The organism is Pseudomonas sp. KCJK9000, assembly GCF_046230725.1.
Taxonomy (GTDB): domain Bacteria; phylum Pseudomonadota; class Gammaproteobacteria; order Pseudomonadales; family Pseudomonadaceae; genus Aquipseudomonas; species Aquipseudomonas promysalinigenes.
In genome coordinates, this window is record NZ_JBJJLN010000003.1 from 57070 (window position 1) to 113399 (window position 56330).

Genomic DNA, 56330 nt, shown 5'->3' on the forward strand with positions numbered 1-56330 from the left:
TGCGGCGCATGCTACCAGAGCCAAGCGCTCAAGGGAGGCACTTGGCAGCCTTCCTCAGGCAATTGATGACAGCGATACCTCGGGATTTGGATGAAAAAACACCCTCTCCCGAACCGGCCCCAGTACCACCTCGCCAATCTCTTCATAGCCCTGACGCGCATAGAACGCCAGGTATTGCTCGTTGCCAGAGTCCAGCACGACCCCTTGGGTATTGGGGTCCTCAGCGCACCAGTCATGAACAGCTTGTAACAATTGTTCACCGTAATGCCCGCCGCGAAAGTGCGGGTGAACGCCTAACAGCGGCAGCATATGCACCTGATCGGAAGGCACACAGCCAATCACGGCTGCCTGATAGTCCAGGTAGCGCCGGGTACAGCGCTGCCCAGCGCCCAGCAGCATGCGCAAGCGCCAGACCCAACTGTCGGCGACTCCCAGACGCCGCTGCGGCGGCACGATCAGAGCCAGGGCGATCAGGCGGTCATCAAGCAGCAGGCCTATGGCTGGCAATTGCAGGTAAAAGTGCTGACGCACCCAATGGCGAATCATCACTCGCAGCCTTCGCTCATAGCCTGGACGATGCGCTTCGAAGATATAGGCGAAGGTTGGATCGTGCCGATAGGCGTCGTACAACAATGCGCGGGCCTCACGGCGGTAGCCGTCATCGAGCGTACAGACACGGGCCTGGGCGGCAGTGACATCGGGCATGGCGGGCGGTCCTTCTGAAAAAGGGCAATATCAATGCCTTGGAGGTGCCCGTGCGCACATCGTTCACCTGGGCACGCGCACGATGTGGCAGCAGTAGGCTGGCATGCTGGTGATCAACGCCGATGTTCGTTAGCATCGGCGCTTTTACCGGGATTGTCTTTCCATGAAGATCGTCTGTTTCAACATCAACGGCCTGCGGGCCCGCCCGCACCAGCTGGCGGCGCTGATCGACAAGCACCAGCCGGACGTGATCGGCCTGCAGGAAACCAAGGTCAGCGACGATCAGTTCCCCTTGGCCGATGTCCAGGCCTTGGGCTATCACGTGCATTACCACGGCCAGAAAGGCCATTACGGCGTAGCCCTGCTTTCGCGCCAAGCCCCGCTGAGCCTGTTCAAAGGGTTCGCCACGGATGAAGAAGATGCCCAGCGCCGCTTCATCTGGGGGACCTTCGCCGATGCCCAGGGCAACCCGATCACGATCATGAACGGCTACTTCCCACAGGGCGAAAGCCGCGACCACCCCACCAAGTTCCCCGCCAAGCAGCGCTTCTACAGCGATCTGCAAGCGCTGCTTGAGGGGCAGTTCAAGAATGACCAGCCCATACTGGTGATGGGTGACATGAACATTTCCCCCCAGGATTGCGACATCGGCATCGGCGCGGACAATGCCAAGCGCTGGCTGAAAACCGGCAAGTGCAGCTTCCTGCCTGAAGAGCGCGAGTGGATGGAACGCCTCAAGGGCTGGGGCCTGGTGGACAGTTTCCGCCACCTGCACCCGGAAGTGGCCGACCGCTTCAGTTGGTTCGACTATCGCAGCCGTGGCTTCGAGGACGAACCCAAGCGCGGGCTGCGTATCGACCTGATCATGGCGTCCCAGGCGCTGGTGCCGCGGATCAAGGCAGCCGGTGTGGACTACGAGCTGCGCGGCATGGAAAAACCTTCCGACCACGCACCGATCTGGCTGCAGTTGGACTAAAGCACTCTCACCCGCCTACCGGGGGCGCGGCTTGCGTCTTGCCTCCGGTCAGCTGCTCACAACCCCAAGCGCAACGCCTCCCCCACCCTCGCCCCACGCCCATCGCTTGCCGCGCTGACCAGGGCAAAGTTGTAGGCCCCATGCGACCAGTAGCGGGCCTCGAGCTGACCATCCACCCGTTGACCCTGCGGCATGCTTGCATAGCGATCGCCCGGCGAGCGCAAAAACAAACTGATGCGTTGCCCACTGCGGTCCTGGAATACCAGCAGCGCCGCGGGGCCCTGCTCGTTGCTGAGCAGCCGCGCCCCAACCGGCTCGAAGCCATACCCCGCCAGGTCCGGTAATTGCCCCACGCGGCTGAAATGCCGCCCCAGCCATTGGCGCAACTGCTCAGGGTCACTGGCCTGAATGTCCAGCGCCTGGCTGCCGGCAAACAGCCGATGGGCCTGCACGGCATCGGCCATTGGCAACGTATCGCTGGCCAAGGTGACCTGGCGAGCCTGCCATCCGCCGAGCCCGCCGACGCCCAACGCCAGCAACAGCATCGCCGCCGACGCCACGCGCCGTAGCCTGCGCTGGCGCAGCCGCTGCTGAACCTGGTGCAGGTCGAGCTTCGCCGCGCCCTGGGTCTCCCCCAACCCCGCCAGTGCGGCACGAAGGCGCCTGGCATCGCTGCGCCAGGCCTCCACCCGCGCCGCTTGCTGAGGGTTGGCCGCCAGCCATGCCTGTATTTCAGCACGCCGCGCCGGCTCCAGGCGGTCATCGACATAAGCATGCAGTTCGTCTTCACCAGGGATCAGGCGTTTCATTTGAGTCTCCGCAAGGCTGGCGGCTGGGGGGCGCCCTCGGTCAGTTCACGTAGGGCGGCGCGCGCGCGCGAGAGGCGCGACATGACCGTCCCGATGGGGATGTTCAAGGCCGTGGCTGCCTCCTTGTAGCTGAGCCCTTCGATGCTGATCAGCAACAGCAAGGCGCGCTGTTCCGTAGAAAGCTGGGCGAATGCCTGCAAATCGGCTTGGGCCAGGATGATGTCTTCGGTATTGTCGCCAACCGGTTCATCGGCGGCATCGGCGCGGCTGAACCACGACAACCAGCGCGCGTGCAGGCGCTCCCGGCGCTTGGAGTCGAGAAACAGCCGATACAGGATCGTGAACAGCCAGGCGCGCAAGGCCTCGCCTTCGCGTTGCTGGCTGCGGCGGGTCAAGGCGCGCTCGACCGTGGCCTGGACGAGGTCGTCGGCACTGCCGGGTTCGCGCGTCAGCCAAACGGCGAAGCGCCGCAGGCGCTGCAGCAGCTCACGCCACTGCTGTTCGTCCAAATCGTGCATGGTCAGTTACCGGGCGCTAGGGTTGTCAGTGTATGGGGCAGACGCCTGGCGAGAAAATCTATTCCCTGCCATGGAATAAGTTTTTTCCTGGGACGTCGTACTGGCACCTTCTCACTGAACCGGGTATCTACCATGAACTCACCCTTGCATGGCCCAGCCAAGGCGCTTCGCCTGGCCGGCATAGGCGCCGTGATGCTGGCGCTGGGCGCAGGCTTCGCCTATGCCGCCGGCTGGATCGGCGGGCCGCAACTGACCCCTCAGCGCATCATCGATACCTTCGAGGCCCAGGCCGGCCACTATCCGGGCTACCGCAAGAACCACGCCAAGGGCCTGTGCGTCAGTGGCTACTTCCAGGCCAGCGGCCAGGCTGCAACGTTGTCCACCGCAAGGGCTTTCAGCCAGGAGCGGGTCCCGGTGATCGGCCGCTTTGCAATCGGCGGAGCTAATCCATTCGCCCCGGATACGGCAATACCGGTGCGTAGTATGGCGATCCAGCTGAGCACCGATGATGGCCAGATCTGGCGAACCGGCATGAACAACCCTCCGGTACTGGCAGTAAGCAACCCGCAAGGTTTCTATGACCAGGTGCTGGCCGGCGCGCCAGACCCCGCCACTGGCAAGCCCAACCCTGCCAAGATGCAGGCATTTTTCGCGGCGCACCCGGAAAGCGCGGCGTTTCGTCAGTGGGCCGCAAGCTATAAACCCAGCGACAGCTTCGCCAACACTCAATACCACAGCATCAATGCCTTTGAGCTGATCGATGCCAGCGGTACGGCGCATCCGGTACGGTGGCAGTTGGAACCACAAACAGCGTTCAGCCCCCTTCCAGGCCAGGTCGATGACAAGCTGTTCCTACAGCATGACCTGCAACGGCGCCTGGCCCAAGGGCCGCTGCGCTGGACCCTGCGCCTGGTGCTGGCCAACCCGGATGATGCAGTGGATGACCCGGCTCGACCATGGCCAGCTGACCGGCGCAGCGTTGAAGCCGGCACGCTGGTGATCGAGCAGGTCGATGCTCCCGAACAAGGCGCCTGTCGCGACTTGAACTTCGACCCATTGATCCTGCCCAGCGGCATCAAGCCCACTGCCGATCCGATCCTCGCCGCCCGTTCTGCCGCCTATTCGGAATCTTTCAACCGCCGCAGCCGCGAATCCCTGGGCGAAGGAGCACAGAAATGAAACCCGACGTCTTTCACCCTCTGGCACGCCTGATTCACTGGCTGATGGCGGTGCTGATCATCGCCATGCTGTTCATTGGCGTGAGCATGGTCGGCGACCTGTCCCTGCGCCATCCACTGTTGATCGACCTGCACAAAGCCACGGGCCTGGCCTTGCTTGTGCTGGTGATCGTACGCCTGAGCCTGCGCCTGACTTTACCGCACCCGCCCTTGCCCACCGACCTGCCAGCCTTGCAACGCATTGCCGCAGGCGCATCCCATTGGCTGCTCTATGGGCTGATGCTGGCCATGCCGCTGCTGGGCTGGGCGATGCTTTCGGCCGGTGGCTACCCACGCCCGCTGCAACTGCCGGCTATCGCCCCGCACGACTTGCAGCTGTACGCGGTGCTTCGCCAGGCCCACGGCTGGGCCGGCTATCTGCTGTTCGCCACCGTACTGGTGCACTTGGGTGCCGCGCTGATGCATGCCCTGGTAAGGCGTGACGGGGTGTTGCGCAGCATGTGGCCAGGCCCTGTGAGACGCGGCGAATGAAAAGCTGCTAAGCCGCACGGCGCTGGCAATTGCCATGCGCCGCGCGCCCGCTGATAAGCACTGCGCGCAACCTTGCAGAGTGTGTTTTAATGCGTCGCTAATTATTTTAAACACCTCTGATTACAAGGCGGCTATGGACACGGGGACGCGACTCAAACTGGTGCGTGAACGCAACAACCTCTCCCAACGGGAACTGGCCCGCCGCAGCGGGTTGACCAATTCGACGATCTCGCAGATCGAACAGAACCGTGTCAGTCCATCGGTCAGCTCACTGAAAAAACTGCTCGAAGGGATCCCCATGACCCTGGCCGAGTTTTTCAGCTTCGACGAGCCAGTACGCGAGGAGCGCTTCGTGTTTCGCGCCAGCGAGCAACCAGACCTTGGCCGCAATGGCTTACGCATGCTGTTGGTCGGTGCCAGTGTCGAGGCCCGGCAGATGCGCATGTTGCGCGAGCTCTATGCCCCAGGTGCCGATTCAGGCGAGCCGATCGTGCATGCCGAAGGCGAAGAATGTGGCCTGGTGACTCGCGGCACTGTCGAGCTCTGGGTCGACGGCCAGGTGAGCATCCTCAACTCCGGCGACGGGTACTACATTCCCACCACATTGCCACACAGTTTCAAAAACATCGGCCAGGACGAGGCGGAAATCATCAGCGCCAACACGCCGGCAAACTTCTGACCGAGCTGCGGCCTCGCCAGCGCGAGGCCTTGGTAGCTCATCGTTGCAGCGCTTGTTCGACAAAGTCCAGGCGGTCCTGGCCAAAGAACAACTCACCGGCGACGAACATGCTCGGCGCACCGAATATACCCCGCTCCACCGCCTGCTCAGTGGCGTGCTTGAGTTGCGCCTTGACCTGAGCATCCGCCGCCAAGGTTTGAAACCCTACAGGGTCTAAACTCGCTTGGCGCAGTGTCTGTTCTAACACCGCCGCATCGCTCAGGTCGCGCTGATGCTCCCACAGCCCCTTGAACAATACGCCCAGCAACGTTTCGAAGTGCTCCGGGGCATGCAGCTGCGTACCAATGACCCCACGCATCAGGGTCAGCGTGTTCACCGGGAAGCCGGGCGGCAGTCCGAACGGTACGCCGTAGCGTTTGGCATAACGCCCTAGGTCGTCGAACATGTAGCGACCTTTTGCCGGAATCATCGCCGGCGAGGCGTTGCCAGTGGCCTGAAACACCCCGCCCAGCAGCATTGGCCTATAGCTCAGGGTCGCGCCATTGCGGGCACACAGACTAGGCAACTGAGTCCAGGCCAGATAGCTGGCTGGGCTGCCCAGGTCGAAGTAGAACTCTACGGTCTTGCTCATTTAATCCACTCCTTGCCCCCCCAGACTTACCAGCGCTCCATCCACGGCCGCAGATCCAGTTCGAAGGTCCAGGCATCACGGGGCTGGGTGTGCAGGAACCAATAGCTGTCGGCGATGTGTACCGGGTCCAGAATGCCGGCCTGATCTTTCAATGCGTAGCGCTCGGGGAAACTGTCGCGGATAAAAGCGGTATCGATAGCTCCATCCACCACCACATGGGCAACATGGATATGACGTGGCCCAAGCTCGCGCGCCATGCTCTGGGCCAGCGCCCGCAGCCCATGCTTGGCGCCGGCGAACGCAGCAAATCCGGCGCCCCCCCGGGTACCTGCCGTTGCACCGGTGAAGAGAATGGTGCCCCGTTCGCGAGTGACCATCCTACGGGCAACGGCCTGAGCCGTGAGAAAACCTGCAAAACACGCCATTTCCCAGACCTTGAAGTATTTGCGCGGGGTTTCATCAAGAATGCTGCACGGGACATTGGCGCCGACATTGAACACAAACACTTCGATTGGCCCGATATCACGCTCGATGCGTTCGACCAGCTCAGCTACTTCCTGCTCCTTACGAGCGTCAGAGCCGTAGCCATGGGCCTGGCCGCCCTCGCCGCGAATTTCATCGATCAGCGGCTGCAGCTTGTCGGCTTGACGACGCGTTACACAGGCCACGTAACCCTCTCGGGCAAACCGCTTGGCGATCGCGCCGCCGGTGGCATCGCCGGCGCCGACGATCAGCGCCACCTTGGGTTGCTCTCCCATGCCTGCCTCCATTAATGAATGATCGTTTAGTAAACGAACGCTATGTTAAGATCAGCGCTTCGTCAAGCAGCGCGCAGAGGCCGCCATGCGCTACTCCTCAGAACACAAACAGCAGACCCGCGACAGGTTGTTGGCCAGCAGCGGCGCGCTGGCCAAGCGCGGTGGCTTTTCTGGCACCGGCGTGGCCGGCCTGATGAAGGCCATCGGCCTGACAGGCGGCGCCTTCTACAATCACTTTCCCTCCAAAGACGCGCTATTTACCGAAGTGGTCCGCCAGGAGCTGTGCAATAGCCCCTTGGCACGACTGGCCGAACAGGGCGCAAGTCGCGAGCGCCTGGCGCGATGCCTTCAGCAGTACCTGAGCCTGGCGCACTTGCACAATGCCGAGGGCGGCTGCCCGCTACCGCCGTTAGGTGTGGAGATCGCTCGTGCCGAACAGCCTGTGCGCGAAGAGGCTGAACACTGGCTGGTGACTTTGCATGGCGCATGGAGCCAGACGCTGGAAGACTCGGAATTGGCTTGGGTACTGATCAGCCAGTGCGTCGGCGCGGTGATGGTCGGGCGCATGCTCGCCAGCGAGCAGGTGCAGCAGCAGTTGCTCGATGCCAGTAAAGGCTTCGTGGTCAGGGCGCTGAATGAGGGTGATTGACTTGCAACAGCGGCCCATACCGCTTCGCGCCGCACGGGCCAGACTTGATGATCGCCCATGGCGTCACGAATAGGCTATCGGGGCCAACGGGCTGGAAAACCCGCTAATCGATCGTATCCCTCAGGCACGGCCAACTAGCGGGTTTGCCACAGTGATCAGGAAGAAGCACCCAACGCCTGACTGGTTTGCTCCCGGGCGGCATAGCGCTGCGCCAACACCGCACAAACCATCAACTGGATCTGGTGAAACAGCATCAGCGGCAGAATCATCGCGCCAATACCCGCCCCAACGAATAGCACCTGCGCCATCGGCACGCCGGTGGCGAGGCTTTTCTTGGAGCCGGCGAACAGGATGGTGATGCGGTCTTCCAAATTGAACCCCAGCACCTTGCCAAGCACGCGTGTGCCCAACAGCACCACCGCCAGCAGGATGCCGCAGACCGCGAATAGCCCCGCAAGATGCTGTGGTGATACGGTGTGCCACAGGCCAGTCACCACTGCATCGCTGAACGCGGTGTAGACCACCAGCAGGATCGAGCCCTGGTCGACGATCTTGAGCCAGCGAGCATTCTGCTTGACCCACGCACCTATCCAGCGTCGTGCGATCTGGCCGGCCACGAAAGGCACCAACAGCTGCAGGGTGATCTTCAACACTGCATCCAGACCCGACCCGGTATCGCCATTGGCCCCGAGCAACAACATCACCAGCAGCGGCGTCAGGAAAATACCGATCAGGCTGGACGCGGCAGCACTGCAAATAGCCGCTGGCACGTTACCGCGGGCTAACGAGGTAAAGGCGATGGCTGACTGCACAGTTGCGGGCAACGCGCACAGATAAAGCACCCCCAGGTACAGCTCATTGCCTACCAGCGGCACGAACAACGGCTTGAACGCCAGCCCCAGCAACGGGAACATGACGAACGTGCAGGAAAATACCAACAAATGCAGGCGCCAGTGACCGGCGCCGGCGATGATCGCCTCGCGGGAAAGCTTGGCACCGTGCAGGAAGAACAACAAACCGATTGCCAGGTTGGTCAGCCAGCCAAAGTACACCGCGCCGTCGCCCGAGCAAGGTAGCACGGAGGCAGTCAGCACCACCGCAAGTAGGCAGAGGGTGAACTTGTCGAACAACATGCGCAAATATTTCATAACAGTTTCCATCTTGTCGTTGTGCAACGATGGACGATAAGGTCTGGCGTTTTTTCCTGCTAACGCCGAAACCCCGGTGGATATCGCTCAACGGACATCCCTAACAAGGACATTGCATGATCATCAAACGTCTCGCCCCACTTAGCCTGATGTTCGCTTTCAGTTCGGTGTACGCTACCGACGCATTGCAGGCCAGGGTCGACCAGGTCATTGGCCCTTTGATGAAAGAGCAGGACATCGCAGGCATGGCCGTTGCGGTGTATGTCGATGGCCAGCCCCACTACTTCACCTATGGCGTCGCCAGTAAAGCCGATGGCAGGCCAGTGACCGCTGACACATTGTTCGAAATCGGTTCACTGAGCAAAACCTACACCGCTACCCTGGCTGCCCTGGCCAGTGCCGAGGGCAAGCTCGACCTGCAAGCTTCGGCACGCAAGTACCAGCCCGCCCTCTCCGGCACGCCCTTGGGCGAGGTCAGCGTCCTTGAACTGGGCGCCTACAGCGCGGACTGCCTGCCTTTGCAGTTCCCTGATGAGGTACAGAGCGCCGAGCAGACCCTGGCATTCTTCCAGCACTGGCAGCCGCGCACTAAGCACGGCACTCAGCGCTGCTATTCCAATCCCAGCCTGGGCTTGTTTGGCGACCTCGCGGCACGTGCGCAACATCGCCCGTTCGCCGAGGTAATGACCGATCATCTGTTGCCGCAATTGGGCCTTCGACATACCTATCTGCAGGTGCCAAGCAGCGCCCAGGGCTTGTACGCCCAAGGCTACGACGCGCAGAACCGCCCGGTGCACGTTGGCCCAGGTCCGTACGCTGACCAAGCCTATGGCATCAAGACCAGTGCCAACGACCTGCTGCGCTACCTGCGCCTACAAATGCAACCGGCTGAACTGGCACCGGCCCTGCGTAACGCCATGGCCATCACCCAGGCAGGTTACTTCAAGGTCGGTAGCATGACTCAAGGCTTGGGCTGGGAGCGCTACGCGTACCCGGTGCAACTGAACACACTGATCGAAGGTAACAGCCCTCAACTGATTCTTCAGCCGCAGGCTACTCAGCGCCTGAACCCACCACTGCCAGCCCAGCCTGCGGCTTGGTACAACAAGACCGGCTCGACCAATGGCTTCGGTGTATACGCCGCTTTCATTCCCTCCGAAGGCAAAGCCATCGCTCTGCTTGCCAACCGCAATTATCCCAACGAAGCCCGCGTGCGGGCCGCCTATAAGATCCTCGAAAAGCTCGACCACTAAGTCACGCGGAAAGGATTGTCGGACAAAATGTAGTGGATGAAAAAATTCACTACAAAACCATTGACGCCCTTCATCGGCCTTGGGCATGATGAAGCCGTCTCCCCGATCGGGAGCGGTGGCAAGGGTGTTCCAGGCGGTCTGCGCGGTAACGCAGGCTGCCCGTGGAGAGGGAATCTGTCCAAAAGGCAGCGTAAGAAAGCCCCTGTTGCGATGCTGCTGTAGCAGCCTTGGTAGCGCGCTACAACCTGTGGCGCCAACTGCGAAAATCAACAACAACTGGGTGATGGGGGCTTTATGATGAACCTGAACAACAATCCGACTATCGATCAACTGGCAGAGCTGTTCGCCGTTCGTAAGGACAGCCTCGACGACCACCTGCTGTGGGTCAGCCAAACCGGCGAGGTGCGTATTGACCGCCTGCCGCCGAACACCGTCGAGGATGAATTCGAAACGCACCTGCCCAGCATGCGTGCTCGTTTCAAGGTCTACCGCCGTGGCCAGGGCTATGTCGGCAAAAAGGCCGCAGCCGACACCGAGTTCGTTGGCCGCGTTCTGCAGACCCTGCAACAAGAATGGCCCGCCGCCCGTGAGCGGCAGGCAGTCAAGGTGATCGAATCGCTCAATTGAGCATCCATCATCATTAATCAAGCCCGGCCTGAATAGGCTGGGCTTTTTTCATGACCGCTACCAATACACTTGCTCAGGCCTTGAGCCGGTGCGGCTGCCCAGGCATCGGTAAAGCCCCCGTGGCAAGGGCCCGAGCGCGGTCGACACCCCACACCAGCGCGCGAGTCATGGTCTCGCCTGGCCGTGTTGGGTAGTACTCCTCATGCAACGACCTACCATCGCGCGCGTATAACCCAAGAAACAACTGCGTCGCGCCGAGCCGCGACAGGCGCACTTGAATATCCAGCGAGGTGCCATCGCTGAGTACCTCGTCGTGGCTGCGACAATGCAACTGGGCATCGGCCCATTGCCAATACGTCTCGTCCCTGACTCGCATGAAAGCTCAATCCTCTTTGGCCTGAATGCCACACAAGAAGACCACAAGTGGGCAGCGGCTACGAGCGCAACCGGCTATTACCATGAGCCGGGTCAATCAACATGAACAAAAACCCCGCCGTTGGGCGGGGCACTGTGAGTAGGTTCACATATTGATGGGTTTACTTGCGTGCAGGTACCCGGGGCGTGAAACGGCCTTTCTTGCTGCGCTGTACTGATGCGGGCTTGAGCTCCTCTGAATCATCCAGCGTCATGTGTGCAAAGCCAAGGCGGAAAGCTGCCTGGCCGCAACGCACTTGGCTGTTGATCGGAAAAGCATCGTTCATGTCTTCGTAAAAGGAATCGCTCATGCCCTGTCTCCGTTCAGTGGCGACCGCGCCGGCCAGTACTGGACTGGCCCCAAGAACACGGCCTGTGAAAATGAGACTAGCCGGTCACATGCAGACTGCCTGGACAAAAAACATCGAACCGACAAGTGGCATTCAGCTACCTCAGCCGCACCGCCGTGCCGGTAGCGAATACAACGACCATGCCACCCTGAACCGATGGCATGCTGATCTCGAAGTCCACCCCGACCACAGCATCGGCTTGCAACTGCCGTGCCCGCGCTATCAGCTCTTCTGTTGCCTGCTGGCGCGCCTCACGTAGCGCGCCTTCCAGCGTCTGCGAACGCCCGCCGAACACGTCACGAAACCGGGTGAAGAAATCGCGCACGAAGTTGATGCCTTGCACCGATTCGGAGCTCACCACGCCGAGGTATTCGGCGATCGGGCGACCTTCGAGCTGGCTGGTGGTAGAGATGATCACATTGCGCTCCTTGGCCTGGGTAAAATACCGAGTCTACCAAAGCCGTACTGTGCTTCCCTATTGCGCGCTGGCTGCCCGCAGGCGCTGCCCAAGTTTCGCCCCGAACACATTGACCACCAGCCCGAGCATCACCAGCAGCGCGCCCCACCCTTGCACCGCCGTCAGCCGCTCACCCAGCAACCAGGCCGAAGAGCTCAGGCCGATAACAGGCACCAGCAGCGAAAAAGGCGCTACCTTGCCCGCTGGGTGGCGCGACAACAGCTTGCTCCACAGGCTGTAGCCAATCATGGTGGCCACGAATGCCAGGTAAGCCAGTGCCAGCACCGAGCTCCAACCTATGTTTGCCAGAGAATGGGCGATGCGCTCCGGCCCCTCCAGCCACCAGGACAAGACCAGAAATGGCAGCGGCGGGATCAACCCGCCCCAGATCACCAGTGCCACCAGGTCCACCGAGCCGAAGCGTCTGGTGATGATGTTGCCCATGCCCCACATAGCACCGCCACACAGAGTCAGCAGTAGCGCAATCAGTGGCACATGACCGCTGTCTTCGCTGCCGATCAGCGCAAGGCCACTCGCCGCCACCAGCAAGCCCAGCACACTGGCCAGGCGCAGACGCTCGCCGAGGAACAGCGCAGCGAAGCCAAGCGTGAAGAAGGCCTGCGACTGCAATACCAGCGACGCAAGCCCTGGGGGCATGCCGCTGTACATGGCCTGAAAGAGGAAGGCGAATTGGCCCAGGGAGATGGTCGCGCCGTAGGCGATCAACCAGCGCCATGGCAGCTTGGGTCTCTTGACCAGAAGCACGGCAGGAAACGCCACCAGCAAAAAGCGCAAAGCGCCCAAGAGCATCGGTGGCAAGCCATCCAGGCCGACTTTGATGACCACGAAATTGACTCCCCAGGCGATGATGACCACTAGGGCGATCAGCAGGTCCTTGAGCGGCATTGCAGCTTCCTTCTTCAAGCGTTCTAGACATATTTAGTAACAGCATAAGGGCTTTCTTAAAGGAGCGACCAGCACAGTTGTGGCCAACCCTTGCGCTACAGATAGTGTTACGTCCGCCGAAGTCCGCTGACCTCATCTGCATGTTCATCAGTAAGTCCACTGTGAATCATCAGCGCTTTCGCCGCTGGCGACTATCTCGGGGTATAGGCGATCAGAACAAAGCAGGCGTACTGGCAGTAGTACGTAATACGTACATACCGAAGTCTGCGGCAGCCGCCGGGAATGTCCGAGCACGCACTGGACAGCACGAGGAATAGCGAAGAGCTTGCGCTCCACGCATTTGCACCTAGCTCCGAACCCGTGGCATAGATACTGGTCAACGTTCTTATGTGGTCGATTTCGCGCTTTCCGAGGAGAACCTGCATGAGCAAGCCCAGCTACGTCCCGCCCAAGGTCTGGCGCAACGACGCCGCGTCCGGCGGCCAATTCGCCAGCATCAACCGCCCCATCGCAGGGCCGACCCATGACAAACAACTACCGATCGGCAACCACCCTCTTCAGCTGTACTCACTGGCCACGCCCAATGGGGTAAAAGTCACCATCCTTCTCGAGGAATTGCTTGCCTTGGGCCACAGCGGCGCCGAATACGATGCCTGGCTGATTCGCATCGGCGACGGCGATCAGTTCTCCAGCGGGTTCGTCGAGGTCAACCCCAACTCCAAAATCCCAGCACTGCTCGACCGCAGCGTAGAGCCGCCGGTGCGTGTTTTCGAATCTGGTTCGATCCTGCTGCACTTGGCGGAAAAATTCAGTGCATTGCTGCCCACAGCTCCAGCAGAGCGCACCGAAACGCTGAACTGGCTGTTCTGGCAGATGGGCGCGGCGCCGTATCTTGGCGGTGGGTTCGGCCACTTCTACGTCTACGCGCCGGAAAAAATCGAGTACGCCATCAACCGCTTCACCATGGAAGCCAAGCGCCAACTCGATGTACTGGAGCGCCGTCTGGCGGTCAGCAAGTACCTAGGCGGCGAGCGCTACAGCATCGCCGACATCGCCGTGTGGCCATGGTATGGCCAGCTAGTGCTCGGCAAGCTTTATGATGCCGCCGAGTTTCTTGCGGTAGACGAATACCCGAACCTTCAGCGCTGGGCTAAAGCCATCGCCGAACGCCCAGCTGTGCAGCGCGGCACCCGCGTCAACCGCACCTGGGGCGATGAAGCCAGCCGAGTGCCGGAACGTCACTCGGCAGCGGACCTGGACTGATGCAACAGGGGCCGCGCTGCGGCCCCGACAATGCCCCGACGCAACAACCCATTTCTGCAGCGCAAACCTCCCTCTCTCGATCCCTTCTTGTACACTCCTGGCATTAGCCCAACCTGCACAAATTCTGGTGAAAGCATGATCGAGGTAACCGAGGTTTCCATCGCCGAACTGCGCGATGCGCTCGAAACAGGCCGCACGACGTCGGTCGAGTTGGTCAAAGCCTATCTGGCACGAATCGAGGCCTATGACGGTGCCGATACGGCCACTGCACTCAATGCCGTAGTGGTACGCAACCCCGAAGCGCTCAAAGAAGCTGAAGCCTCTGACGCTCGTCGCAGCAAGGGCCAAACGCTGAGCCCGCTGGACGGCATCCCCTACACCGCCAAGGACAGTTATCTGGTCAAGGGCCTGACCGCCGCTTCCGGCAGCCCTGCGTTCAAGGACCTGGTCGCCCAGCGCGACGCCTTCACCATCGAGCGCCTGCGGGCTGCCGGTGCGGTGTGCCTGGGCAAGACCAATATGCCGCCGATGGCCAATGGTGGCATGCAGCGTGGTGTTTATGGGCGCGCCGAAAGCCCATACAACGCCAAGTACCTCACTGCACCGTTCGCCTCGGGTTCATCCAATGGCGCCGGCACCGCGACCGCCGCCAGTTTCAGCGCTTTCGGGCTGGCCGAAGAAACCTGGTCGAGCGGGCGCGGCCCGGCCTCGAACAATGGCCTGTGCGCCTACACCCCATCGCGCGGGGTGATTTCGGTACGCGGTAACTGGCCGCTGACCCCCACCATGGACGTCGTGGTGCCTTACGCCCGGACCATGGCCGACCTGCTGGAAATTCTCGATGTGGTGGTGGCCGATGACGCCGACCCGCGCGGTGATCTGTGGCGCCTGCAGCCGTGGGTGCCGATCCCCAAGCCGTCCTCTGTACGCCCAGCCTCCTACCCAAGCCTTGCGGCCAGCGCCAGTCTCAAGGGTAAGCGATTTGGCGTACCGCGCATGTACATCAATAAAGATGAAGCGGCCGGCACTTCAGCGAAGCCTGGAATCGGCGGCCCCACCGGGCAACGCATCAACACCCGCGCCAGCGTCATCGACTTATGGAACCAAGCGCGTCAAGCCCTGGAGGCGGCCGGCGCCGAGGTGGTCGAGGTGGATTTCCCGCTGGTGTCCAACTGTGAAGGCGACCGGCCGGGTGCGCCGACGGTTTACAACCGCGGCATCGTCAGCAGGCAATTCCTGCACGACGAACTGTGGGAGCTGTCCGGCTGGGCATTCGATGACTTTCTGCAGGCCAACAATGATCCGAAGCTCAACCGCCTGGCCGATGTCGACGGCCCGCAGATCTTCCCCCACGACCCCGGCACACTGCCCAACCGTGAGGACGACCTGGCCGCCGGCATGGACGAATACGTCAACATGGCCAAGCGTGGCCTGAAGAGCTGGGAGCAGATCGAGACGCTTGAATACGGCCTGCGCGGGCTGGAAAAAACCCGCAAAATGGACCTTGAAGACTGGATGGACGCTCAGCGCCTGGACGCCGTGCTGTTCCCAACCGTGGCCGATGTTGGGCCGGCCGATGCCGACGTCAACCCAACCTCGGCGGACATTGCCTGGAGCAACGGCATCTGGGTCGCCAATGGCAACCTGGCCATACGTCACCTAGGTGTGCCGACCGTAACCGTGCCAATGGGCGTAATGGCAGACATCGGCATGCCAGTTGGCTTGACCTTCGCGGGCAAGGCTTACAGCGACAATGACCTGCTGAGCTTTGCTGCGGCGTTTGAGGCCACTGGATCGCGGCGGATGATTCCGCCGCGTACGCCAGCTCTGGGTTAACACACCCAGGCTACAGGTGAACCCGCTTGCAGGGCGATTCGGCCAGCATGAGGGGTTCACCTGCACTGACATAGGCCATGTGTCGCTTATTTCAACGAGCTGTGTAAAAATCAACACAAAGTTGAAATAGTGGTCCCTCCATGGCACCCATCGAAGAACGAGCACTGACATTCAAAGTGCTCAAGGCCGCTATTCAGGCCTTGGGCAGTGTCGCCCCGCGCAACATGGAAATCCTCCTGCACGACCTGGACCACCCGGAGCATTCCGTGGTGTCTATCGTCAACGGCCATATTTCCGGGCGGGTCATTGGCAGCCCGATCCTCGCCGCCCCAGAGCAGGACCAAGGTTTCAAAGCGCTGATGCACGCAAGCCACGCCCAACGAGGCGCGGACCCCGTGGTATTGCCTGATTACCCCACCTCGGTGAAAGGCCGCACGCTGCGCAGTGCCACGGCAATTCTGCGCGACAGCAGCGGCCACCCCTTCGCCAGCCTGTGCGTCAACACTGACCTGAGCGACCTGAATGCCGCGATGGATTTTCTGCGCCAGCTGCAGCCATTGGGCGCTGAACCGCCGGAGGCTATCGTTGAGGAGCCTGCCGACATGGCGTTGTTGATGGCAGAAATCATCGAACACGCGCTACAGCGCACAGGCCATGGCCGAATGAACAAGCAGGCCAAGGTCGAAGCCGTGAGAGTGATGCAGGAGCGCGGCCTGTTCATCGTCAAGGGCGGCGTGGAAAAGGCCGCTACTGCCCTCGGCGTCACCCGTTACACCATCTACAACTACCTAGAGCAATTGCGCGGAGCGAACCGATGACCTTGCACATTCACACGCCATTGATCGAATCACGCCCGCTGTCGCTTGCCGCAGGTGCTACGGTGCGGCTCAAACTCGATGCCCTGCAGCCCTGCGGCTCGTTCAAGCTGCGCGGCGTAGGCCATGCCTGCGAGATACACCACGGGCGGGGTGCGCGGCACTTTGTGTCGTCGTCGGGCGGCAATGCCGGGCTAGCGGTGGCCTATGCCGGGCGCACGCTGGGGGTACCCGTCACTGTGGTGGTGCCTGAAACCACCACCGAGCGCGCCAAGCAGTTGCTGCGCCTTGAGGACGCCAAGGTGGTGGTGCATGGCAGTTCGTGGCAAGAGGCCAACGAACTGGCCTTGACGCTGGTTGGCGCCGAAGATGCATTCATTCACCCGTTCGACGACCCGCTGCTGTGGGCAGGGCATGCCAGCCTGGTAGATGAAGTGGCAGCGGCAGGTTTCAAACCCGATGCAGTGGTGCTGTCGGTTGGCGGCGGCGGGCTGCTCAGCGGTGTGGTCCAGGGCCTGCAGCGCAATGGCTGGGACGACGTACCGGTATTGGCAGTGGAAACCCGCGGAGCTGCCTCACTGCATGCGGCCATGCAGGCCGGGCACACGGTGGAACTGCCGGGCATCGCTTCGGTGGCCAGCTCACTGGGTGCCAAGCGCGTGGCGGAACAGGCGCTGGCGTGCACCCGAGCACATCCCGTGCACAGCCACGTGGTCAGCGACCGCGCTGCGCTACAGGCTTGCGAGCGCTTTCTACTTGACCATAGGTTGCTGGTCGAACCGGCGTGTGGTGCTGCCCTTGCGCTCGCCTACGATGAGCAGACCCTGGCCAGCTACTCACGTGTGCTGGTAGTGGTTTGCGGCGGCGCCACCGCCACGCTGGAACAGATCCAGGCGTGGCTCAAGCAGGCTCACTGACCCACGATCAAAGAAGGTTGCACCTGTCAGGCTTTTTCCAGGGCATCTTCTTTGTGCATCGCCAAATGCCCGGTCTTGTCGCTTTTGACTTCATATTGTGGCGCCTCTTTTGAGCAGTGGCGCTGTCGCCCGCAGAATTCGACGTCCTGCACATGCACCTTGACTACCTTGCCATGGATGACGCCGGCCTCGGAATTCCACTTCACGTGGTCGCCAGCCTTGTACCGATTGCTCATGATATTCCCCTTGCCGTTGGTCGAACTGTCATCAAGTTGTTCGCATTGCGCTGTACTACTGAACCTTCCTTAGGTTGAACAATTCAATGCTGATCACCGCCGCCTGGACGAAATGCACCCTGCGCCCTTTCGATCTGTGGCAAGTGAAGGCACAATGCGGGTCTTTTTTTTGGCCGGCCTGGCCGGGGGCCTTTAAATGATCAAGACGCCGTACTACCTCATCGACAAAACCAAGCTGCTGAGCAACATGGAGAAGATCGCTTACGTGCGTGAAAACTCCGGGGCCAAGGCGCTGCTCGCCCTCAAGTGCTTCGCCACCTGGTCGGTGTTCGACCTGATGCAGCAGTACATGGACGGCACCACCTCGTCGTCGCTGTTCGAGCTCAAGCTCGGCCGCCAGAAGTTCGCTGGCGAAACCCATGCCTACAGCGTGGCCTGGGCCGATGACGAGATCGAGGAAATGCTCGAGAATTGCGACAAGATCATTTTCAATTCTATCGGGCAGCTACAGCGCTTCGCCGAACAGTCCGAAGGCAAGGTCCGCGGCCTGCGCGTCAACCCCCAGGTGAGTAGCTCCGACTACCTGCTGGCCGACCCAGCCCGCCCGTTCAGCCGCCTCGGGGAATGGGACCCGGAAAAGATCGAGCAAGTGATCGAGCAGATTTCCGGCTTCATGTTCCACAACAACTGCGAGAACGGCGACTTCAGCCTGTTCGACAAAATGCTGTCGCACATCGAAGAGCGTTTCGGTCACCTGCTGCACAAGGTCCAATGGGTCAGCCTGGGTGGCGGGATCCATTTCACCGGCCAAGGGTATGCACTGGACGCCTTCTGCGCGCGCTTGAAGGCCTTCTCGCAGAAATACGGTGTGCAGGTCTACCTGGAACCAGGCGAGGCCGCCATTACCAATAGCGCTTCGCTTGAAGTGACGGTGCTCGACACCCTGTTCAACGGCAAGCACCTGGCCGTGGTGGACAGCTCGATCGAGGCACACCTGCTGGACCTTCTGATCTACCGCCTCAACGCCAAAATGGCCCCCAATGACGGCGAACATACCTACATGGTGTGCGGCAAGTCGTGCCTGGCGGGTGACATCTTCGGCGAATACCAATTCGACCGCCCTCTGGCCATCGGCGACCGCCTGTCGTTCATCGACACTGCCGGTTACACCATGGTCAAGAAAAACTGGTTCAACGGTCTGAAAATGCCATCGATCGTGGTCAAGCAGCTCGACGGCAGCGTCGAGGTGGTCCGCGACTTCGGTTTCGAAGACTACGTTTCCAGCCTGTCTTAAGACTGGCAATCCAAGTAAGGAGCAACAGGTAAATTGAAGAAGAACGTTCTTATCATTGGTGCAGGAGGTGTCGCCAAGGTGGTGGCCCACAAGTGCGCGCAGCATAACGACGAACTGGGTCGTATCGCCATCGCGTCACGGAACATCTCCAAATGCCAGGCCATCATCGACAGCGTCAAGGCCAAGGGTAGCCTGAAGGTACCCGCCGACATCCAGGCCTTTTCGCTCAATGCCCTCGATGTCGAGGCGACCAAGGCACTGATCCGCGAGACCGAGTCGCAGATCGTGATCAACGTAGGTTCCGCCTTCCTCAACATGTCGGTGCTGCGTGCCTGCATCGATACCGGTGTCGCCTATCTGGACACCGCCATCCACGAAGAGCCGGGCAAGATCTGCGAGACCCCGCCGTGGTACGGCAACTACGAGTGGAAACACCTCGAAGAGTGCCAACAAAAGAACATTACCGCCATTCTCGGCGTCGGTTTCGACCCGGGTGTGGTGAACAGCTACGCAAAACTTGCGCAGCAGCAATATTTCGACAGCATTGACTCGATCGACATTCTCGACGTCAACGCAGGCTCCCACGGCAAGTACTTCGCCACCAACTTCGACCCGGAAATCAACTTCCGTGAATTCACCGGGCAAGTCTGGAGCTGGCAGAACAGCCAGTGGACCAGCAACACCATGTTCGAAGTCAAGCGTACCGATGACCTGCCGGTAGTCGGCTCGCAAAACCTCTACCTGACCGGCCACGATGAGGTGCATTCGATCTCGAAGAACCTCAATGTGCCGAATGTGCGGTTTTGGATGAGCTTCGGCGAGCACTACATCAACGTGTTCACCGTGCTGAAAAACCTCGGCCTGCTCTCCGAGCAACCGGTCAAAACCGCCGAAGGCCTGGAAGTGGTACCGCTGAAAGTAGTCAAAGCCGTGCTGCCTGACCCAGCTTCGCTGGCCCCGGGCTACACCGGCAAGACCTGCATCGGTGACCTGGTCAAAGGCACTAAGGACGGTAAGCCACGCGAAGTGTTCATCTACAACGTTGCTGACCACGAAGAGGCCTACGCTGAAACCGACAGCCAGGGTATTTCCTACACTGCCGGTGTACCTCCTGTGGCGGCAGCTCTGCTAGTTGCCCGTGGCCAGTGGGATGCCAAGCGCATGGTCAACGTCGAGGAACTGCCAGCCGAACCGTTCCTGAAGGCGCTGGACGTGATGGGCCTGCCGACCCGTGTGAAAGACGAAAATGGCGATCGTCCATGGGACGCTGAAGCCTAAACGGTCAGACACCAGGGGCGCCCACAGGGCGCCCCTTCTCTATTGGGTGTTCGCGCACATACCTTTCGTAGGCTGCCCCTTGCAAAAGCCAGGCTCTGCAAATACTGTATGAATATTCAGTATCTCGGGGCACGCCATGCAGCTCATCGCCAAACTCGGTATTCTTGCCGACGCCGCCAAGTATGATGCCTCTTGCGCCAGTAGCGGGGCGCCAAAGCGCAGCTCGCGCGGCAGCAGTGGCCTAGGGGCTACCGATGGCATGGGTATCTGCCACAGCTACACCCCTGATGGTCGCTGTGTTTCGTTACTCAAGGTGCTGCTCACCAACTTCTGCCTGTACGACTGCCAGTACTGCGTCAACCGCCGTTCGAGCAATGTGCCCAGAGCCCGCTTCAGCCCTGAAGAGGTGGTACGCCTGACCCTGGACTTCTACCGGCGCAACTGCATCAGCGGCCTGTTCTTGAGCTCCGGCATCATTCGTTCCGCTGACTACACCATGGAGCAGTTGATCCGCGTGGCGCGCTTGCTGCGTGAGGAGCACAACTTCCGTGGCTACATCCACCTCAAGACCATCCCCGATGCCGACCCTCTGTTGATCGAAGAAGCCGGTCGGCTGGCCGACCGACTCAGCGTCAATATCGAGTTGCCGACCGATGCCAGCCTCAAGCGCCTGGCGCCGGAAAAACAGGCTCACACCATTCGCCAGGCCATGGGTGTGATTCATCAGAGCCAGCAAGCAGTAGCCGGTGAACCGAAGGCCCCACGCTTTACCCCAGCCGGGCAGAGTACTCAGGTGATCGTCGGTGCCGACAGCACCGACGACAGCACGTTGCTGCGCAACGCCGAGTCCCTGTATCAGGGCTTTGGCCTCAAGCGGGTGTACTACTCGGCCTTCAGCCCGATCCCTGACAGCCCTGGCAGTGTTCCCCTGGCCGCACCGCCACTGCTGCGCGAACACCGTTTGTATCAAGCCGATTTCCTGCTGCGCGGTTATGGCTACAAAGCCGGAGAATTGCTCGGCCAGGCCGGCAACCTGGCGCTGGACATCGACCCCAAGTTGGCTTGGGCACTGGCCAATCGGGAGGTGTTTCCGCTGGACGTGAACCGCGCTGAACCAGCGCTGCTGGCCCGCATCCCCGGCATAGGCTTGCGCAGCGTACAGCGGCTGGTAGCCCTGCGCCGTGAGCGACGGGTGCGCTACGACGACCTGATTCAGTTGCGCTGCGTGCTGGACAAGGCGCGGCCATTCATCGTCACCAGCGACTACCGCCCCGCCGATGGAGAATTGCGCAGCGGCCTGCTTCGGGCGCGTTTGCGCGAACCTCAGGCACCGGTGCAGATGGGGTTGTGGGGGTGATCGCGCTCGATTGCGATGGGCAGTTCGGCATCTGGCGTAACCAGGCCCGTAGCCTGCTCGGCCATGGCATCGACCCTGCCAACGTGACCTGGGCCCAAGGCCCTACTCAAGATCTGCTAGCCCTACCCATACCACTGCCCGAGGGCCCTGGCCCATTCCGCGCCAAGGTGCCAGCTGCGTTGTTGACGCAATTGGAGCAAGCCTCACGCTACCGCGGCGAGCAACGCTGGAACTTGTTGTACGAAGTGCTTTGGCGCGTTGCCCATGGCGACCGTACCGCAATGCTGGCCGGTGACCGCCTGGGTAGCGAATTGCAGCGGCGGATCAAGCAGGTCAGTAGAGAGGCGCATCACCTGCATGCGTTCGTGCGCTTCGTGCCCTTGCCAGACCCGTTGGCCGAAACCCTGCAATTGGATTTGGTGGCGTATCACGAGCCTGCTCACGACATTCTGGAAAGCGCCAGCGGGCACTTCGCCGACCGCCTGGGCACCCAGCGTTGGTTGATTGCAACGCCTCAGGACGGTATCCGCTTTGACGGTCACGGCTTTGATTATCGGCGGCGCTGCCCTATCGACTGGCAACAATGGGCGCAACACGCTGAAGACCCAGGTGCGCAGCTCTGGTGTACCTACTATCGGCACACCTTCAACCCGGCCAGGCTCAATCCCGATGCACTGCGTCTGCACATGCCTGGGCGGTTCTGGCGGCATTTGCCCGAGGGTATGCTGATTCCTCAGCTAGAAGGCTTGGCGCGGCAAGGCAAGCAGCGTGATGGGCAGGCGCTGGAGGTGGCTAGCCAACAAGGCAAGACGATTAAGCTTTCCAGCGAGTTGTGAAAATTTTGTAATGGATTTGGCATACCACCTTCCCATGTAGCGACACATCCTGACAGAATTACTGCTAATAATTCTCATGTTTAATTACATTAGCAGTACTCAGGAGCTTATCCACCATGCTGTCGCCCCTCGCGCCCACGCGCCCCCTGCCCGCCCGCAACTTGCTCGCCATGGCCGTGTGCATGGCCATCGCCTCACCGGTGCTGGCCGAAGAAGCCCCCGCAACGCTAGAGCTTGGCGCAACAGAAATCAGCTCCGAGACACTGGGCAGCACTACCGAAGGCTCGGGTTCTTACACCACCGGCTCCATGTCCACCGCGACCAAATTGCCGCTGAGCATGCGTGAGACCCCCCAGGCAGTGACGGTGATCACTCGCCAGCGCATGGATGACCAGGCCATGACAAGTATCAACGACGTGGTCAGAGCGACCCCTGGCCTGTTTCTCGATTACTCCAGCGGCCCTGGCCGACAGACCTACTCGGCGCGTGGCTTCGACATCGACAACCTGATGTACGATGGCATACCCAGTGGCTATACCGGCTACGTGGTCGGGGTACAACCCAATCTGGCAATGTTCGATCGGGTCGAGGTCGTGCGCGGTGCAACTGGCCTGGTCACTGGTGCCGGTAACCCGTCGGCGGCGATTAACCTGGTACGCAAGCGTCCACTGGCCGAGCAGAAGGTCACCCTCACTGGCGCCGCTGGCAGTTGGGACAACTACCGCGGCGAGCTGGATGCCTCCAGCCCGCTCAACGACAGCGGCACCCTGCGTGGTCGCGTGGTCGCCTCCTACCGGGACGCCAACAGCTTCGTAGACGACGTCGAAGAGGACCACGGTCTTTTCTACGCCGTGACCGAGGCGGATCTGTCCGATGACACCAGCCTGCTGCTGGGTTTTTCCCATCAAAAGGACAAGACCAATTACTTCTGGGGCGCAATGCCCACTGCCCTCGATGGCCACCACATGGGCTTCTCGCGCTCCTACAACCCCGGCACCGATTGGGAGAACAAGGACCAGCAGATCGACACCCTGTTCGCCGAATTGCGCCATCGCCTGGCCAATGACTGGACGCTTCAGCTCAACGCCAACTATGCGCAACAGGATGGCACCTTCACAGGTTCCTACCAGTCGCGCTGGAGTGGGCTGCAGGCGCCCATCTCGCGCACGGTTTACCAATCCAAGCACCAGGAGAACCAGACGGGCCTGGATGGTTTCCTCAGTGGCCCCTTCGAGCTGCTGGGGCGAACCCACGAACTGGTGGTCGGTGCCAGCAAACGCATCTACGACATGGACACGCGCAACTATGACCCTTACGACCTGAGTTGGCCGCTCAACGGCAGCAAGCCAAACTTCGTACATATCAGCAACGAACGCGAAGTCACCACCCAGGACGGCGTGTACCTGACGACTCGGCTGAATTTGGCCGACCCGCTCAAACTGATTCTTGGTGGCCGCCTGGACTGGTACGACTACGATAATCGCGACGGCGACGGCGACTACAAGGTCACCCGCAACGTAACCAAGTACGCTGGCTTGATTTACGACCTCGACGACCATCACTCGGTGTATGTCAGCTACAGCGACATCTTCACCCCGCAGAGCAGCAAGGACACCTCTGGCACACCCGTCAAACCGATCGTGGGCAAGAACTACGAGGTCGGTATCAAGGGCGAATATTTTGGCGGCGCGCTCAATGCCAGTGTTGCCCTGTTCCGCATCGACCAGGAAAACCGTGCCACGCAGATCTTCGTCGCAAATTGCCCGCAAACCACTTGCTACCAAGCTTCCGGCGAGGTCCGCAGCCAGGGTATCGACATGGAACTGCAAGGCGCCCTGACACCGAACTGGCAGATCGCAGGCGGCTACACCTACGCCCGCGTGCACACCCTCAAAGACGCCGCCACCCCCGCCAATGTCAATCAGCGGTTCGACACCGACACCCCGGAGCACATGTTCAAGCTGAACACCGTTTACCATTTCCAGGGCCCGCTGGAAAAACTGCGGGTCGGCGGCAACATTTCGTGGCAGAGCCGCATCTATAACGACTTCACCGTAGCCGATGGCAGTCAGTACCGACTGGTTCAGGGTGCTTATGCAGTCACTGACCTGATGGCCGGCTACCGGGTCAACCAGCATCTGGACCTGCAGCTCAATGCCAACAACGTGTTTGACCGCAAATACTACTCGGCGGTTGCCAGCTCCGTGAGCTATGGCGGCGACACATGGGGCGCCCCGCGCAATATGATGCTGACGGCCAAGTACAGCTTCTGAGCAAGCGCCTGACGACACCGGCCAGGCCGGTGCTCGCAGGCTGCCTCAAGCCGGAACGTTCAGCCGAACAGCTTGGCCAGGCAACCCAGCTTTTTCTTGTATGAGCGCCGGGCTGCCAGGGCATCCTCCAGGGTCACCGCCAGGAATCGCGCCTGCTGGTTTGGCTGCATCTGCCCTATCAGATCCAGGTCGGCACTGATCACCGTGCCGATCATCGCATAGCCACCGCCGGACACAGCATCGCGGTGCAGGATGATCGGCTCAAGCCCCGCCGGGACCTGAATAGAGCCTATCGGGTAGCAGCTATCGACGATGTTCGAGGGGTCCGAGCCGGCTCCGAAAGGTTGTTCGCGGGCTTGGAAGCTCAGCGCGCCCCCGCCCTTGTAGCGATAGCCTATCCGATCGGCTTCCGAACCCACGGTCCAGGCATCGGTGAAAAAGCGCTTGGCTGCCGCCTCGGTCAGGCGGTGAAAGTACAGCCCCGGCACCACCCGCAACAGCACTTCGCCACCCAATGCCTGGCGCAACGCCATCGGCAGACTGGCCCCGGCACGGCCCCTGCCACTGGGCACACCTACCGGCAGAAGATCGCCCGCCGCCAGCTTGCGCCCGTGAAAGCCACCCAGCCCGCCAAGGGCGTAGGTCGAACGGCTGCCCAGCGCCATCGGCACATCGATGCCCCCGGCCACTGCCAGGTAAGCTCGCGCACCTGCCGCGGGGTAGCCAAAGCGCAGTACCTGCCCGGCACGCACGGCAAAAGCGGTGTCTGGGCGCTGTTCCCGGTCATCGAGCAGCACCGGCATTTGCGCGCCGCAGACCGCGACCAAGGCATCTTGCTGAAATTCCAGTTCCGGCCCCACCAAGGCACACTCAAGGCCCGCCGCGTCTGCCGGGTTGCCGACCAAGTGGTTGGCGGCCTGCAATGCATACTGGTCCAGCGCGCCAGAAGGCGGTATGCCGAGGTGATAGTAACCTTCGCGGCCCAGGTCCTGTACCGAGGTGGCCAACCCGGGTTTGATGACCTTGATCATGCCAACACCTCCTGCAGCGACTTGGGGTAGCCGACAGGGTCGGCAAGAAATGCATCCAGAGAGAACTCCACCGGACGTATGCGCAAGTCGAAACGGCCGTCTTCCACATCCGCCACGGCCTGGTCGTAGGCCTGGCGGTCGATAGGCTTGAACTGCACGATATCCCCCGGGCGGAAGAACACCATGTGCTCTTTGAGGTAGGCCAGTGACTGCTGCGGGTCATAGATCGGCGCCGGGGTCACGCCGAACATCTGGTAGCCACCGGCGCCACGTACCGAATAGATGCAGCCGAAACAGCCGCCATGGCCCAGGGTCAGCTTGGGTGTGTCGGTACGCGGACGCAGGTACTTTGGCACCTGCAACTGCCGCTCACGCTCCACCATCTGGAACATGAACGGCAAGCCGGCAACGAATCCCACCATCGACACGAACCACGGCGCGCCACTGTGCGCAGCGACGAAGGCCTCGACGTTGGCCAGCCCATTGATGCGGGCAGCGTACTCCAGGTCGGTGCTGTCCGGGTCCTGGTGACGATCACGGAAGCGCATCAGCGTCTCGTGGGTCCAAGGGTCGTTGTACAGCACCGGGATCTCGATGATCCGAGTGCTCAGCGAGCGCTCGGTTACAGCTTGGGCCTCGGCGCTTCGAACTGCTTCGAGCAAGGCGTGGGGGGCGATGCGATCGGGGTCGAAACGCACCTGGAACGAGGCGTTGGCCAGGCAGATATCCAGCACGCCTTCCAGTGCCAGACGTTCCACTGCACGGGTCACCGCCATACCTTTGAAAAAGGCCTCCAGCGACATGCTGTCGCTGACTTCGGCGAACAGGTGCTCGTCGGCACCGAAGCTGTAGCGGATCGGGGAAGTCGCCATGTCTGCTCCTTGTTGGAATCTTTATCGACGGCAGGCAAAACAATGCGGTGCTGCGGGCCTTGGCGTCTTCGCGCCAGCAGCCAATCAAGCTCGGTGCGGTGCACGCACCTCGATACCTGCAGCGTCCAGCGCAGCGCGAGTGGCTTCGACCAGATCGAGCGCTCCGGGTGTGTCGCTATGCAGGCAGATCGACTCGAATTCGACGGTCAGATCCTGGCCCTCCACGGTTTGCACACGCCCCTGCTGACATGCCCGCAGCACTCGCTCGGCAACCCTTTGTGGCTGATAGCCGCTTACGTTGCGGGTAAATACGATCGAGCCACTGAGGTCGTATTCGCGGTCTGCGTAGAACTCCCGCACGACCGGCTGGCCCAGCTCTTGGGCGATGCGGCAGATCACCGAGCCGGGCATGCAATACAGCAACAAGTCAGGCGCCAGAACCTGCAGGTTTTCTACCAGCAGGCGTGCCGCCTCCTCGTCACGGGCCAGATGCATGTACAGCGCGCCATGGGGCTTGATGTGCTGCAGGCGCACGCCCTGTGCCCAGGCGATTTCGCGCAGGGCGCCAAGCTGATAAAGGATATCGTCGACCAGCTCTTGAGCCGGTGCGTTGATATGCCGGCGACCGAAACCCACCAGGTCGCGGAAACCAGGATGCGCGCCCACCCCAACACCCAGCGCCTTGGCCCGCGCAACCGTGCGCCGCATGGTCCCGGGGTCACCGGCATGAAAGCCAGTGGCGATGTTGGCCGAGCTGATGAATGCCATCAGTTCGTTATCGACACCATCGCCGATCGTCCAAGGCCCGAAGCCCTCGCCCATATCAGAATTGAAATCCACTACACGCATCGCGCTACCCCTGGCTTGTGACGGCATGCCAGCCACGTTAGATTCTGCCTGCCCCCTTGGGAAGATCTATAAACAGATGGGGTGTCTTCTGAAAATCAGATACCCAGGAGCCGACCGTGTCTCTCACGCTACGCCAGGTACGTTACTTCGTTGCCACTGCCGAGATTGGCCAGATCTCCCAGGCAGCGATACACCTCAATATCTCCCAGTCGGCGATCACCACTGCGATCAAGGAATTGGAAGCCATGCTGGGTGTGCTGTTATTTCAGCGCTCGGCCCAAGGCATGAGCCTGACCGAAGCTGGCCGGCACTTTCTCAACCGCGCCTACGTGATCCTGCGCAGCGTCGACGATGCCCTGAACAGTCCGCTACCCAACGTGCGTGCCAGTGGCCTTCTGCACCTTGCGGCAAGCTATACCGTCATCGGCTACTTTCTGCCGCACCATTTGCAGCGCCTGGAGCACTGGCACCCGGACGTGGAGCTCAAGGTCCACGAGCAGGAGCGCAGCGCCATCGAGCAAGGGCTGCTGGAGGGACGTTTCGACATGGCAGTGGTGCTCACCGCCAACCTCACCCATCCGGATATCGTCTCCGAGACCCTGTTCAATTCCGAGCGCCGGCTGTGGCTGCCCGGCCATCATCCGCTGTGTGAGCGGTCGGCCGTGAGCCTGGCCGACGTGGCCCAGCAGCCGTTCATTCTGCTCACTGTCGATGAGGCCGAACAAAGCGCCATGCGCTATTGGCAGCAGGCCGGGCAGCGACCGAATGTGCGGGTACGCACAAGCTCGGTGGAAGCGGTACGCAGCATGGTGGCCAATGGCAGCGGCGTGGCGATCCTTTCCGATCTGGTGCACCGCCCCTGGTCGCTGGAAGGCAAGCGTATCGAAACGGTGTCCATCTCCGACCCGGTGACGCCTATGAGTGTGGGCCTTGCCTGGCACCGCGAACGCGCATTCAGCCCGGCGATGCAAGCACTGCGCGATTACTTCCGCGATGCTTTCCTGGCACCGCAGCAACATGCAGCCAGGCGCTGAAACGCCTGACCAACCCACGCAGCCGATGGCCCGGTACAAGCCTCACTCGGCCTTGGTCTGCTCGGCCAGCTTGGCCAGCAGTGCCTTAGCCAGTGCCTTGTCGGAGAAAGGGTTTTGCCCAGTGATCAGTTCTCGATCCACCTGCACGTGCGGCTGCCAGGCCTGGGCGTAGCTCATCGCCCCACCGGCACCGGCCATGGCCGCGGCGGGGTAGAAAAGCAGCTTCTGCGGTTTGAGGGATGCCTCGAACACCTGCTCTTCAGCGTCGGAGAAGATGGTCATGCGGTAGCCTTGATAGGCCCAGTCGTCAGCCACCGGTTGCTCGCCACGCGCCAGGGCGGCCTGATAGCTGGCAGGGTCTCGTTGCGCCGACAACAATGCGATTGGCCCGTGGCAAATGGCAGCCGTGGCTTTTCCGGCCTGGTGGAAGTGGCGTAGTAAAGCCCCGACCTCTGGGTTGTTGGCCAGGTCGATCAGCGGCGCGTGGCCGCCGGGAATGAACAAACCGGCGTAGCGGTCGAGGTCGCCAGCCAGCACTTCTTTGAGCGATAGAGTGTCGTCGATGCCCGGCAGGCCCTGCACAAGTTGCTCGATGCGCCGCATTTCTTTGACGTCCCCGGCAAAATACTGCGGATCCACCGAGCGTATGTCTACGCTAGGCGCGTTGCCTTTAGGCGTCACCAGCACCAGCTTATAGCCAGCTTTGAGCAACTGGTCAGCAGGGACGCCAAACTCGTTGAGGTAATAACCTGTGGGATAGCGCTTGCCATCCTCCAGCATCAACTGGTTTTCACTGGACAGCAGAACCAGCACTTCGCCTTTGGGTGCCGCGTGTGCACCGCCGGCAAGCACTGCTGCGGTTATTGCCAGGCCCAGGGTGGGGATGCTTTTCATCATGTGCTACCTATTCACTTGGATTCAGTGGGCGCAGTCTAAACAGAGCGCTAAGATTCGATAATTCGAAACCCTTCATCTCTGTAATCCAAATAATGAATATCGCCGGCAAGGATCTGAACCTACTGTATTTGTTCCATGTGCTCTATCAGGAACGCAACGCCACGATGGCTGCAGCCCGCATGGCCTTGAGCCAACCCGCATTGAGCCACAAGCTGAACAAGCTTCGACACCAGTTCGGCGACCCGCTGTTTGTGCGTGCCCCCCGTGGCCTTACCGCCACGCCGCGTGCCCACGAACTTGCCCCCCAGGTGCAGCAGCTGGTCGAGGGGCTGGCCACCTTCTATGAGCAATGCGAGGGCCAGGACTTCTTGGCCCGCCCTGCACGTTTGCACGTCTACAGCACGGACTTCATGGAGCAGACCCTGCTGCCTCGGTTGCTGCCGGTGCTGCGGCAGTCAGCGCCAAACCTGGTGCTGGTGACCCACAATACGGGGGGCCAATTGCCCCGAGAAGCGCTGGAGAAGGGCACCTGCGATGTGGCCATCGCGGGCTTCTACACCGACCTGCCTGACACCTTCCATCAGCAGCGCCTGCTCAGCGAGGACTTCGTGGTGCTGGCATCGCGCAGCAACCCTCACCTTGCCCAAGGCCTGGATCTCAAAGCGTTTCTGGCCTGTGATCATCTACTGACCACGCTCACTGGCGATCTTGATGGCCTGGTGGACCGCGCCTTGCGCGCTGCCGGGCACAGCCGTCGCATAGTGGCCGGGTTGTCGAGCTTCCTTGCACCGACACGGCTGGTGCGCGGTACCGACCTATTGCTCACCTGCCTGCGCTCGGTGGCGCAAGAAGCTGCCGAGCGGGACGATGATGTGTGTATCCACCCGCTGCCTCTGGTGCTGCCCAAGGTCGAGGTGATGCAGATCTGGCATGAGCGCACCCAGGCCGACCCTTTGCGCAAATGGTTTCGCCAACAGCTGTACAGCGCAGCCACGGCTGATGCCAAACCGAACGATACGTTTGAGTTACCGTCATAACTTGGGCCGGTGCCGCCACGCAAAGAGGACGCGAAATGACCCAGCCCGACCCGTCTTACCTCCAATGGCTCGAAGAACGTTCCATGTTGAAAGCCTCGCAGGAACGCGCTCGCCTTTATTCCGGCCAGTCGCGCCTGTGGCAGAACCCTTACGCCGAAGCGCAGCCACGCCGCGCCACTGAGATCGCTTCGGTGTGGCTGACCGTTTACCCCGACGCCATCATCGCGCCAGAGGGCTGCTCGGTATTGGCAGCCCTTGGCCACCCTGCCCTGTGGAAACGCCTTTCAGAGATTGGCGTGCAAGGCATCCACACTGGGCCGATCAAGCAGTCCGGTGGTGTGCAGGGGCGTGAGTTCACCCCCAGTATCGACGGCAACTTCGACCGCATCAGCTTTGACATCGACCCGCTTTACGGCAATGAGCAAGAGCTGGTGCAAATGAGCCGCCTGGCGGCGGCGCACAACGCCGTGACCATCGATGACCTGATCCCCTCGCACACCGGCAAAGGTGCCGATTTCCGCCTGGCCGAGCTGGCTTACGGGGCCTATCCAGGCCTCTACCACATGGTCGAGATCAATGAGGAAGACTGGCCACTGCTGCCTGATGTGCCCCAGGGGCGTGATGCGGTCAACCTGTTACCGGCGCAGTGCGACGAACTGAAGCTGCGCCACTACATCGTCGGCCAGTTGCAACGGGTGATTTTCTTCGAGCCAGGGGTCAAGGAAACCGACTGGAGCGCTACCCCACCGATCACAGGCGTAGACGGCAAGACTCGGCGCTGGGTGTACCTGCACTATTTCAAGGAAGGCCAGCCGTCATTGAACTGGCTGGACCCAAGCTTCGCCGCCCAGCAAATGATCATCGGCGATGCCCTGCACGCACTCGACTGCCTGGGCGCCAGAGGCTTGCGCCTGGATGCCAATGGTTTTCTCGGCGTGGAAACCCGAGCTGCCGGCAGCGCTTGGTCCGAAAGCCACCCGCTGTCGATCGTCGGCAACCAGCTCATCGGTGGCATGATCCGCAAGGCAGGTGGCTTCAGCTTCCAGGAGTTGAACCTGACCCTGGACGATATCGCGCAAATGTCCAAAGGCGGCGCCGATCTGTCTTACGACTTCATCACGCGCCCGGCCTATCAGCATGCGCTGCTGACCGGCGATACCGAATTCCTGCGCTTGATGCTCAAAGAAATGCACGCATTCGGTATCGACCCCGCGTCGCTGATCCACGCCCTGCAAAACCATGACGAGTTGACGGTAGAGTTGGTGCACTTCTGGACGCTGCACGCCAACGACATGTACCTGTACAAGGGCCAGACCTTGCCGGGCAGCATCCTGCGCGAGCATATCCGCGAGGAAATCTATGAGCGCCTGTCGGGTGAACATGCCCCCTATAACCTGCGCTTTGTCACCAACGGCATTTCCTGCACCACCGCCAGCCTGATCACCGCCGCCCTGGGGCTGCGCGACATCGAGCAACTCAGTGCGCAAGATATCGCCAAGGTGCAGAAAATTCACCTGCTACTGGTGATGTACAACGCCATGCAACCGGGCGTGGTCGCGCTGTCGGGCTGGGACATGGTCGGCGCCTTGCCGCTACCACCGGAGGCGGTCGCCGAGCGAATGGGTGACGGTGACACCCGCTGGATCCACCGCGGCGGCTACGACCTGGCAGGGCTCGACCCGCAGGCCGAGCAATCGGTGCGCGGCATGCCGCGTGCCCGCGCCCTGTATGGCAGCCTCGACAGCCAGCTCGAAGACCCAGGCTCGTTCGCCAGCCAGGTGAAGAAACTGCTGGCCGTGCGCCAGGCCTATGGCATCGCCACCAGCCGTCAGGTGTTGGTGCCCGAGGTCAGCAGCCCTGGCCTGCTGGTGATGGTGCACGAACTGCCGTCTGGGCGGGGCATCCAGATCAGTGCCTTGAACTTCGGCCAGGATGTGATCGCCGAGGAGCTTGAGCTGACCGGCTTCACCCCGGGCCCGGTGGTCGACATGATCAACGAGACTGTAGAGGGCGACCTGACCGAAGATGGACGCTTGATGATCAACCTGGACCCTTATGAAGCCCTGTGCCTGAGGATCGTCAACAGCAGCGGCCATGTCTGAACCGTCCTGCGGCCCTTTCGCCGTGCACCCAGGATGGTGCTGCCGGCGAAGGGGGCGGCACGGGTTGCTTGCATTTGCAGCGCCACGGGCATAGTTTCCTGATGCTTTCCCTTCAGAGCCCAGGAGCAACCCATGTACACCGGCATCGTCCAGGCCGTGCGCCCTCTGCTTGATGTGACCTGCTATCCGGGCCACCACCAGTTCACCATCGACCTGACCCCCGAATTGCTCGATGAACTGAAGATCGGCGCCAGCGTCAGTGTCGAGGGTACCTGCCTGTCGGTGACGGAAATCGACGGCAGCCGGGTCAAGTTCGATGCCATGAACGCGACCCTGGAACGCACCAACCTGGGCTCGTTCAAAGCAGGCCAGGGTGTGAACATCGAACGCTCAGCGAAGATGAACGCCGAAGTCGGCGGCCACCTGATGGCCGGGCACATTGCGACCACGGCACAGATCGTCGAGCTGTCGATCAAGGAGACTGGCGCTTACATCAAGTTCCGCATGCCTGCAGAGTGGGCCAAGTACGTATTCCCGCGCGGTTACATCGGGGTCAATGGCTGCAGCCTGACCGTCGCCGACATTGACGATAACGTGGTGACGATCAACCTCATTCCCGAAACCCTGCGCCAGACCACCTTCGCCCGTTACAAGCCTGGCGAGCTGCTGAACATCGAGGTAGACCAGCCGACCATGGTCCTGGTCGATGTGGTGGAGCGCACCCTTCAAGGCACCTTGGCCCGCCTGAAACTGCTGCCCTGAGGCCAACCGATGCTGCCCAATGCCCTTCCCGCCCGCACAGCCAGGCACCTTCGCCTGCAGGTGTTGCGCGGTCGCGTTGGCCTTGGCCTGGTGGCCGGGCTGTCGGTACTGGCCGGCATGACCGACGCCATTGGCGTGCTGGCGCTTGGCGACTTCGTTTCGTTCATGAGTGGCAATACCACACGTCTGGCGGTAGCCATCAGCGAGGCGGACCTGGCCCTGGTGCTGCGCCTGAGCGCTGCCGTATTGGGCTTCGTGGCCGGCAACGCATTGGGGGTGCTGCTGGCCAGAGGCTTTGGCCGGCGAGCCTGGCCGGTGCTGGCGATAGTGGCCGGGCTGCTGGCGTGGGCGGCGGTTTGGCCGTTTTCCGCTACCTTCCCAGCGCTGCTGGCGGCTACGTTGGCGATGGGCATGATCAATGCCGTAGTCGAACAGGTCAACGGCCTGCCCATTGGGCTTACTTATGTGACTGGCGCGCTGTCGCGTTTTGGCAGGGGCCTAGGGCGTTGGCTGCTGGGCGAGCGCCGCGATGGCTGGAGGGTTCAATTGGTACCGTGGGCCGGCATGCTGCTGGGCGCAGCTCTAGGGGCCTGGCTGCAACAACGTTTGGGGCTTCAGGCGCTGGCAGGCAGCGCGGCGCTGGCCTGCCTGCTGGCGCTGATATCGCGGTTCATCCCACGCTCGTGGCAGCGCGGTTACATGCCGCGCTGAGCCTCAATCGATGCGCGGGTGCTGCTGGACCAGCAGCTTGCGCTTGGCCTCCAGCTCGGCGATCTGGTTGTCGATGTCCTCGATCTTCTGCTCGATGTTGTCGTGGTGCTCCTGCAGCAATTCGCGCGCCTCTTCCATGTCCGACGCCGCTGGTGCTGCGCCACGCAGTGGCTTATTGGCGGTTTCCTTCATGGTCAGGCCAGTGACCAGGCCGATGGCGGCGATCACCATCAGGTAATACGCTGGCATGTACAGATTGCCGCTGGTTTCAACCAGCCACGCCGCAAGGGTCGGGGTCAGGCCGGCGATCAGCACCGAGATATTGAACGCACTGGCCAAGGCACTGTAGCGGATGTGGGTGGGGAACATCGCTGGCAAGGTCGAAGCCATCACCCCGATGAAGAAGTTCAGAAGCACTGCGATGATCAGCAAGCCAGAGAAGATCAACCCTAGCGCGCCACTATTGATCAGCATGAAAGCAGGGATGGCCAGCGCGAACAGGCCGATGCTGCCGACCACAATGAAAGGTCGCCGCCCCACTTTGTCGCTGAGCAGGCCGATCAGAGGCTGCACGAACAGCATGCCGACCATGATGGCGATAATGATCAGCACGCCATGGTCTTCGCTGTAGTGCAGGTTGTGCGACAGATAGCTAGGCATGTAGGTGAGCAGCATGTAGTAGGTGACGTTGGTAGCGATCACCACACCGACGCAGGTAATCAGGCTGCGCCAATGCTTGGTCGCCACCTCCTTGAACGACACCTTAGGCCCTGAGGCCAGACCCTCGCGATCACCCTGCTCAAGCTTGTCCACATGCTGCTGAAATGCCGGGGTTTCCTCGAGCGCATTACGCAGGTAGAGGCCGATGATGCCGAGCGGCAACGCCAGGAAGAACGGCAGGCGCCAGCCCCATTCGAGAAACTTCTCTTCCCCCAGCACGGTGGAAATCAATACCACGACGCCCGCACCCAACACGAAGCCGGCAATCGAGCCGAAATCCAGCCAACTGCCAAGGAACCCACGCTTGCGGTCGGGCGCGTATTCAGCGACGAAGATCGACGCCCCGGTGTATTCACCGCCAACCGAAAAGCCTTGGGCCATCTTGGCCGCCAACAGCAGGATGGGTGCCCATATGCCTATGCTTTCATAGGACGGAATCAAACCGATGGCAAAGGTGCTTAAGGACATGATCACGATGGTGGCGGCCAGAACCTTCTGCCGGCCGAACTTGTCGCCCAGGGCGCCGAAGAACAACCCACCCAGCGGGCGGATCAGGAACGGCACGGAGAAGGTGGCCAGCGCTGCGATCATCTGCACACTGGGGTCGGCGTTGGGGAAAAACACTTTGCCCAAGGCATAGGCGACGAAGCCGTAAACGCCGAAGTCGAACCATTCCATGGCGTTACCCAGCGCAGCTGCGGTAATCGCCTTTCTCATCTTGGCGTCGTCGACGATGGTGATGTCTTTCAAGCCGATGGGCTTTACGCTTTTTTTGCGTGATTTCATGCCTGTGTCCCTGATTACTGAAGGCTCTAAGGCATCAGATACAAAGGGACACTAAATAATTCAGCGCTTAATGGTTTTTTCTGAATCTTCAGATACGGGCGCCGATGGCGGCGCCCGTTGCCATCAAATGCCTTGCTGGGCCAGATCCATGGCGAAGTAAGTCAGAATCAAGTCGGCACCGGCGCGCTTGATGGCGCCAATGCTTTCGCGTACCACACGGCCCTCGTCGATGGCACCGGCAAGCCCGCCGAACTTGATCATCGCGTATTCCCCGCTTACCTGGTAAGCCGCCAGCGGCAGGCGCGATGCGGCGCGGATATCGGCGATCACGTCCAGATAGGCGCCAGCAGGTTTGACCATCAACACATCGGCCCCTTCCTGCTCGTCCAGCAGCGACTCACGTACCGCTTCGCGGCGGTTCATCGGGTTCATCTGGTAGCTCTTGCGGTCACCCTTGAGCGCCGTGCCCCCGGCTTCGCGGAATGGACCATACAGCGACGAAGCGAATTTGGTGGAGTAAGCCATGATCGCCGTGTCATGGAACCCAGCACCGTCCAGCGCGCTACGAATGGCCTGCACCTGCCCATCCATCGCCGCCGAGGGGGCGATGAAGTCGGCGCCAGCTGCAGCGGCAATCACCGCCTGCTTGCCCAGGTTGACCAAGGTGGCATCGTTGTCCACGCCATGGTCATGCAGCACGCCACAGTGGCCGTGGCTGGTGTATTCGCAGAAGCAGGTGTCGGACATCACGACCATCTCTGGCACGGTGTCCTTGCAAATGCGCGACATGCGCGCGACAAGCCCGTTTTCATTCCAGGTGTCGCTGCCGCTGGCATCGAGGTTGTGCGATACCCCGAACGTCATTACCGACTTGATACCGGCGCGGGCATAGCGCTCGATTTCTTGAGCCAGCAGCTTCTCTGGAATACGGTTGACCCCTGGCATGCTGGTGATCGGCACGAAATCATCGATGCCCTCTTCGACGAAGATCGGCAGGATCAGGTCTTCAAGGCGGAATTCGGTTTCCTGGAAGATCGTGCGCAGGGATTCGTTCTGGCGCAGGCGGCGAGGACGAACGGAAGGGAAACGGTTGGACATGACAGCTCCAGGGCATTTTTAACGGCCTATACCTTATGCCTGTGGCACGCCAGTGAAAAGGCCAGATGACGAGATTATGCGTTGCATCAAAGGTAACGACAGGCGACTTTTTAGTGTTTACGCCTTGGGCGACCTAACGGCGGGTGTCCGCCATTGATCCGCCGGGGCTGGGTCATTGCATCCAAGGCGGTGTCGGCTCTTGAGCCGTGGTCGGCCCATGCTCGTCCTCGGCACGGGCAGCACGGCGGCGCGCTTCGTCGCGCAAAGTGGCATCGATCTCGCGCAGCACCCCGGCCACGTCGGCGGCCTGGTCCTCATCCTCGAACTGCCCAGTGAGCGGGCTGTCAGCACGCAACTCGCCAGCCTCGTACAAAGCCCACATCTCATCGGCGTAACGCGTAGCCTTGAGCTCAGGCGCGAAGCGTCCGAAATAATGCGCCATGTTCGCTACATCGCGCTGCAGCATGCTGAACGCATGGTTGTTCCCCGCAGCATCCACAGCCTGAGGCAGGTCGATGATCACCGGGCCGTCCGGGCCAAGCAGAACGTTGAACTCGGACAAGTCGCCATGCACCAGGCCGGCGCAGAGCATCAGAACAATCTGGCGGATCACGAAGGCATGGTATTCACGGGCCTGCTCGGCTTCAAGGTGCACATCGTTCAGGCGCGGCGCGGCGTCACCGTCGGCGTCGGTCACCAGTTCCATCAGCAGCACGCCGTCTTGAAAGTCGTAGGGTTTGGGCACCCGCACCCCGGCATTGGCCAGGCGGAACAGCGCCGTCACTTCTGCGTTCTGCCACGCGTCCTCAGCCTCTTTACGGCCATATTTGCTGCCCTTGGCCATAGCCCTGGCCTGACGGCTGTTGCGGACCTTGCGCCCCTCTTGGTATTCGGCGGCCTGGCGGAAGCTGCGTTTGTTGGCCTCCTTGTAAACCTTGGCACAGCGTACCTGGGCCCCGCAGCGCACCACGTAAACGGCCGCTTCCTTGCCGCTCATCAATGGCCGCAGCACCTCGTCGATCAGGCCGTCTTCGATCAGTGGTTCGATTCGTTTTGGAGTCTTCATCAGGCTGCGTTCGGGGTCCTGGCTAAGGTGACGGACATCCTCTCACAGGCTGGGGCGACTTGCTCGTCTGTCTGCACACCGGCTTGCCCACCGCGACGCGCACGGGCAGCCATGGCCTGTGTGCAAACGCTCATAAATCGCACAACGGTTCGGTAATCGCACAAATTCCACTCGGTGCTCTCTACTGTTGCCTTGTCTTGCGGCAGGCTATAGGCAAGCCAGCACACAACGCCAAGCGCCCAATGGCCCCGCCGCGTCAGCACGCTGCCAGGTCGACAATCAATACTCCAGGAAGAACCAGGAGCCCGCTTTGATCAATAAAACGTTTGAGTCCATCGCCAAGGCGGTGGAAGGCATCACCGACGGATCGACCATCATGGTCGGTGGCTTCGGTACTGCCGGCATGCCGTCCGAGCTCATCGATGGTTTGATTGCCACCGGTGCCCGCGACCTTACCATCATCAGCAACAATGCCGGCAACGGCGAGATCGGCCTGGCCGCTTTGCTGATGGCGGGCAGTGTACGCAAGGTCATCTGCTCGTTCCCGCGCCAGTCCGACTCTTACGTGTTCGACGAACTGTACCGTGCAGGCAAGATCGAGCTGGAGGTGGTTCCCCAAGGCAACCTGGCTGAGCGCATCCGCGCGGCCGGCTCGGGTATCGGGGCGTTCTTCTCGCCGACCGGCTATGGCACCTTGCTAGCCGAAGGCAAGGAAACCCGTGAAATCGACGGCCGCCAATACGTACTGGAGATGCCGCTGCATGCCGATTTCGCCCTGATCAAGGCGCACAAGGGCGATCGCTGGGGCAACCTGGTCTACCGCAAGGCCGCCCGCAACTTCGGCCCGATCATGGCGATGGCCGCCAAGACTGCCATCGCTCAGGTAGATGAGGTCGTCGAGCTCGGTGAGCTGGACCCGGAGCACATCATCACCCCGGGTATTTTCGTCCAGCGCGTGGTCGCCGTCTCCGGCGCTGCCGCTTCTTCGATCGCCAACGCTGTCTGAGGCCTGCCATGACCATCACCAAAAAGCTTTCCCGCACCGAGATGGCCCAACGCGTGGCCGCAGACATTCAGGAAGGTGCCTATGTCAACCTGGGCATCGGCGCTCCAACGCTTGTGGCCAATTACCTGGGCGACAAGGAAGTGTTCCTGCACAGCGAGAACGGCCTGCTGGGCATGGGCCCGAGCCCAGCTCCTGGCGAGGAAGACGATGACCTGATCAACGCCGGCAAGCAGCATGTCACGCTGTTGACCGGTGGCGCCTACTTCCACCACGCCGACTCGTTTTCGATGATGCGTGGCGGGCATCTGGACATCGCCGTGCTGGGCGCTTTCCAGGTTTCGGTCAAAGGCGACCTGGCCAACTGGCATACCGGTGCCGAAGGTTCGATCCCCGCCGTAGGCGGCGCAATGGACCTGGCCACGGGAGCGCGGCAGGTGTTCGTGATGATGGACCACCTGACCAAAACCGGCGAAAGCAAGCTTGTGCCCGAATGCACTTACCCGCTCACCGGCATAGGCTGCGTCAGCCGCATCTACACCGACCTAGCCGTCTTGCAAGTAACCGCCGAGGGCTTGAAGGTGGTGGAGATCTGCGCGGACATCGACTTCGATGAACTGCAGAAACTCAGCGGTGTACCGCTAATCAAGTGACGCGCTGGCTCTGGCTCCTGCAGGCGCAGGGGCCAGGCCAATCACCCTGCCAGTCATTTCCCGCAAACGCGCCACTGATGCAATGCGTTTGAACTTCACGGCTCGGCCAAGGCCTTTCCAAGAAGTCACAGTAAAAAACGGAGATGACATGATGAGCGCAACACTCAACGGCAAGCGCGTGGCCATTCTGGTCACCGATGGTTTCGAGCAAGTGGAGTTGACCGGCCCCCGTGATGCGCTGAAACAGCACGGCGCGGTAGTCGACATTCTCAGCGACAAGCCAGGCACCGTGCGTGGCTGGAACCACGACAAGCCCGCCGATGCATTCGATGTGGATGCCACGTTCGACAGCGCCCAGCCTGATGTCTACGATGCCGTCGTGCTGCCAGGCGGCGTGCAGAACTCGGACACCATCCGCTTGATCCCCGGCGCCCAGAAACTGGTGAAAAGCCTTGATGCGGCAGGCAAGCCCGTGGCTGTGATCTGCCACGGTGGCTGGTTGCTGATTTCGGCAGGCCTTGCCCAAGGTAAACGGATGACCAGTTTCAAGACCTTGCAAGACGACATCCGCAATGCCGGCGGCAACTGGGTGGACGAGCAGGTGGTGGTGGACGGCAATCTGATCAGTAGCCGTCAGCCGGACGATATCCCGGCATTCAACGAGCAACTGATCAAAGCCTTGGCTTGATAGCGGGTCGCCCTCGCACGAAAGTGCGGGGGCTCTGGGGCTTTGGCGATTTTCACAGCAGGTTGCGAGGGTGCCCCACTCATGTCACACCCGTGAAGCCATCAAGGACTTGCCTTACCCGGCGGGCAAGGTCATGTGGCTGGCACGGTTTGGAAATCACCTCGAACTCAGACCCGCCGATATCGGTGCGCTCAATTGAGTTTTCTGCATAGCCGGTGGTCAACAACACCTTCATCTGCGGCTGAAGGCGCCGCACTTCCCGCGCCAGCATCACGCCGTTCATGCCGCCTGGCATGATCAGGTCGGTGAACAGTAAATCGTAATGTTCCCCCGCCTGAATGAGCTTGAGCGCCTCGCGTGCATTGAGCACCATGTCAGCGGCGTAGCCGTAATCCTCCAGTACCATCTTGGCGAGTTCAGCCACATCCGGCCGATCCTCGACGATCAGGATACGCTCGGTGCCCGAGCTGCGGTCCACCTTTTTCACAGGTTGCGTGGGGATGATCTTGCCTTGATCAACCGGGAAATACAGGCGTAACGTCGTGCCCTCGCCCTCTTCTGTGTATATGCGTGCCGCCCCACCGGACTGCTTGGCGAAGCCGTAGACCATCGACAGCCCTAGGCCAGAGCCTTTGCCCTCCTCCTTGGTGGTGAAGAACGGGTCCATGACTCGATCACGGATGCTGGCCGGCATCCCGACGCCATTGTCGGTGACCGAGAGGCTCACGTAATTTCCCGGCAGCAGCCCATCGAACGAGTGGTTGATATCGGTGACGGAAATATTCCGGGTTTCGATGAACACATGCGGCCGCTGGCGCCCGATAAGCGCATCGCGTGCGTTCATGAAGATGTTGAGCAACGCGACCTCTGCCTGAGTCGGGTCGATACGGCAGTTGTGCAGGTTGGCTTCGAGGTCGAAATCAACAGCCACTTCAGCGTCGAAAGTTCGCTCCATCATGGGGCGTACGTCATCGAGCAGGTGATTGAGGTTGAGCACCCGGCCATGGAGTTTCTGCTTGCGGGCGAAGGCCAGCAGCTGCTTGGTCAGGGTACTGGCACGTTCGACCGCGCTCTGGGCGTGCCCTACACTGCGCCGCACGCGGTTCAGGTCGACCTGGGACTTGTCGGCCTCACTGGCGATCAACCCCAGATAACCGCCCATCACTTGCAAAAGATTGTTGAAATCGTGGGCGATACCGCCAGTCAGCTGCCCAAGCGCTTCCATCTTCTGCGCCTGGTTCAGCGCATCCTCGGCGTCACGCCGCCTGCTCACATCCAGCTGCGATGCAAAGAAGTAAATCAGGTCGCCCCGTTCATTGAAGATCGGTGAGATGAACAGCGCGTTCCAAAAGCTGGAACCATCCTTGCGGTAATTGAGGATCTCGGTAGAGATATCGACCTTCTGGGCGATGGCGTCCCGCACGGCATCCACCACTGCCGTGTCGGTTTCTGGGCCTTGGAGGAACCGGCAATTACGGCCAATGATGTCCGCCAACTCATAGCCGGTCATTTCCAGAAATGCTCGATTGGCGAAAATGATCGGATTGTCGTCACGATTGGGGTCGGTGACGATCATCGGCATCCGCGTGGTTTGCACCGCGGCGAAGAACATGTCGTGTGGCAGCTGCGAAATATCACCCGATGCCTGGTTGCTGACGCGCGCCTTCTTGCTGGTCACGCGGACCTCCTTGCTCATTGCAGTAGGACGTTTATCGATTCAACCATGTCGACTCTCGTTGCCTACGCTTGGTTTCACCGAGTGCAGACTGTCTGACAGCCTGCACAATCGGCCGCCGAGCTTTCTAGCCAAGGTGCAGGCCAGCCGCCTCTACTGACGACGAGTGATAGCGCCTGATGCCCATCACAACATACGCTGCACTTGCGCAGGGGTGCGACGCATCAGCACCTTGCCAGCGCGTACCGATACCAGCGCGTGGCCCTGGCTGCGGACCATTTCGTAGTCATCCGGTGCCGACAGTATCAGCAGATTGGCTGGCCGCCCCACCTCGATGCCGTAGCGCTCGCCGAGGTTCAGTGTGCGAGCGCTGTTGTCGGTGATCAGGTCCAGGCTGCGTTGCAGGTCTTCGTAACCGAGCATATGGCAGATATGCAGGCCGGCTTCGAGAATTCGCAAAATGTTGCCGTTACCCAGCGGGTACCAGGGATCGACGATTGAGTCCTGGCCGAAGCACACGTTCATCCCGGCGCGATCGAGTTCGGCCACTCGGGTCAACCCCCGCCGCTTCGGATAGTTGTCGAAGCGCCCTTGCAGGTGAATGCTTTCGGTAGGGCAAGAGACGAAGTTGATGCCCGACATCTTGAGCAGCCGGAACAGCTTGTAGCAGTAAGCGTTGTCGTAAGAACCCATGGCCACCGTATGGCTGGCCGTGACGCGCGGGCCCATACCGCGCACCCGCGCCTCCTCGGCCAACACTTCCAAAAAGCGCGACTGCGGGTCATCGGTTTCATCGCAATGCACATCCACCAGGCAGCCAGTGCGTTCGGCCAGGTCCATCAGGAACTTGACCGACGCTACCCCCTGATCACGTGTGTTCTCGAAATGTGGGATACCGCCGACCACATCGGCGCCGATCGCCACCGCTTCGGTCATCAGCGCGCGGCCGTTGGCATACGACTCGATGCCTTCCTGTGGGAATGCGACGATCTGCAGGTCGACCAGGTCGCGCACTTCCTCGCGCACCTCGACCATGGCCTTGAGTGCGGTGAGCCTGGGGTCGGTGACATCGACATGGGTGCGCACGTGCTGTATGCCATGATCGACGAGCATGCCGATGGTTTTTTTCGCTCGGGTCTTGATGTCGTCGTGGGTGGTGATTTCCTTGCGCTCGGCCCAGCGCTCGATGCCTTCGAACAAGGTACCGCTCATGTTCCACTTCGGCTCGCCCGCCGTGAGGGTAGCGTCAAGGTGGATGTGCGGCTCGACGAAAGGCGCCACCACCAGGTTCTGCTGGGCATCCAGGTCATCAGGGCTGCTCAGCACAACCTGGGCCTGGGAAGTGATGGCAGCAATGCGCTCGCCATCGAGCTCGATGCGGTACAGCCCAGGCTTGCCACGCAGGCGGGCGTTGATGATGTTCATGGCGTTACTCCTTGACGTGGTCCGTTCATGCGCCATACCAGCATGGCGACAGATGCGTTCATGCGAAACAGTGGGTCGTCCAGCGATTGCCCGCTCAGTTGCTCGATACGTTGAATGCGCTGGTTGATGGTATTGCGGTGCAGGCCCAAACGCTGAGCGGCCTTGAGGCCGTTACCGTTTTCCTTGAGCAAGGCGTCGAGAGTATCTACCAGCACGTAAGGCTGCTTGCGCCCAGGGTTGATCAGCCTGCCGAGGGTCTGGGCAACGAAGTCATCGATCAGCGAGCGGTCTTTGATGCCCTGGAGCAGGCGCAGTACCCCCAACTCGCTGAAATCGCAGAAACCATCGGCAGGGTGCAAGTGTTGTGCAACGTCCAGAGCCTGACGCGCTTCGCTGAGCGCTTGACGGTAACCTGCGCAGTCGGCGGCCAGTCGCGACAGGCCCATATGCAGCCTGAGCTCCCCGGCCACCATGCACAACTGCCGATGCAGCGCTGCCAGGCTGCTCGGCAGGTCGCCGGCGTCGGCCAGCAACAGCACCTGCAAGTCACCCGGCATTTGCACCAGCACCGCCCCAGGCCGCGCTCGGCACCAAGTCTGAAGGTGATCTTCCAGCGCCTGGCGCACAGCTTGCCAGAGCCGCTCGCCCTCGGCCAGGCCATGACGCTCGAACAACTGCTCAACCTCCACCAAGCGCAGCGCAACCACCCGCCGCGGTTCGTCAAGCATCAACTCCAGGTGCCTGGCACGCTGGCAGGCGATAGCCAGGCTTGGATAATCACCGCTGAGCAACTGGCCGAGAATATCGTTGCGCGACCGGCGCAACTGGCTCATCTGCACGAGGGCTGTACCGATCAGGTGGGTTACCACTACCATTTTCAAAGCATAGGGCTGTTCGATCAGCGGCAAACCCAGTTGCTCGGCGCGCGCTATCACCGGGGGCGCAATCGTCTGGATGAAACTGCCACCGGTTAGAATCACCAAGCCGGCGATCCCTACCGCTTCGCCATCCTCGATCAGGCTGAGCAGGTTGGCCTGGCCACGCGGGTGGTTGATACCGGTGACGAACACCAACTCACCGCCCATCACCCACTCGGCGATCCCCTCGTTTTCCGCCACGTAAGGCCAGCGCACCCGCCGCTGCAGGTTTCGCGCGCCGGCTCGCACGCTCATCGCCTGCAGGCCCGGCAAGTGCAGGATTTCCTCCAGGGTCAGGCTCACGGCTCAACGCTCCGTTGGCCCAGCGCCTTGCGCCGGCCTTGCAGTTCAAGCATGACGATGTAGCTCAATGCCGAAGCGCCGATGCCGACCAGTGGCGCGACCCAGGGCGAGGCGTAGGCAAGCACCGCGCCCACGGCATACGCCAGCAGGCCGTTGATGTTGTAGCGGGGCAAGGTTGCCGACGCCAGTGCGGGGTAACTGCCCCGATGGCGGTACCAGAAATCGGCCATGATCACCCCGCCGACCGGGGGAATGATCGAGCCCAACAACACCAGAAACGGAATCAGCATTTCATACATACCACCGATCGCCAGCACCACCCCTACACCTGCCGCAACCAGCGTAGCGGTGCGTCGTCGCTCACTGCGCAGCAAGTGGCAGGCAGCAGCCGAGACGTTGTAGATGGTGGGCCCCTGGATGGTCCAGAGATTCAGGCACAGCATCACTACCGCGGCGAACGACAGCCCTTGCAGGATCATTACCTCGACGATGTCAGCCTGCTGATAGACCATGGCGCACCACGCCCCTGCCACCACCATCAGCCCATTGCCGAGCAGGAAAGCAACCACACTGGCCACCACCGCCACCCGGCCATTGCGCGACAGGCGAGTCCAGTTGGTGGCCTGAGTGGCGCCACTGGCAAAGGTGCCGAACACCATGGTGACCGCCGCCGAGAAGGTCATGCTTTCATGGGGAACCACCGCTGCGAGGCCGGCAAAACCACCCGCATCGGCCGTTGCCAGGTACATCGATATCACTAGCAGAACGAACATCAGTGGCACCGAAACCCGCGACAGCCAGTCAAGCCCCTTGAAACCGATGATTGCAGTGATGCTGAAACCCATGCCAAACAGCACCATCAACGGCACCGCGAAGCCGCCCGCCAGGCCGAGCAGCTTGACCAGTACGATCGCCACCGTCGCAGTCCCCCAGGCGTACCAACCCAGTTCGGCAAAGCCCAGGATGAAGTCGGAAAGCCGGCTGCCCATCTCCCCAAAACAGAAGCGCCCCATCAGCACGGTGTTCAAACCGCTGCGTGAAGCGATGAAGGCCAGCGCCGCAGCGTACAACGCCAGCAGCGAATTACCGATGGCTGCGACCCACAGCATGTCTACAAAGCTGAAAGCCATGCCCAGCTTGCCTCCGGCAAACATGGTGCCGGTAAAAAACGTGAAACTGAACAGCACCATTGCGATGGGCAGCAGCCCTTTGCGTGAAGATGCCGGGGCCTCGCAAAGCGGAAATTCGTCAGTTGCGCTCATGCCAAGTTGCTCCAGGTTGTCGTTTGCGCCGAGATGGAGCAATAAACGGGCCGCTTCTTCGCTGCGGCAAGTGCAAGAAATCTGCGGTCAACGGGCACAGCATCGGCAGTTCAAACTGCACATTTATAGATCAGTTTCACCGCGCCAACCTGTGATAACCGAACTGTTTGGAGGCGTTCACGCACCAAAGCGGAACAGCTGTGGGTAGCTTTCACCCAACACTCGCTCAATCGATATGGCCTGCACGTCACTGGCCATCGCAGATGACCCAAGGGGCTTTACTCCTTGGCCAGCAGGCGCCTTGCCGGTAAGATGCCCGTCGGGTGCTAGCTGCAAAGTGCGGTGATGCAGGTTAAAGAACAGTGCAGGTCGGGCCGCCTGCAGGAGTTCTTGCGCCTATGCAAAAAAACCATATGACCCGCGCTCAGCGTCTGGCCCAAACTGCCTTCGCCAACTTCGAGCGGTTCCTGCACATCGAAGCGGTCAGCGGCATTGTCTTGCTGATCGCTGCCGTTGCGGCCCTGATCTGGGCCAACTCCCCGGCTGCCGCCAGCTACGATGCGCTCTGGCACACACCGATCAGCTTCGGCATCGGTTCGCTGAGCTACACGCAATCACTGCATTTCTGGATCAACGATGGGTTGATGACCATCTTCTTCCTGGTGGTCGGTATGGAGATCCGTCGGGAAATTCACGAGGGTGCCTTGGCCAGCCTACGCCAGGCGACGTTGCCCATGGCCGCTGCGGTTGGCGGCGTAGCGGTACCGGCTCTGATCTACCTGGCGTTTGGGCATGCACCGGCCGAGCAACAAGGCTGGGCCGTGCCGACCGCCACTGATATTGCCTTTGCCGTTGGCGTGCTTGCCCTGCTCGGCAAGTCGATCCCGTCCAACATCCGCGTGTTCCTGCTGGCCTTGGCGATCATCGATGACATCATCGCCGTGCTGATCATCGCCGTGTTCTACTCGGGCGGTCTGGACTACAGCGGCTTTGGCGTTGCCGCGGTTGGCCTGCTGCTGGTGATCGGCCTGCAGAAGATCGGCGTGGGTTCGGCATGGGCCTATGTAATCCCCGGTGCAATCACCTGGGTTGGCATGCTGATGACCGGTGCGCATCCTACCCTGGCGGGCGTTGTGCTGGGTTTGATGACCCCGGTCGCCGCCATGCCGCTGGGCGAGCGGCCCGTGGATGCAATTGCGCGCTTCACCAATGACCTGCTCGGCCGCGCCAAGGCACCCGACCAGGACGATGGCGACCTCAGCGCCCCGCTCAAGCAACTGCGCCTGGCCCAACGCGAACTGGTTCCACCTGTAACCCGCGTCGGCGGCGCCCTGCACCCGTGGGTGGCTTACGCGATCATGCCATTGTTCGCCTTGGCCAATGCCGGTGTCGGCCTCTCTGGCATCGACCTTTCCGCCGAGGGGCCGCACTGGGTGATGACCGCCGTGGCCGTAGCCCTGGTAGCTGGCAAACCGTTGGGGATCATCGGCGTCAGTTGGCTGATGGTGCGCCTGGGCTGGTGCAGCCTGCCGGCGCAGGTCACCTGGCGCGGCATCACCCTGATTGGCCTGCTGGCCGGCATCGGCTTCACCATGTCGATCTTCATTGCCAACCTGGCCTACAGTGACCCAGCGTCGCTGGGTGCAGCCAAACTGGGCGTGCTGTCGGGCTCGGTCATCGCTGCCGTGCTAGGCCTGGCCTGGGGCGTGACTGCCATGCGCAGGCACACCGCAAAGGCTCCGCTCAACGCGGGCTGAAGCCGGTCGGGGCCTACGGGCCCCGGCATTTTTCTGTATACAAGAATTTAAAACTTTGCTTACATGGCCACCTGTGCGCCTACGACATCGGCAATCGTCGCTGCGTATTGTGCCAGGCACAAGCCATGCAAGCTCCTTCGCAACATACCCCCAAGACCCTCCTGGTCAAGAACGCTGCACTGTTGGTCACCATGGACGGCGAACGCCGCGAGATCAAAGGCGGCGGCCTGTACATCGAAGACAACCTGATCAAGCAGGTCGGCCCAAGCGATACGCTGCCCCAAGACGCAGATGTGATCCTGGACATGGCCGGCAAGGTGGTCATCCCTGGGCTGGTCAACACCCACCATCATATGTACCAAAGCCTCACCCGCGTGGTACCGGCGGCCCAGGACGGTGAACTGTTCAACTGGCTGACCAACCTGTACCCGATCTGGGCCCGGCTCACGCCGGAGATGATTTCGGTGTCGACTCAGACGGCCATGGCCGAACTGATCTTGTCCGGTTGCACCACCTCCAGTGACCACCTGTACATCTACCCCAACGGCTGCAAGCTCGACGACAGCATCCACGCAGCCAGCGAGATCGGCATGCGTTTCCACGCAGCGCGCGGCAGCATGAGCGTTGGTCGTAGCCAAGGCGGCTTGCCACCTGATTCGGTGGTGGAAAAGGAAAGCGACATCCTCAAAGAGTCCCAGCGCCTGATCGAGGATTATCACGATGCCAGCCACGGCTCGATGCTGCGCGTGGTGGTGGCGCCCTGCTCGCCGTTCTCTGTCAGCCGCGACCTGATGCGCGAGGCTGCCGTGCTGGCGCGCAATTACGGGGTTTCGTTGCACACCCATTTGGCTGAAAACGTCAACGACATCGCCTACAGCCGTGAAAAGTTCGGTATGACCCCGGCCGAATATGCCGAAGACCTCGGCTGGGTCGGCCATGATGTGTGGCATGCTCACTGCGTGCAGCTCGACCAGCACGGTATCGAATTGTTCGCGCGTACCGGCACTGGTGTTGCCCACTGCCCCTGCTCGAACATGCGCCTGGCCTCGGGCATCGCGCCAATTCGCAAGATGCGTGACCACGGCGTTGCAGTAGGCTTGGGCGTAGACGGCTCAGCCTCCAACGATGGCGCCAGCATGATCGGCGAGGTTCGCCAGGCGTTGCTGCTGCAGCGTGTCGGCTTCGGGCCTGACGCGATGACCGCACGTGAGGCCCTGGAGATCGCGACCCTGGGCGGCGCCAAGGTGCTGAACCGTAACGACATAGGTGCATTGGCACCGGGCATGATCGCCGACTTCGTCGCTTTCGACCTGGGTCACGTGGCGTATGCCGGCGCTCTGCACGACCCACTGGCAGCCTTGGTGTTCTGCACCCCGACCCACGTCGATACCAGCGTGATCAATGGCCGGGTCGTGGTCCAGGATGGCCGCATCACAACCATCGACCTGCCGCGTGTACTGGAACGGCACAACCAGCTGGCCTACCAGCTCGTCAGCGGTCAATAACCTCAACGGCCCTGATCCTACTGGCCATGGTGACCGGCACGCCGGTGGCCATGGCCTCAGGCAGGGTCGCCTTCTCCCGGCGCTGCCCGGCTCAGCCGTGGCACTGCATGAACAAATCTTCATGCAGGCCCAAACGCCGTGATACCGGGCTTATCGGCAAGGCTTGACTCGCACTCGGGCGCCCTCGCCTTGAGGCCAGGGACGGTGTTGCGTAGCATCGCCGGCCCTTAGGCCGCCTGGCGGCCCATCCGCGACCAAAGAGCCCCCATGCCGCAACCGATTCCGCTCAAGGACCACGAAAAGGAAAAACACCTGGTCAACCGCCGGCTCCTGGCCTGCGCCGCCCTGGTGTTCAGCCTGTGCGCGGTTCTGGTCGGGCGGCTGTATGTGCTGCAGGTGCTGCAGCACGACCAACAGAGCGCGGTCTCGGAAAACAACCGTGTGCACGTGCTACCCATTGCCCCTGAGCGCGGGCTGATCTACGACCGCAATGGCGTGGTGCTGGCCGACAACAAACCCAGCTTCGATTTGACCATGACGCGCGAGCGCGCCGGCGATTCGGCCAAGGTGCTCGATAGGCTGGTGCAGATCCTTGGCCTGGGTGAAGACGACCGCAAGCAGTTCGACAAAGACCTGCGTCGCGGCCGCAAGCCATTCGAGCCGGTGACCCTGATGGTCGGGCTGACCGAAGAACAGATCGCCCTGATCGCCGTCAACCAGTTCCGCTTGCCTGGGCTGGACGTAGAACCGCAGTTCATCCGTGAATACCCACTGGCCGAACATTTCGCCCATTCGGTCGGCTACGTCGGACGGATCAACGAGAAAGAAGCCAAAACCCTCGACAGCACCGAATACCGGGGCACGCAGTCGATTGGCAAGACCGGCATCGAGCATTTCTACGAAGCCCAGCTGCATGGCCACGTAGGCTATGAAGAAGTGGAAACCAACGCCCAAGGCCGGGTGATGCGGGTGCTCAACCACAAAGACCCAATTCCTGGCAAAGACATCATCCTCAGCCTTGACGCGCACCTGCAGCTAGCCGCCGAAAAGGCCTTGGGCGATCGCCGCGGCGCAGTGGTAGTACTGGACCCGGCCAATGGTGATGTCCTGGCGATGGTGAGCAACCCCAGCTTCGACCCCAACTTGTTCGTCAAGGGCATCAGTTTCAAGCAATATGCCGCGCTGCGCGACTCGATCGATCGGCCGCTGTTCAACCGCGTGCTGCGGGGTTTGTATGCGCCCGGCTCGACGGTCAAACCCGAGGTCGCCATCGCCGGCCTGGACAGCGGCGTCATCACCCCAGGCAGCCGGGTGTTCGACCCCGGTTACTACGAGTTGCCCAACTACGACCACAAGTACCGCAACTGGAACCACAGCGGCGATGGCTGGGTAGATATGTACACAGCCATCATGCGCTCCAACGACACCTACTTCTACGACCTGGCACACAAGCTCGGCATCGACCGCCTGCATGACTATATGGCCGAGTTCGGCCTTGGCCAGAAGGTTTCGCTGGACATGTTCGAAGAGGCCCCTGGGCTGATGCCCTCGCAAGCCTGGAAACGCGCCACCCGCCGTCAGGCCTGGTATCCGGGTGAAACGCTGATCCTCGGCATCGGCCAAGGCTACATGCAAGTCACGCCATTACAACTGGCTCAGGCCACCAGCCTGCTGGCCAGCAAAGGCGTGTGGCACCGCCCGCACCTGGCCATGACCGTCGGCGGTCAGACCCCAATCGACCCCAACCCGATGCCCGACATCGTGCTGCACGACAAACATGCCTGGGACCAGGTCAACGTCGGTATGCAGATGGTGATGCACGACCCGCGCGGCATCGCCCGTGCGGCTGCGGCCGGCGCTCAGTACCGGATTGCCGGCAAAAGCGGCACGGCGCAGGTGGTAGCGATCAAGCAGGGTGAGCGTTACAACCGCAACAAGACCCTCGAAAGGCACCGTGACAATGCGCTGTTCGTCGGTTTTGCCCCGGCCGACCATCCCAGCGTAGTGGTCGCGGTGATGATCGAGAACGGCGAGGCTGGCGGCCGTGTGGCAGGGCCGGTGGTGCGCGAAGTCATGGATGCTTACCTGCTCGATGATCAGGGCCACCTCAAACCTCAGTATGCCGGCACACCTGTGGCCAAGGCCGCGCCTCACGGCTGACGCACCCCGTGGCCTCAGGCCACCTCTTCGTACGGCAACCCCACGTAGTTTTCGGCGATGTTCGCCAACCCCGCCGGCGAGGTCAGGAAGTACTCGCGGTCGGCTTCTTGCATCTTTCGGTCCCAAGCATCCTTGTGCTCACCAAAGTCATGCAGCAGCTGGGTCATGAACCAACTGAAGCGCTCCCCCTTCCACACCCGCCGCAGGGCAAGCGGCGAATACTGCTCCAGCAGGTCGGTGCGCCCCTCGCGGTAAACCTTGACCAGTATCCGGTACAGATAATTGACATCGGAGGCCGCCAGGTTAAGGCCTTTGGCACCCGTGGGCGGCACGATGTGCGCCGCGTCGCCCACCAGGAACAGATGACCATATTGCATCGGTTCAACCACCAGGCTGCGCAGCGGCGCGATGCTTTTTTCCAGCGCAGGCCCAGTGACCAGCTGCTGCGCCACATCTTCAGGCAGGCGTGCCTTGAGCTCGTCCCAGAACCGCTGATCGGACCAGTCCTCGACCTTTTCATCCAAAGGAACCTGCAGGTAGTAGCGACTGCGGGTCTGCGAACGCTGGCTGCACAGGGAAAAGCCGCGCGAGTGATGGGCGTAGATCAGTTCGTGATTGACCGGTGGTGTGTCGGACAACAGGCCCAGCCAGCCGAATGGGTAGACCCGTTCATATTCCTTGAGCACCCCTTCGGGAATGCTCTTGCGTGACACGCCATGAAAACCGTCGCAGCCGGCGATATAGTCACAGTCCAGGCGATAGGTCTGGCCGGCCTTTTCAAAGGTGACATAAGGCCGCTCGCCCTTGAGGTCATGGGGCTGCACATTTTCGGCAGCGTAGATGATCGGTGCACCACTGGTTTCACGGGCCTGCATCAGGTCCCGGGTGACTTCGGTCTGGCCGTAGACCATCACCGTCTTGCCACCGGTAAGGCCTTTCAAGTCCAGACGCTGACGCCGGCCAGCGACCAACAACTCGACCCCCTCGTGAATCAGCCCTTCCCGTTCCATCCGTTCGGCAACGCCCGCTTCGCGCAGCAGGTCGACGGTACCCTGCTCGAGCACTCCGGCCCGGATCCGGCCCAGCACATAGTCAGGTGTCTGGCGTTCGAGAATGACCGTGTCGATTCCGGCCTTGTGCAGCAATTGACCCAGCAGCAGGCCAGAGGGGCCCGCGCCTATGATCGCAACTTGAGTGTTCATTGTTCTTATCTCGTTATTAACGGGTAGCCCTTGCATTTTTACTGGCATTAACCGGCAATAAAATGTGAAATCAGATAAGAAAAATGCACTTTTACAAAATCTGTTCGATCAGCGCACAGGCAAATTCTGCGATGAAGTCCTCCCTCCCCGGCGTACCCTTGTTTCAGTTATATGGCGAGAACCACCAATGGCCTGGCACCGACCTGCTGCACTGCGAGCCAATATCGGCACGCAGCAGCCTCCATCATTGGGAGATCAAGCCGCACCAACATGCCGAGCTGTTTCAGCTGCTGTATGTGCAACGCGGCCAGGTGCAGGTGGAGATTGAGGGCATGCGCAGCCGCATCAGCGCGGCGGCAGTCCAGGTGGTGCCGCCATTGACCGTGCACGGTTTTCGCTTCAGTACCGATATCCAGGGCCATGTTTTGACCTTCGGCACTACGCTGGTCGCCGAGCTGGAACAACGCCTGGGGGCGCCACTGGGGGTGCTGGCGAAAGCGGCGTGTTACCCGCTGGGTAGAGATCGCGTACTGCTGCGGGGGCTGATCGATACCCTGCAACACGAATACCAAGGCAATGCTTCGTCACGGGCGACCATGCTCCAAGCGCTGGTCACGGCGCTGATGGTATGGATCAGCCGGCGCCCACAGCCTAGCGAGGCTCCACGCAACCGCGACGAGCGTGATCGGCACCTGCTCGGCCAGTACTTACGCCTGGTCGAGGCGCATTATCGCGAACACCTGTCAGTGGAGGCGTTCGCCGCACGCCTGAATATCTCCAGCCTGCAACTGAACCAGCTGTGCCGCAGACTGAGCGGGCAGACCGCGTTACAGGTGATGCACCAGCGCCTGTTGCTGGAGGCGCGGCGCAACCTGATCTATACGCGCATGAGTATCGGGCAGCTGTCGGACAGTTTGGGATTCAGCGACCCCACTTACTTCTCCCGTTTTTTCAAGCGGCTGAGTGGGCAGACGCCTCACGCCTACCGCCGCGCGGGGGACGACCACCGATCTGCTTGACGTATACGTCAACGTGCCTTCAGGATACCGCCATACCCTACGCCGAGCCCGAGCATGAGCAGCCAAACCTATAGCATCTCCGACCTTTCCCGTGAGCTGGACATCACCACACGCGCTATCCGCTTCTACGAGGAACAAGGCCTGCTGAGCCCCGAGCGGCGGGGGCTGGAACGCATCTACTCGGCCCGTGACAAGGTCAGCCTCAAGCTGATTCTGCGTGGCAAGCGCATAGGCTTTTCACTGGCCGAATGCCGTGAGCTGATCGAGTTGTACGACCCCAGCAGCGGCAACCTCAAGCAGCTCAACAGCATGCTGGCGAAGATCGCCGAACGTCGCGCCCAGCTTGAACAGCAAATGCTCGACATCCATCAAATGCAGCTGGAACTGGACACCGCACAGGAGCGCTGCGAGCAGGCCCTGGCAGCCACCTTGAACACTCACGCAAAACGCTGACAGGAAGATCACCATGGCCATGCCTACAACAGTTCGTCTGGTCGAAGTCGGCCCACGAGACGGTCTGCAGAATGAAGCTCAACCCATCGATGTAGCCGACAAAGTACGGCTGGTCGATGACCTGACAGACGCCGGGGTCAGCTACATCGAAGTCGGCAGTTTCGTCTCGCCCAAATGGGTGCCGCAGATGGCAGGCTCCGCGCAGGTATTTGCCGGCATTCGCCAGCGCCCCGGTGTCACCTATGCCGCACTGGCGCCCAATTTGCGCGGTTTCGAAGACGCGGTGGCGGCTGGAGTGAAGGAAGTGGCAGTGTTCGCAGCAGCTTCCGAAGCGTTCTCCCAACGCAACATCAACTGCTCTATCAGCGATAGCCTGCAACGCTTCGAGCCAATCATGAACGCCGCGCTTGCACACGGTGTACGGGTGCGCGGGTACGTCTCCTGCGTGCTGGGCTGCCCTTATGAAGGCAAGGTCCGCGCCGAGCAGGTAGCGCCGGTGGCCAAGGCCCTCCATGAGATGGGCTGCTACGAGGTGTCGCTGGGGGACACCATCGGTACTGGGACGGCGGGCGACACGCGGCGGCTGTTCGAGGTGGTTTCGGCAGTGGTGCCTCGCGCGCAATTGGCCGGCCACTTTCACGACACCTATGGCCAAGCGCTGGCCAACGTCTACGCCAGCTTGCTCGAGGGGATCAGTGTCTTCGACAGTTCGGTCGCAGCCTTGGGTGGCTGCCCTTACGCCAAAGGTGCCACGGGCAATATCGCCACCGAGGACGTGCTTTATCTGCTGCAGGGCCTGGGCATCGAAACCGGCATCGACCTTGAACGGTTGATCGCCGCCGGCCAGCGCATCAGTACCGTGCTGGGGCGGACCAATGGTTCGCGGGTAGCCCGTGCGCGTAGCGCAGGATGAGTTTCATACCAGTGTCACATGAGTGTGGGTGAGTGTTACCTCCCCCACAATTTTCAGCAGAAAATCGGGTAACAGAGAAACAAATCGACAAATACTTGGGCTGTTCGCTCAGGCCGGAAAATCTTAACCCATTGATTTTAAAGGATTTTCAAAAGTTGGCACGGCACCTGCTTTATTACTGGTACAAAAACAAGAAAAACGCGACAACCAATAAAAACAACATGCAACGGCTCTGACATAACAAGAACAACACGGCAGAGGCGCAGCAAGCAGATTTTTTTGGAGTCGACAGGCTTTTCAGGGGGTTACCCCGCGCACTGGCACACAACAATAAAACTACCTTGAGGTAGCGGCCGCCAGTTTCGGATCCACAGGATGAAAGCAGGTCAGCGCTCAAAAAAATACGTTTGCTCTTGACCCCGGATGGGGGTCGCACGTGACATCAAGGTTGGCCTACAAAAACAACAAAAGGCTGGCCTCAATAATAAAAAAGAGCAGGCAACATTGCTTTGAGGGGAGCTTCGGCTCCCCTCAGTGCTTTCCGCCCCCCACCTTTCACTGCCCTTCTGCGCCATTTGGCATTCGCGATGCAGCAACCAGCCGTTGCCCGCGGTCAGACCCTGTAACTGCACAGGAGACCCGATCATGCCCATCGAGATTGAAGAGAGCACGCAGCGCTGCACCCTCATTGGCGACAAACTGCGCATCGAAGGCAAAGGCCACGAAATCGAAATCGTCACCGACGCCCAATTGCGCATGTCCGTGGCCGTCCTCGCCGGTGAGCGCTTCCCGATCACCGAACTCGAAGCCGATGCATTGACCGTAGCAGGTGCGGTGGACAACCGCAGGCACCTCAAGGCCAGCACGCCAGGCTCGGTAATCTAAGGCTTTAGCCGTCCAAGGCCGAATTCTGATATGGATTTTGTCGCCCAAGCTGAGTCTGTGCTGGAACCCGTTTGGCAGGCATAGTGTGTTTCTTGCCTCAACCACCTGGCCTGCCGAACACCCATGAAACGTTACGAACGCTTTGCCGAGGACATTGCCGAACTGATCCGCAGCGGTGTACTAGCCCCTGGTCAGCGTGTGCCCTCGGTGCGCTACGCCAGCCAGACTCACGGGGTAAGCCCTTCAACGGTATTTCAGGCCTACTACCTGCTTGAACGACGAGGCCTGATTCGCGCGCGCCCGCGCTCAGGCTATTTCGTCAACGCCCATGCCCCACGACAGTTCCAAGAACCACAGGCACTTGCCCCACTGAGCGAGTCGACCGAAGTGGACGTCAGTGGCCTGGTGTTCTCGATTCTCGACTCGATCAAAGATCCAAGCACCGTACCGTTCGGCTCGGCGTTCCCCAGCCCCCTTTTGTTCCCATTGCAGCGTCTGGCACGCTCCCTGGCCAGTGCCAGCCGTGCCATGGACCCACGCATGGTGGTCACCGACCTGTCACCGGGCAACCCGCAGCTGCGTCGACAGATCGCCCTGCGTTACATGGTGGGTGGGCTAATGTTGCCCATCGAAGAGCTTCTGATCACCAATGGCGCGCTGGAAGCGCTGAACCTCTGCCTGCAAGCTGTTACAGAGCCCGGCGACCTGGTGGCCATCGAAGCACCGGCCTTCTACGCCTGCCTGCAAATACTGGAACGGCTCAAGCTCAAAGCCGTGGAGATTCCAGTACACCCGCGCGAAGGCATGGACCTCACAGCGCTGGCGCACACCCTGGACAAGCATCCGATCAA

At 61.1% G+C, this 56330-nt stretch carries 55 protein-coding genes and 1 pseudogene (2 of these 56 only partly in view); 32 read left to right on the forward strand and 24 right to left on the reverse strand.

Translation table 11 applies throughout. From position 1 onward, the window contains the following. Together ACK59H_RS02415 and ACK59H_RS02420 are read right to left on the reverse strand one after the other, a co-directional pair. Position 1, reverse strand: a 1-nt sliver of a protein-coding gene (locus tag ACK59H_RS02415) for an autotransporter assembly complex protein TamA (RefSeq protein WP_409264241.1). 1742 nt of this gene lie to the left of the window's left edge; only 1 of the gene's 1743 nt is visible here; the start codon is cut by the window's left edge — 1 of its three bases falls inside, at position 1; its stop codon lies off the left edge, out of view. Between the two features lie 53 nt (positions 2-54). Continuing rightward, positions 55-705 carry an N-acetyltransferase gene (locus ACK59H_RS02420; protein WP_060476567.1) on the reverse strand — a complete coding sequence of 217 codons (651 nt, stop codon included), beginning with the start codon at positions 703-705 and terminating at the stop codon, positions 55-57. 163 nt (positions 706-868) lie between these two features. Between ACK59H_RS02420 and xthA the strand changes: the two genes are divergently transcribed. Beyond that, positions 869-1681 carry an exodeoxyribonuclease III gene (gene xthA, locus ACK59H_RS02425; RefSeq protein WP_186477082.1) on the forward strand — a complete coding sequence of 271 codons (813 nt, stop codon included), beginning with the start codon at positions 869-871 and terminating at the stop codon, positions 1679-1681. 56 nt (positions 1682-1737) lie between these two features. Here xthA and ACK59H_RS02430 read toward each other — a convergent pair whose 3' ends face one another. Beyond that, positions 1738-2490: an anti-sigma factor gene (locus ACK59H_RS02430; protein ID WP_060476628.1), complete on the reverse strand. Its 753-nt coding sequence runs from the start codon at positions 2488-2490 to the stop codon at positions 1738-1740. Continuing rightward, positions 2487-3008, reverse strand: coding sequence for a sigma-70 family RNA polymerase sigma factor (locus tag ACK59H_RS02435; protein ID WP_186477080.1), 522 nt, complete (start codon positions 3006-3008; stop codon positions 2487-2489). Before ACK59H_RS02435 ends, ACK59H_RS02430 begins: the two co-directional genes overlap by 4 nt. Positions 3009-3140: 132 nt before the next feature. Between ACK59H_RS02435 and ACK59H_RS02440 the strand changes: the two genes are divergently transcribed. The 3 genes from ACK59H_RS02440 (at position 3141) to ACK59H_RS02450 (ending at position 5396) form a co-directional block, all read left to right on the forward strand. Then, on the forward strand, positions 3141-4187 hold the full coding sequence (locus ACK59H_RS02440) for a catalase family peroxidase (RefSeq protein ID WP_409264226.1): 1047 nt from the start codon (positions 3141-3143) through the stop codon (positions 4185-4187). Continuing rightward, positions 4184-4717 (forward strand): cytochrome b, encoded by a 534-nt coding sequence (locus ACK59H_RS02445; RefSeq protein WP_409264227.1) that lies wholly within the window; start codon positions 4184-4186, stop codon positions 4715-4717. Before ACK59H_RS02440 ends, ACK59H_RS02445 begins: the two co-directional genes overlap by 4 nt. Positions 4718-4850: 133 nt before the next feature. After that, on the forward strand, positions 4851-5396 hold the full coding sequence (locus ACK59H_RS02450) for a cupin domain-containing protein (protein ID WP_027916793.1): 546 nt from the start codon (positions 4851-4853) through the stop codon (positions 5394-5396). 37 nt (positions 5397-5433) lie between these two features. Here ACK59H_RS02450 and ACK59H_RS02455 read toward each other — a convergent pair whose 3' ends face one another. Then, positions 5434-6027, reverse strand: a complete 594-nt coding sequence (locus ACK59H_RS02455; protein ID WP_409264228.1) for a 2-hydroxychromene-2-carboxylate isomerase — start codon at positions 6025-6027, stop codon at positions 5434-5436. A gap of 26 nt (positions 6028-6053) precedes the next feature. Then, complete coding sequence (locus ACK59H_RS02460; protein WP_261745435.1) at positions 6054-6785, reverse strand: SDR family oxidoreductase; 732 nt, start codon at positions 6783-6785, stop codon at positions 6054-6056. Positions 6786-6870: 85 nt separating this feature from the next. Between ACK59H_RS02460 and ACK59H_RS02465 the strand changes: the two genes are divergently transcribed. After that, on the forward strand, positions 6871-7434 hold the full coding sequence (locus tag ACK59H_RS02465; protein ID WP_261745434.1) for a TetR/AcrR family transcriptional regulator: 564 nt from the start codon (positions 6871-6873) through the stop codon (positions 7432-7434). Between the two features lie 155 nt (positions 7435-7589). On the opposite strand, the gene ACK59H_RS02470 is transcribed toward ACK59H_RS02465, so the two are convergent. Next, positions 7590-8582, reverse strand: a complete 993-nt coding sequence (locus ACK59H_RS02470) for a bile acid:sodium symporter family protein (protein ID WP_409264229.1) — start codon at positions 8580-8582, stop codon at positions 7590-7592. A 116-nt stretch (positions 8583-8698) separates the two neighbouring features. Between ACK59H_RS02470 and ampC the strand changes: the two genes are divergently transcribed. Next, on the forward strand, positions 8699-9835 hold the full coding sequence (gene ampC, locus ACK59H_RS02475; RefSeq protein WP_409264230.1) for a class C beta-lactamase: 1137 nt from the start codon (positions 8699-8701) through the stop codon (positions 9833-9835). Positions 9836-10129: 294 nt separating this feature from the next. Further along, positions 10130-10462: a hypothetical protein gene (locus ACK59H_RS02480; protein ID WP_060476575.1), complete on the forward strand. Its 333-nt coding sequence runs from the start codon at positions 10130-10132 to the stop codon at positions 10460-10462. A 73-nt stretch (positions 10463-10535) separates the two neighbouring features. On the opposite strand, the gene ACK59H_RS02485 is transcribed toward ACK59H_RS02480, so the two are convergent. The 4 genes from ACK59H_RS02485 to ACK59H_RS02500 form a co-directional block, all read right to left on the reverse strand. Next, a complete protein-coding gene (locus tag ACK59H_RS02485; RefSeq protein ID WP_060476576.1) occupies positions 10536-10838 on the reverse strand; it encodes a hypothetical protein in 303 nt (100 codons plus the stop codon). A gap of 160 nt (positions 10839-10998) precedes the next feature. After that, the gene (locus ACK59H_RS02490) at positions 10999-11187 is read right to left on the reverse strand and encodes a hypothetical protein (protein ID WP_060476577.1); all 189 of its coding nucleotides are present in this window, start codon (positions 11185-11187) and stop codon (positions 10999-11001) included. A 136-nt stretch (positions 11188-11323) separates the two neighbouring features. Beyond that, positions 11324-11644 (reverse strand): YbjQ family protein, encoded by a 321-nt coding sequence (locus ACK59H_RS02495; RefSeq protein WP_060476578.1) that lies wholly within the window; start codon positions 11642-11644, stop codon positions 11324-11326. Between the two features lie 57 nt (positions 11645-11701). After that, positions 11702-12589: an EamA family transporter gene (locus ACK59H_RS02500; RefSeq protein WP_409264231.1), complete on the reverse strand. Its 888-nt coding sequence runs from the start codon at positions 12587-12589 to the stop codon at positions 11702-11704. A 423-nt stretch (positions 12590-13012) separates the two neighbouring features. On the opposite strand from ACK59H_RS02500, the gene yghU reads away from it, so the two are divergent. The 4 genes from yghU (at position 13013) to ACK59H_RS02520 (ending at position 17420) form a co-directional block, all read left to right on the forward strand. Further along, complete coding sequence (gene yghU, locus ACK59H_RS02505) at positions 13013-13852, forward strand: glutathione-dependent disulfide-bond oxidoreductase (protein WP_409264232.1); 840 nt, start codon at positions 13013-13015, stop codon at positions 13850-13852. A gap of 135 nt (positions 13853-13987) precedes the next feature. Next, entirely contained in the window at positions 13988-15688 is a 1701-nt protein-coding gene (locus ACK59H_RS02510; protein ID WP_060476581.1) for an amidase, read from the forward strand. Positions 15689-15828: 140 nt separating this feature from the next. Next, positions 15829-16506 (forward strand): transcriptional regulator, encoded by a 678-nt coding sequence (locus ACK59H_RS02515; RefSeq protein WP_060476582.1) that lies wholly within the window; start codon positions 15829-15831, stop codon positions 16504-16506. Beyond that, positions 16503-17420, forward strand: coding sequence for a pyridoxal-phosphate dependent enzyme (locus ACK59H_RS02520; RefSeq protein WP_060476583.1), 918 nt, complete (start codon positions 16503-16505; stop codon positions 17418-17420). Before ACK59H_RS02515 ends, ACK59H_RS02520 begins: the two co-directional genes overlap by 4 nt. A 26-nt stretch (positions 17421-17446) precedes the next feature. Here the strand turns inward: ACK59H_RS02520 and ACK59H_RS02525 are convergent, their stop codons facing one another. Continuing rightward, on the reverse strand, positions 17447-17656 hold the full coding sequence (locus tag ACK59H_RS02525) for a DUF2945 domain-containing protein (RefSeq protein ID WP_060476584.1): 210 nt from the start codon (positions 17654-17656) through the stop codon (positions 17447-17449). Between the two features lie 196 nt (positions 17657-17852). Between ACK59H_RS02525 and ACK59H_RS02530 the strand changes: the two genes are divergently transcribed. From ACK59H_RS02530 to ACK59H_RS02550, 5 genes are all read left to right on the forward strand, one after another. Further along, positions 17853-18950 carry a carboxynorspermidine decarboxylase gene (locus tag ACK59H_RS02530; RefSeq protein WP_060476585.1) on the forward strand — a complete coding sequence of 366 codons (1098 nt, stop codon included), beginning with the start codon at positions 17853-17855 and terminating at the stop codon, positions 18948-18950. A 33-nt stretch (positions 18951-18983) separates the two neighbouring features. Further along, complete coding sequence (locus ACK59H_RS02535; RefSeq protein ID WP_060476586.1) at positions 18984-20228, forward strand: saccharopine dehydrogenase family protein; 1245 nt, start codon at positions 18984-18986, stop codon at positions 20226-20228. 136 nt (positions 20229-20364) lie between these two features. Beyond that, positions 20365-21585: a putative DNA modification/repair radical SAM protein gene (locus tag ACK59H_RS02540; protein WP_060476587.1), complete on the forward strand. Its 1221-nt coding sequence runs from the start codon at positions 20365-20367 to the stop codon at positions 21583-21585. Then, positions 21576-22421 carry a TIGR03915 family putative DNA repair protein gene (locus tag ACK59H_RS02545; RefSeq protein WP_060476588.1) on the forward strand — a complete coding sequence of 282 codons (846 nt, stop codon included), beginning with the start codon at positions 21576-21578 and terminating at the stop codon, positions 22419-22421. Before ACK59H_RS02540 ends, ACK59H_RS02545 begins: the two co-directional genes overlap by 10 nt. 170 nt (positions 22422-22591) lie before the next feature. Next, positions 22592-24694, forward strand: a complete 2103-nt coding sequence (locus ACK59H_RS02550) for a TonB-dependent siderophore receptor (protein ID WP_409264242.1) — start codon at positions 22592-22594, stop codon at positions 24692-24694. 59 nt (positions 24695-24753) lie between these two features. Here ACK59H_RS02550 and ACK59H_RS02555 read toward each other — a convergent pair whose 3' ends face one another. The 3 genes from ACK59H_RS02555 to ACK59H_RS02565 all read right to left on the reverse strand — a co-directional run bounded on the left by ACK59H_RS02555 (position 24754) and on the right by ACK59H_RS02565 (position 27446). Next, the gene (locus ACK59H_RS02555; protein ID WP_060476590.1) at positions 24754-25725 is read right to left on the reverse strand and encodes a biotin-dependent carboxyltransferase family protein; all 972 of its coding nucleotides are present in this window, start codon (positions 25723-25725) and stop codon (positions 24754-24756) included. Then, the gene (locus tag ACK59H_RS02560) at positions 25722-26597 is read right to left on the reverse strand and encodes an allophanate hydrolase subunit 1 (protein ID WP_060476591.1); all 876 of its coding nucleotides are present in this window, start codon (positions 26595-26597) and stop codon (positions 25722-25724) included. The genes ACK59H_RS02555 and ACK59H_RS02560 overlap by 4 nt, the downstream gene beginning before the upstream one ends. An 84-nt stretch (positions 26598-26681) precedes the next feature. Further along, the gene (locus tag ACK59H_RS02565; RefSeq protein WP_060476592.1) at positions 26682-27446 is read right to left on the reverse strand and encodes a 5-oxoprolinase subunit PxpA; all 765 of its coding nucleotides are present in this window, start codon (positions 27444-27446) and stop codon (positions 26682-26684) included. Positions 27447-27562: 116 nt separating this feature from the next. Here ACK59H_RS02565 and ACK59H_RS02570 point away from each other — a divergent pair, with 116 nt between their 5' ends. Continuing rightward, positions 27563-28480, forward strand: a complete 918-nt coding sequence (locus ACK59H_RS02570) for a LysR family transcriptional regulator (protein ID WP_060476593.1) — start codon at positions 27563-27565, stop codon at positions 28478-28480. A 42-nt stretch (positions 28481-28522) separates the two neighbouring features. Here ACK59H_RS02570 and ACK59H_RS02575 read toward each other — a convergent pair whose 3' ends face one another. After that, positions 28523-29374: a type 1 glutamine amidotransferase domain-containing protein gene (locus ACK59H_RS02575; RefSeq protein ID WP_060476594.1), complete on the reverse strand. Its 852-nt coding sequence runs from the start codon at positions 29372-29374 to the stop codon at positions 28523-28525. Between the two features lie 95 nt (positions 29375-29469). Between ACK59H_RS02575 and ACK59H_RS02580 the strand changes: the two genes are divergently transcribed. From ACK59H_RS02580 to ACK59H_RS02595, 4 genes are all read left to right on the forward strand, one after another. Then, positions 29470-30414, forward strand: coding sequence for a LysR family transcriptional regulator (locus ACK59H_RS02580; RefSeq protein WP_060476595.1), 945 nt, complete (start codon positions 29470-29472; stop codon positions 30412-30414). 35 nt (positions 30415-30449) lie between these two features. Then, positions 30450-32516: a maltose alpha-D-glucosyltransferase gene (gene treS / locus ACK59H_RS02585; RefSeq protein WP_060476596.1), complete on the forward strand. Its 2067-nt coding sequence runs from the start codon at positions 30450-30452 to the stop codon at positions 32514-32516. Between the two features lie 132 nt (positions 32517-32648). After that, positions 32649-33278 carry a riboflavin synthase gene (locus ACK59H_RS02590; RefSeq protein WP_060476597.1) on the forward strand — a complete coding sequence of 210 codons (630 nt, stop codon included), beginning with the start codon at positions 32649-32651 and terminating at the stop codon, positions 33276-33278. A gap of 9 nt (positions 33279-33287) precedes the next feature. Then, the gene (locus tag ACK59H_RS02595; protein WP_060476598.1) at positions 33288-33989 is read left to right on the forward strand and encodes a YoaK family protein; all 702 of its coding nucleotides are present in this window, start codon (positions 33288-33290) and stop codon (positions 33987-33989) included. Positions 33990-33992: 3 nt separating this feature from the next. Here the strand turns inward: ACK59H_RS02595 and proP are convergent, their stop codons facing one another. From proP to ACK59H_RS02610, 3 genes are all read right to left on the reverse strand, one after another. Continuing rightward, a complete protein-coding gene (gene proP / locus ACK59H_RS02600; RefSeq protein ID WP_060476599.1) occupies positions 33993-35495 on the reverse strand; it encodes a glycine betaine/L-proline transporter ProP in 1503 nt (500 codons plus the stop codon). A 123-nt stretch (positions 35496-35618) separates the two neighbouring features. Next, a complete protein-coding gene (gene hemB, locus ACK59H_RS02605; protein WP_060476600.1) occupies positions 35619-36593 on the reverse strand; it encodes a porphobilinogen synthase in 975 nt (324 codons plus the stop codon). 172 nt (positions 36594-36765) lie between these two features. Beyond that, the gene (locus ACK59H_RS02610; protein WP_060476601.1) at positions 36766-37659 is read right to left on the reverse strand and encodes a PA4780 family RIO1-like protein kinase; all 894 of its coding nucleotides are present in this window, start codon (positions 37657-37659) and stop codon (positions 36766-36768) included. 310 nt (positions 37660-37969) lie between these two features. Here ACK59H_RS02610 and ACK59H_RS02615 point away from each other — a divergent pair, with 310 nt between their 5' ends. The 3 genes from ACK59H_RS02615 (at position 37970) to ACK59H_RS02625 (ending at position 40003) form a co-directional block, all read left to right on the forward strand. Beyond that, positions 37970-38665, forward strand: a complete 696-nt coding sequence (locus tag ACK59H_RS02615) for a 3-oxoacid CoA-transferase subunit A (RefSeq protein WP_060476602.1) — start codon at positions 37970-37972, stop codon at positions 38663-38665. Positions 38666-38673: 8 nt separating this feature from the next. Beyond that, a complete protein-coding gene (locus tag ACK59H_RS02620; protein WP_060476603.1) occupies positions 38674-39315 on the forward strand; it encodes a 3-oxoacid CoA-transferase subunit B in 642 nt (213 codons plus the stop codon). 151 nt (positions 39316-39466) lie between these two features. Next, on the forward strand, positions 39467-40003 hold the full coding sequence (locus ACK59H_RS02625) for a type 1 glutamine amidotransferase domain-containing protein (protein WP_060476630.1): 537 nt from the start codon (positions 39467-39469) through the stop codon (positions 40001-40003). A 79-nt stretch (positions 40004-40082) separates the two neighbouring features. On the opposite strand, the gene ACK59H_RS02630 is transcribed toward ACK59H_RS02625, so the two are convergent. The 4 genes from ACK59H_RS02630 to codB form a co-directional block, all read right to left on the reverse strand. Continuing rightward, positions 40083-41699, reverse strand: a complete 1617-nt coding sequence (locus ACK59H_RS02630; RefSeq protein WP_081016573.1) for a histidine kinase famiy protein — start codon at positions 41697-41699, stop codon at positions 40083-40085. 165 nt (positions 41700-41864) lie between these two features. Beyond that, positions 41865-43103 carry a cytosine deaminase gene (gene codA, locus ACK59H_RS02635; RefSeq protein WP_060476605.1) on the reverse strand — a complete coding sequence of 413 codons (1239 nt, stop codon included), beginning with the start codon at positions 43101-43103 and terminating at the stop codon, positions 41865-41867. After that, on the reverse strand, positions 43100-44323 hold the full coding sequence (locus ACK59H_RS02640) for a PucR family transcriptional regulator (protein ID WP_060476606.1): 1224 nt from the start codon (positions 44321-44323) through the stop codon (positions 43100-43102). The genes codA and ACK59H_RS02640 overlap by 4 nt, the downstream gene beginning before the upstream one ends. After that, positions 44320-45585 carry a cytosine permease gene (gene codB, locus ACK59H_RS02645; RefSeq protein ID WP_060476607.1) on the reverse strand — a complete coding sequence of 422 codons (1266 nt, stop codon included), beginning with the start codon at positions 45583-45585 and terminating at the stop codon, positions 44320-44322. Before codB ends, ACK59H_RS02640 begins: the two co-directional genes overlap by 4 nt. Before the next feature lie 398 nt (positions 45586-45983). Here codB and nhaA point away from each other — a divergent pair, with 398 nt between their 5' ends. The 3 genes from nhaA (at position 45984) to mrdA (ending at position 51007) form a co-directional block, all read left to right on the forward strand. Then, positions 45984-47342 carry a Na+/H+ antiporter NhaA gene (nhaA, locus tag ACK59H_RS02650; protein WP_060476608.1) on the forward strand — a complete coding sequence of 453 codons (1359 nt, stop codon included), beginning with the start codon at positions 45984-45986 and terminating at the stop codon, positions 47340-47342. 125 nt (positions 47343-47467) lie between these two features. Next, positions 47468-48847 (forward strand): 8-oxoguanine deaminase, encoded by a 1380-nt coding sequence (locus tag ACK59H_RS02655; RefSeq protein WP_060476609.1) that lies wholly within the window; start codon positions 47468-47470, stop codon positions 48845-48847. Between the two features lie 267 nt (positions 48848-49114). Beyond that, complete coding sequence (gene mrdA / locus ACK59H_RS02660; RefSeq protein ID WP_060476610.1) at positions 49115-51007, forward strand: penicillin-binding protein 2; 1893 nt, start codon at positions 49115-49117, stop codon at positions 51005-51007. A 14-nt stretch (positions 51008-51021) separates the two neighbouring features. On the opposite strand, the gene pobA is transcribed toward mrdA, so the two are convergent. Further along, on the reverse strand, positions 51022-52209 hold the full coding sequence (gene pobA / locus ACK59H_RS02665) for a 4-hydroxybenzoate 3-monooxygenase (protein ID WP_409264233.1): 1188 nt from the start codon (positions 52207-52209) through the stop codon (positions 51022-51024). 131 nt (positions 52210-52340) lie between these two features. Here pobA and ACK59H_RS02670 point away from each other — a divergent pair, with 131 nt between their 5' ends. The 5 genes and pseudogenes from ACK59H_RS02670 to mapR all read left to right on the forward strand — a co-directional run. Then, the gene (locus ACK59H_RS02670) at positions 52341-53228 is read left to right on the forward strand and encodes a helix-turn-helix domain-containing protein (protein WP_060476612.1); all 888 of its coding nucleotides are present in this window, start codon (positions 52341-52343) and stop codon (positions 53226-53228) included. A 54-nt stretch (positions 53229-53282) separates the two neighbouring features. Then, a complete protein-coding gene (locus ACK59H_RS02675; protein ID WP_060476613.1) occupies positions 53283-53681 on the forward strand; it encodes a MerR family DNA-binding transcriptional regulator in 399 nt (132 codons plus the stop codon). A gap of 13 nt (positions 53682-53694) precedes the next feature. Beyond that, complete coding sequence (locus ACK59H_RS02680) at positions 53695-54594, forward strand: hydroxymethylglutaryl-CoA lyase (protein ID WP_409264234.1); 900 nt, start codon at positions 53695-53697, stop codon at positions 54592-54594. Positions 54595-55239: 645 nt separating this feature from the next. Further along, positions 55240-55479, forward strand: a complete 240-nt coding sequence (locus ACK59H_RS02685) for a DUF3203 family protein (protein WP_060476615.1) — start codon at positions 55240-55242, stop codon at positions 55477-55479. A 123-nt stretch (positions 55480-55602) separates the two neighbouring features. Continuing rightward, a pseudogene (gene mapR, locus ACK59H_RS02690) lies at positions 55603-56330 on the forward strand (GntR family transcriptional regulator MpaR) (it continues 682 nt past the right edge of the window).

Excerpts from the sequence above, each read along its gene's own strand:
- ACK59H_RS02420 (WP_060476567.1), bottom strand. The coding sequence starts at position 705 with ATGCCCGATGTCACTGCCGCCCAGGCCCGTGTCTGTACGCTCGATGAC.
- xthA (WP_186477082.1), top strand. The coding sequence starts at position 869 with ATGAAGATCGTCTGTTTCAACATCAACGGCCTGCGGGCCCGCCCGCAC.
- ACK59H_RS02430 (WP_060476628.1), bottom strand. The coding sequence starts at position 2,490 with ATGAAACGCCTGATCCCTGGTGAAGACGAACTGCATGCTTATGTCGAT.
- ACK59H_RS02435 (WP_186477080.1), bottom strand. The coding sequence starts at position 3,008 with ATGCACGATTTGGACGAACAGCAGTGGCGTGAGCTGCTGCAGCGCCTG.
- ACK59H_RS02440 (WP_409264226.1), top strand. The coding sequence starts at position 3,141 with ATGAACTCACCCTTGCATGGCCCAGCCAAGGCGCTTCGCCTGGCCGGC.
- ACK59H_RS02445 (WP_409264227.1), top strand. The coding sequence starts at position 4,184 with ATGAAACCCGACGTCTTTCACCCTCTGGCACGCCTGATTCACTGGCTG.
- ACK59H_RS02450 (WP_027916793.1), top strand. The coding sequence starts at position 4,851 with ATGGACACGGGGACGCGACTCAAACTGGTGCGTGAACGCAACAACCTC.
- ACK59H_RS02455 (WP_409264228.1), bottom strand. The coding sequence starts at position 6,027 with ATGAGCAAGACCGTAGAGTTCTACTTCGACCTGGGCAGCCCAGCCAGC.
- ACK59H_RS02460 (WP_261745435.1), bottom strand. The coding sequence starts at position 6,785 with ATGGGAGAGCAACCCAAGGTGGCGCTGATCGTCGGCGCCGGCGATGCC.
- ACK59H_RS02465 (WP_261745434.1), top strand. The coding sequence starts at position 6,871 with ATGCGCTACTCCTCAGAACACAAACAGCAGACCCGCGACAGGTTGTTG.
- ACK59H_RS02470 (WP_409264229.1), bottom strand. The coding sequence starts at position 8,582 with ATGAAATATTTGCGCATGTTGTTCGACAAGTTCACCCTCTGCCTACTT.
- ampC (WP_409264230.1), top strand. The coding sequence starts at position 8,699 with ATGATCATCAAACGTCTCGCCCCACTTAGCCTGATGTTCGCTTTCAGT.
- ACK59H_RS02480 (WP_060476575.1), top strand. The coding sequence starts at position 10,130 with ATGATGAACCTGAACAACAATCCGACTATCGATCAACTGGCAGAGCTG.
- ACK59H_RS02485 (WP_060476576.1), bottom strand. The coding sequence starts at position 10,838 with ATGCGAGTCAGGGACGAGACGTATTGGCAATGGGCCGATGCCCAGTTG.
- ACK59H_RS02490 (WP_060476577.1), bottom strand. The coding sequence starts at position 11,187 with ATGAGCGATTCCTTTTACGAAGACATGAACGATGCTTTTCCGATCAAC.
- ACK59H_RS02500 (WP_409264231.1), bottom strand. The coding sequence starts at position 12,589 with ATGCCGCTCAAGGACCTGCTGATCGCCCTAGTGGTCATCATCGCCTGG.
- yghU (WP_409264232.1), top strand. The coding sequence starts at position 13,013 with ATGAGCAAGCCCAGCTACGTCCCGCCCAAGGTCTGGCGCAACGACGCC.
- ACK59H_RS02510 (WP_060476581.1), top strand. The coding sequence starts at position 13,988 with ATGATCGAGGTAACCGAGGTTTCCATCGCCGAACTGCGCGATGCGCTC.
- ACK59H_RS02515 (WP_060476582.1), top strand. The coding sequence starts at position 15,829 with ATGGCACCCATCGAAGAACGAGCACTGACATTCAAAGTGCTCAAGGCC.
- ACK59H_RS02520 (WP_060476583.1), top strand. The coding sequence starts at position 16,503 with ATGACCTTGCACATTCACACGCCATTGATCGAATCACGCCCGCTGTCG.
- ACK59H_RS02525 (WP_060476584.1), bottom strand. The coding sequence starts at position 17,656 with ATGAGCAATCGGTACAAGGCTGGCGACCACGTGAAGTGGAATTCCGAG.
- ACK59H_RS02530 (WP_060476585.1), top strand. The coding sequence starts at position 17,853 with ATGATCAAGACGCCGTACTACCTCATCGACAAAACCAAGCTGCTGAGC.
- ACK59H_RS02540 (WP_060476587.1), top strand. The coding sequence starts at position 20,365 with ATGCAGCTCATCGCCAAACTCGGTATTCTTGCCGACGCCGCCAAGTAT.
- ACK59H_RS02550 (WP_409264242.1), top strand. The coding sequence starts at position 22,592 with ATGGCCGTGTGCATGGCCATCGCCTCACCGGTGCTGGCCGAAGAAGCC.
- ACK59H_RS02555 (WP_060476590.1), bottom strand. The coding sequence starts at position 25,725 with ATGATCAAGGTCATCAAACCCGGGTTGGCCACCTCGGTACAGGACCTG.
- ACK59H_RS02560 (WP_060476591.1), bottom strand. The coding sequence starts at position 26,597 with ATGGCGACTTCCCCGATCCGCTACAGCTTCGGTGCCGACGAGCACCTG.
- ACK59H_RS02565 (WP_060476592.1), bottom strand. The coding sequence starts at position 27,446 with ATGCGTGTAGTGGATTTCAATTCTGATATGGGCGAGGGCTTCGGGCCT.
- ACK59H_RS02575 (WP_060476594.1), bottom strand. The coding sequence starts at position 29,374 with ATGAAAAGCATCCCCACCCTGGGCCTGGCAATAACCGCAGCAGTGCTT.
- ACK59H_RS02580 (WP_060476595.1), top strand. The coding sequence starts at position 29,470 with ATGAATATCGCCGGCAAGGATCTGAACCTACTGTATTTGTTCCATGTG.
- treS (WP_060476596.1), top strand. The coding sequence starts at position 30,450 with ATGACCCAGCCCGACCCGTCTTACCTCCAATGGCTCGAAGAACGTTCC.
- ACK59H_RS02590 (WP_060476597.1), top strand. The coding sequence starts at position 32,649 with ATGTACACCGGCATCGTCCAGGCCGTGCGCCCTCTGCTTGATGTGACC.
- ACK59H_RS02595 (WP_060476598.1), top strand. The coding sequence starts at position 33,288 with ATGCTGCCCAATGCCCTTCCCGCCCGCACAGCCAGGCACCTTCGCCTG.
- proP (WP_060476599.1), bottom strand. The coding sequence starts at position 35,495 with ATGAAATCACGCAAAAAAAGCGTAAAGCCCATCGGCTTGAAAGACATC.
- hemB (WP_060476600.1), bottom strand. The coding sequence starts at position 36,593 with ATGTCCAACCGTTTCCCTTCCGTTCGTCCTCGCCGCCTGCGCCAGAAC.
- ACK59H_RS02610 (WP_060476601.1), bottom strand. The coding sequence starts at position 37,659 with ATGAAGACTCCAAAACGAATCGAACCACTGATCGAAGACGGCCTGATC.
- ACK59H_RS02620 (WP_060476603.1), top strand. The coding sequence starts at position 38,674 with ATGACCATCACCAAAAAGCTTTCCCGCACCGAGATGGCCCAACGCGTG.
- ACK59H_RS02625 (WP_060476630.1), top strand. The coding sequence starts at position 39,467 with ATGAGCGCAACACTCAACGGCAAGCGCGTGGCCATTCTGGTCACCGAT.
- ACK59H_RS02630 (WP_081016573.1), bottom strand. The coding sequence starts at position 41,699 with ATGAGCAAGGAGGTCCGCGTGACCAGCAAGAAGGCGCGCGTCAGCAAC.
- codA (WP_060476605.1), bottom strand. The coding sequence starts at position 43,103 with ATGAACATCATCAACGCCCGCCTGCGTGGCAAGCCTGGGCTGTACCGC.
- codB (WP_060476607.1), bottom strand. The coding sequence starts at position 45,585 with ATGAGCGCAACTGACGAATTTCCGCTTTGCGAGGCCCCGGCATCTTCA.
- nhaA (WP_060476608.1), top strand. The coding sequence starts at position 45,984 with ATGCAAAAAAACCATATGACCCGCGCTCAGCGTCTGGCCCAAACTGCC.
- ACK59H_RS02655 (WP_060476609.1), top strand. The coding sequence starts at position 47,468 with ATGCAAGCTCCTTCGCAACATACCCCCAAGACCCTCCTGGTCAAGAAC.
- mrdA (WP_060476610.1), top strand. The coding sequence starts at position 49,115 with ATGCCGCAACCGATTCCGCTCAAGGACCACGAAAAGGAAAAACACCTG.
- pobA (WP_409264233.1), bottom strand. The coding sequence starts at position 52,209 with ATGAACACTCAAGTTGCGATCATAGGCGCGGGCCCCTCTGGCCTGCTG.
- ACK59H_RS02670 (WP_060476612.1), top strand. The coding sequence starts at position 52,341 with ATGAAGTCCTCCCTCCCCGGCGTACCCTTGTTTCAGTTATATGGCGAG.
- ACK59H_RS02675 (WP_060476613.1), top strand. The coding sequence starts at position 53,283 with ATGAGCAGCCAAACCTATAGCATCTCCGACCTTTCCCGTGAGCTGGAC.
- ACK59H_RS02680 (WP_409264234.1), top strand. The coding sequence starts at position 53,695 with ATGGCCATGCCTACAACAGTTCGTCTGGTCGAAGTCGGCCCACGAGAC.
- ACK59H_RS02685 (WP_060476615.1), top strand. The coding sequence starts at position 55,240 with ATGCCCATCGAGATTGAAGAGAGCACGCAGCGCTGCACCCTCATTGGC.